Source organism: Paenibacillus contaminans, assembly GCF_003285015.1.
GTDB classification, from domain to species: Bacteria; Bacillota; Bacilli; order Paenibacillales; family NBRC-103111; genus Paenibacillus_V; species Paenibacillus_V contaminans.
This window is the reverse complement of record NZ_QMFB01000044.1, coordinates 1-56,351: the sequence shown is the minus strand read 5'-3', so window position 1 is coordinate 56,351 and position 56,351 is coordinate 1. Positions and strand designations below refer to the sequence as shown.

At 50.6% G+C, this 56,351-nt stretch carries 69 protein-coding genes, 1 pseudogene and 1 other annotated feature (1 of these 71 running past the window's edge); of the genes and pseudogenes, 1 reads left to right on the top strand and 69 read right to left on the bottom strand.

Annotated elements, in window-relative coordinates:
* From sat to DQG23_RS37890, 61 genes and pseudogenes are all read right to left on the bottom strand, one after another.
* Nucleotides 1-844: the 5' portion of a sulfate adenylyltransferase gene (sat, locus tag DQG23_RS38190; RefSeq protein WP_113036307.1), read on the bottom strand. 335 nt of this gene lie to the left of the window's left edge; the window shows 844 of its 1,179 coding nt (coding positions 1-844); it begins with the start codon at nt 842-844; its stop codon lies off the left edge, out of view.
* Between the two features lie 188 nt (nt 845-1,032).
* Nucleotides 1,033-1,725 carry a phosphoadenylyl-sulfate reductase gene (locus tag DQG23_RS38185; RefSeq protein ID WP_113036306.1) on the bottom strand — a complete coding sequence of 231 codons (693 nt, stop codon included), beginning with the start codon at nt 1,723-1,725 and terminating at the stop codon, nt 1,033-1,035.
* Nucleotides 1,726-2,082: 357 nt separating this feature from the next.
* Nucleotides 2,083-2,475: a 30S ribosomal protein S9 gene (gene rpsI / locus DQG23_RS38180; RefSeq protein WP_113036305.1), complete on the bottom strand. Its 393-nt coding sequence runs from the start codon at nt 2,473-2,475 to the stop codon at nt 2,083-2,085.
* Nucleotides 2,476-2,494: 19 nt separating this feature from the next.
* On the bottom strand, nt 2,495-2,932 hold the full coding sequence (gene rplM / locus DQG23_RS38175; RefSeq protein ID WP_113036304.1) for a 50S ribosomal protein L13: 438 nt from the start codon (nt 2,930-2,932) through the stop codon (nt 2,495-2,497).
* Between the two features lie 217 nt (nt 2,933-3,149).
* Entirely contained in the window at nt 3,150-3,911 is a 762-nt protein-coding gene (truA, locus tag DQG23_RS38170) for a tRNA pseudouridine(38-40) synthase TruA (RefSeq protein ID WP_113036303.1), read from the bottom strand.
* An 80-nt stretch (nt 3,912-3,991) separates the two neighbouring features.
* Nucleotides 3,992-4,357 (bottom strand): 50S ribosomal protein L17, encoded by a 366-nt coding sequence (gene rplQ / locus DQG23_RS38165; RefSeq protein WP_113036302.1) that lies wholly within the window; start codon nt 4,355-4,357, stop codon nt 3,992-3,994.
* Nucleotides 4,358-4,387: 30 nt separating this feature from the next.
* Nucleotides 4,388-5,332, bottom strand: coding sequence for a DNA-directed RNA polymerase subunit alpha (locus tag DQG23_RS38160; protein WP_113036301.1), 945 nt, complete (start codon nt 5,330-5,332; stop codon nt 4,388-4,390).
* A 125-nt stretch (nt 5,333-5,457) separates the two neighbouring features.
* A complete protein-coding gene (rpsK, locus tag DQG23_RS38155; protein WP_113036300.1) occupies nt 5,458-5,853 on the bottom strand; it encodes a 30S ribosomal protein S11 in 396 nt (131 codons plus the stop codon).
* 18 nt (nt 5,854-5,871) lie between these two features.
* On the bottom strand, nt 5,872-6,240 hold the full coding sequence (gene rpsM / locus DQG23_RS38150; protein WP_113036299.1) for a 30S ribosomal protein S13: 369 nt from the start codon (nt 6,238-6,240) through the stop codon (nt 5,872-5,874).
* 18 nt (nt 6,241-6,258) lie between these two features.
* The gene (rpmJ, locus tag DQG23_RS38145; RefSeq protein WP_106058826.1) at nt 6,259-6,372 is read right to left on the bottom strand and encodes a 50S ribosomal protein L36; all 114 of its coding nucleotides are present in this window, start codon (nt 6,370-6,372) and stop codon (nt 6,259-6,261) included.
* Between the two features lie 189 nt (nt 6,373-6,561).
* A complete protein-coding gene (infA, locus tag DQG23_RS38140; protein WP_113036298.1) occupies nt 6,562-6,780 on the bottom strand; it encodes a translation initiation factor IF-1 in 219 nt (72 codons plus the stop codon).
* A 2-nt stretch (nt 6,781-6,782) separates the two neighbouring features.
* Complete coding sequence (locus DQG23_RS38135) at nt 6,783-7,091, bottom strand: KOW domain-containing RNA-binding protein (protein ID WP_113036297.1); 309 nt, start codon at nt 7,089-7,091, stop codon at nt 6,783-6,785.
* Between the two features lie 17 nt (nt 7,092-7,108).
* Complete coding sequence (map, locus tag DQG23_RS38130) at nt 7,109-7,855, bottom strand: type I methionyl aminopeptidase (protein ID WP_113036296.1); 747 nt, start codon at nt 7,853-7,855, stop codon at nt 7,109-7,111.
* Complete coding sequence (locus DQG23_RS38125; protein WP_113036295.1) at nt 7,855-8,505, bottom strand: adenylate kinase; 651 nt, start codon at nt 8,503-8,505, stop codon at nt 7,855-7,857. The genes map and DQG23_RS38125 overlap by 1 nt, the downstream gene beginning before the upstream one ends.
* Nucleotides 8,506-8,687: 182 nt before the next feature.
* Nucleotides 8,688-9,992 carry a preprotein translocase subunit SecY gene (gene secY / locus DQG23_RS38120; protein ID WP_113036294.1) on the bottom strand — a complete coding sequence of 435 codons (1,305 nt, stop codon included), beginning with the start codon at nt 9,990-9,992 and terminating at the stop codon, nt 8,688-8,690.
* Nucleotides 9,992-10,432, bottom strand: a complete 441-nt coding sequence (gene rplO, locus DQG23_RS38115; RefSeq protein ID WP_113036293.1) for a 50S ribosomal protein L15 — start codon at nt 10,430-10,432, stop codon at nt 9,992-9,994. Before rplO ends, secY begins: the two co-directional genes overlap by 1 nt.
* A 50-nt stretch (nt 10,433-10,482) precedes the next feature.
* Nucleotides 10,483-10,665, bottom strand: a complete 183-nt coding sequence (gene rpmD / locus DQG23_RS38110) for a 50S ribosomal protein L30 (RefSeq protein WP_113036292.1) — start codon at nt 10,663-10,665, stop codon at nt 10,483-10,485.
* Nucleotides 10,666-10,677: 12 nt separating this feature from the next.
* The gene (gene rpsE / locus DQG23_RS38105; RefSeq protein ID WP_113036291.1) at nt 10,678-11,175 is read right to left on the bottom strand and encodes a 30S ribosomal protein S5; all 498 of its coding nucleotides are present in this window, start codon (nt 11,173-11,175) and stop codon (nt 10,678-10,680) included.
* A 32-nt stretch (nt 11,176-11,207) separates the two neighbouring features.
* Nucleotides 11,208-11,576: a 50S ribosomal protein L18 gene (gene rplR / locus DQG23_RS38100; protein ID WP_113036290.1), complete on the bottom strand. Its 369-nt coding sequence runs from the start codon at nt 11,574-11,576 to the stop codon at nt 11,208-11,210.
* 46 nt (nt 11,577-11,622) lie between these two features.
* Nucleotides 11,623-12,165 (bottom strand): 50S ribosomal protein L6, encoded by a 543-nt coding sequence (gene rplF / locus DQG23_RS38095; protein ID WP_113036289.1) that lies wholly within the window; start codon nt 12,163-12,165, stop codon nt 11,623-11,625.
* Between the two features lie 29 nt (nt 12,166-12,194).
* Nucleotides 12,195-12,593 (bottom strand): 30S ribosomal protein S8, encoded by a 399-nt coding sequence (gene rpsH / locus DQG23_RS38090; RefSeq protein ID WP_113036288.1) that lies wholly within the window; start codon nt 12,591-12,593, stop codon nt 12,195-12,197.
* A 31-nt stretch (nt 12,594-12,624) separates the two neighbouring features.
* Nucleotides 12,625-12,810 (bottom strand): type Z 30S ribosomal protein S14, encoded by a 186-nt coding sequence (locus DQG23_RS38085; RefSeq protein WP_113036287.1) that lies wholly within the window; start codon nt 12,808-12,810, stop codon nt 12,625-12,627.
* 33 nt (nt 12,811-12,843) lie between these two features.
* A complete protein-coding gene (rplE, locus tag DQG23_RS38080) occupies nt 12,844-13,386 on the bottom strand; it encodes a 50S ribosomal protein L5 (protein ID WP_113036286.1) in 543 nt (180 codons plus the stop codon).
* Nucleotides 13,387-13,415: 29 nt separating this feature from the next.
* Entirely contained in the window at nt 13,416-13,769 is a 354-nt protein-coding gene (gene rplX / locus DQG23_RS38075; protein WP_113036285.1) for a 50S ribosomal protein L24, read from the bottom strand.
* A 46-nt stretch (nt 13,770-13,815) separates the two neighbouring features.
* Entirely contained in the window at nt 13,816-14,184 is a 369-nt protein-coding gene (rplN, locus tag DQG23_RS38070; RefSeq protein WP_113036284.1) for a 50S ribosomal protein L14, read from the bottom strand.
* A gap of 45 nt (nt 14,185-14,229) precedes the next feature.
* Entirely contained in the window at nt 14,230-14,493 is a 264-nt protein-coding gene (gene rpsQ / locus DQG23_RS38065) for a 30S ribosomal protein S17 (RefSeq protein ID WP_113036283.1), read from the bottom strand.
* Between the two features lie 31 nt (nt 14,494-14,524).
* A complete protein-coding gene (gene rpmC / locus DQG23_RS38060) occupies nt 14,525-14,722 on the bottom strand; it encodes a 50S ribosomal protein L29 (RefSeq protein WP_113036282.1) in 198 nt (65 codons plus the stop codon).
* Entirely contained in the window at nt 14,712-15,146 is a 435-nt protein-coding gene (rplP, locus tag DQG23_RS38055; protein ID WP_113036281.1) for a 50S ribosomal protein L16, read from the bottom strand. Before rplP ends, rpmC begins: the two co-directional genes overlap by 11 nt.
* Nucleotides 15,147-15,149: 3 nt before the next feature.
* Nucleotides 15,150-15,812, bottom strand: coding sequence for a 30S ribosomal protein S3 (gene rpsC, locus DQG23_RS38050; RefSeq protein WP_113036280.1), 663 nt, complete (start codon nt 15,810-15,812; stop codon nt 15,150-15,152).
* Nucleotides 15,813-15,825: 13 nt separating this feature from the next.
* Nucleotides 15,826-16,158: a 50S ribosomal protein L22 gene (rplV, locus tag DQG23_RS38045; protein ID WP_113036279.1), complete on the bottom strand. Its 333-nt coding sequence runs from the start codon at nt 16,156-16,158 to the stop codon at nt 15,826-15,828.
* A 41-nt stretch (nt 16,159-16,199) separates the two neighbouring features.
* The gene (gene rpsS, locus DQG23_RS38040; protein WP_113036278.1) at nt 16,200-16,481 is read right to left on the bottom strand and encodes a 30S ribosomal protein S19; all 282 of its coding nucleotides are present in this window, start codon (nt 16,479-16,481) and stop codon (nt 16,200-16,202) included.
* 42 nt (nt 16,482-16,523) lie between these two features.
* Entirely contained in the window at nt 16,524-17,354 is an 831-nt protein-coding gene (rplB, locus tag DQG23_RS38035) for a 50S ribosomal protein L2 (protein WP_113036277.1), read from the bottom strand.
* Nucleotides 17,355-17,383: 29 nt separating this feature from the next.
* A complete protein-coding gene (gene rplW, locus DQG23_RS38030; protein ID WP_113036276.1) occupies nt 17,384-17,677 on the bottom strand; it encodes a 50S ribosomal protein L23 in 294 nt (97 codons plus the stop codon).
* On the bottom strand, nt 17,677-18,300 hold the full coding sequence (gene rplD / locus DQG23_RS38025) for a 50S ribosomal protein L4 (protein WP_113036275.1): 624 nt from the start codon (nt 18,298-18,300) through the stop codon (nt 17,677-17,679). The genes rplW and rplD overlap by 1 nt, the downstream gene beginning before the upstream one ends.
* A 24-nt stretch (nt 18,301-18,324) precedes the next feature.
* Complete coding sequence (gene rplC, locus DQG23_RS38020; RefSeq protein WP_113036274.1) at nt 18,325-18,951, bottom strand: 50S ribosomal protein L3; 627 nt, start codon at nt 18,949-18,951, stop codon at nt 18,325-18,327.
* A gap of 38 nt (nt 18,952-18,989) precedes the next feature.
* Nucleotides 18,990-19,298, bottom strand: coding sequence for a 30S ribosomal protein S10 (gene rpsJ, locus DQG23_RS38015; RefSeq protein ID WP_005544556.1), 309 nt, complete (start codon nt 19,296-19,298; stop codon nt 18,990-18,992).
* A gap of 370 nt (nt 19,299-19,668) precedes the next feature.
* Nucleotides 19,669-20,859 (bottom strand): elongation factor Tu, encoded by a 1,191-nt coding sequence (tuf, locus tag DQG23_RS38010; protein ID WP_113036273.1) that lies wholly within the window; start codon nt 20,857-20,859, stop codon nt 19,669-19,671.
* A gap of 36 nt (nt 20,860-20,895) precedes the next feature.
* Nucleotides 20,896-22,971, bottom strand: a complete 2,076-nt coding sequence (fusA, locus tag DQG23_RS38005; RefSeq protein WP_113036272.1) for an elongation factor G — start codon at nt 22,969-22,971, stop codon at nt 20,896-20,898.
* A gap of 40 nt (nt 22,972-23,011) precedes the next feature.
* On the bottom strand, nt 23,012-23,482 hold the full coding sequence (gene rpsG / locus DQG23_RS38000) for a 30S ribosomal protein S7 (RefSeq protein WP_113036271.1): 471 nt from the start codon (nt 23,480-23,482) through the stop codon (nt 23,012-23,014).
* A 45-nt stretch (nt 23,483-23,527) separates the two neighbouring features.
* Nucleotides 23,528-23,947 (bottom strand): 30S ribosomal protein S12, encoded by a 420-nt coding sequence (rpsL, locus tag DQG23_RS37995; RefSeq protein ID WP_113036270.1) that lies wholly within the window; start codon nt 23,945-23,947, stop codon nt 23,528-23,530.
* A 156-nt stretch (nt 23,948-24,103) separates the two neighbouring features.
* The gene (locus tag DQG23_RS37990; RefSeq protein ID WP_113036269.1) at nt 24,104-24,355 is read right to left on the bottom strand and encodes a ribosomal L7Ae/L30e/S12e/Gadd45 family protein; all 252 of its coding nucleotides are present in this window, start codon (nt 24,353-24,355) and stop codon (nt 24,104-24,106) included.
* Nucleotides 24,356-24,563: 208 nt separating this feature from the next.
* A complete protein-coding gene (gene rpoC / locus DQG23_RS37985) occupies nt 24,564-28,235 on the bottom strand; it encodes a DNA-directed RNA polymerase subunit beta' (protein WP_113036268.1) in 3,672 nt (1,223 codons plus the stop codon).
* An 89-nt stretch (nt 28,236-28,324) separates the two neighbouring features.
* Nucleotides 28,325-31,879: a DNA-directed RNA polymerase subunit beta gene (rpoB, locus tag DQG23_RS37980; protein ID WP_113036267.1), complete on the bottom strand. Its 3,555-nt coding sequence runs from the start codon at nt 31,877-31,879 to the stop codon at nt 28,325-28,327.
* 268 nt (nt 31,880-32,147) lie between these two features.
* Entirely contained in the window at nt 32,148-32,750 is a 603-nt protein-coding gene (locus tag DQG23_RS37975) for a class I SAM-dependent methyltransferase (RefSeq protein WP_113036266.1), read from the bottom strand.
* 85 nt (nt 32,751-32,835) lie between these two features.
* A complete protein-coding gene (gene rplL, locus DQG23_RS37970) occupies nt 32,836-33,201 on the bottom strand; it encodes a 50S ribosomal protein L7/L12 (protein WP_113036265.1) in 366 nt (121 codons plus the stop codon).
* Between the two features lie 51 nt (nt 33,202-33,252).
* Nucleotides 33,253-33,750: a 50S ribosomal protein L10 gene (gene rplJ / locus DQG23_RS37965; RefSeq protein WP_113036264.1), complete on the bottom strand. Its 498-nt coding sequence runs from the start codon at nt 33,748-33,750 to the stop codon at nt 33,253-33,255.
* A 138-nt stretch (nt 33,751-33,888) separates the two neighbouring features.
* Nucleotides 33,889-34,021: a sequence feature (ribosomal protein L10 leader region), on the bottom strand.
* A gap of 57 nt (nt 34,022-34,078) precedes the next feature.
* A pseudogene (gene rplA / locus DQG23_RS37960) lies at nt 34,079-34,809 on the bottom strand (50S ribosomal protein L1).
* 105 nt (nt 34,810-34,914) lie between these two features.
* Nucleotides 34,915-35,340: a 50S ribosomal protein L11 gene (rplK, locus tag DQG23_RS37955; RefSeq protein WP_113036263.1), complete on the bottom strand. Its 426-nt coding sequence runs from the start codon at nt 35,338-35,340 to the stop codon at nt 34,915-34,917.
* Nucleotides 35,341-35,403: 63 nt separating this feature from the next.
* Nucleotides 35,404-35,937: a transcription termination/antitermination protein NusG gene (nusG, locus tag DQG23_RS37950; protein WP_113036262.1), complete on the bottom strand. Its 534-nt coding sequence runs from the start codon at nt 35,935-35,937 to the stop codon at nt 35,404-35,406.
* 21 nt (nt 35,938-35,958) lie between these two features.
* Nucleotides 35,959-36,171 (bottom strand): preprotein translocase subunit SecE, encoded by a 213-nt coding sequence (gene secE, locus DQG23_RS37945; protein ID WP_113036261.1) that lies wholly within the window; start codon nt 36,169-36,171, stop codon nt 35,959-35,961.
* A 17-nt stretch (nt 36,172-36,188) separates the two neighbouring features.
* Entirely contained in the window at nt 36,189-36,338 is a 150-nt protein-coding gene (rpmG, locus tag DQG23_RS37940) for a 50S ribosomal protein L33 (protein WP_113036260.1), read from the bottom strand.
* A gap of 240 nt (nt 36,339-36,578) precedes the next feature.
* Nucleotides 36,579-37,226, bottom strand: coding sequence for an RNA polymerase sporulation sigma factor SigH (sigH, locus tag DQG23_RS37935; RefSeq protein WP_113036259.1), 648 nt, complete (start codon nt 37,224-37,226; stop codon nt 36,579-36,581).
* A gap of 423 nt (nt 37,227-37,649) precedes the next feature.
* A complete protein-coding gene (locus DQG23_RS37930) occupies nt 37,650-38,162 on the bottom strand; it encodes an NYN domain-containing protein (protein ID WP_113036258.1) in 513 nt (170 codons plus the stop codon).
* 12 nt (nt 38,163-38,174) lie between these two features.
* Nucleotides 38,175-38,918, bottom strand: a complete 744-nt coding sequence (gene rlmB / locus DQG23_RS37925) for a 23S rRNA (guanosine(2251)-2'-O)-methyltransferase RlmB (protein WP_113036257.1) — start codon at nt 38,916-38,918, stop codon at nt 38,175-38,177.
* Nucleotides 38,919-38,966: 48 nt separating this feature from the next.
* Nucleotides 38,967-39,389: a Mini-ribonuclease 3 gene (locus tag DQG23_RS37920; RefSeq protein ID WP_113036256.1), complete on the bottom strand. Its 423-nt coding sequence runs from the start codon at nt 39,387-39,389 to the stop codon at nt 38,967-38,969.
* 6 nt (nt 39,390-39,395) lie between these two features.
* On the bottom strand, nt 39,396-40,796 hold the full coding sequence (gene cysS, locus DQG23_RS37915) for a cysteine--tRNA ligase (RefSeq protein ID WP_113036255.1): 1,401 nt from the start codon (nt 40,794-40,796) through the stop codon (nt 39,396-39,398).
* Nucleotides 40,797-40,826: 30 nt separating this feature from the next.
* The gene (gene cysE, locus DQG23_RS37910) at nt 40,827-41,579 is read right to left on the bottom strand and encodes a serine O-acetyltransferase (protein ID WP_113036254.1); all 753 of its coding nucleotides are present in this window, start codon (nt 41,577-41,579) and stop codon (nt 40,827-40,829) included.
* Nucleotides 41,580-41,969: 390 nt separating this feature from the next.
* On the bottom strand, nt 41,970-43,427 hold the full coding sequence (gltX, locus tag DQG23_RS37905; protein WP_113036253.1) for a glutamate--tRNA ligase: 1,458 nt from the start codon (nt 43,425-43,427) through the stop codon (nt 41,970-41,972).
* A gap of 108 nt (nt 43,428-43,535) precedes the next feature.
* Entirely contained in the window at nt 43,536-44,018 is a 483-nt protein-coding gene (gene ispF, locus DQG23_RS37900; protein WP_113036252.1) for a 2-C-methyl-D-erythritol 2,4-cyclodiphosphate synthase, read from the bottom strand.
* Entirely contained in the window at nt 44,015-44,719 is a 705-nt protein-coding gene (gene ispD, locus DQG23_RS37895; RefSeq protein WP_113036251.1) for a 2-C-methyl-D-erythritol 4-phosphate cytidylyltransferase, read from the bottom strand. Before ispD ends, ispF begins: the two co-directional genes overlap by 4 nt.
* An 88-nt stretch (nt 44,720-44,807) precedes the next feature.
* Nucleotides 44,808-45,899 carry a PIN/TRAM domain-containing protein gene (locus tag DQG23_RS37890; protein ID WP_113036250.1) on the bottom strand — a complete coding sequence of 364 codons (1,092 nt, stop codon included), beginning with the start codon at nt 45,897-45,899 and terminating at the stop codon, nt 44,808-44,810.
* A gap of 224 nt (nt 45,900-46,123) precedes the next feature.
* Here DQG23_RS37890 and DQG23_RS37885 point away from each other — a divergent pair, with 224 nt between their 5' ends.
* A complete protein-coding gene (locus tag DQG23_RS37885; RefSeq protein ID WP_113036249.1) occupies nt 46,124-46,519 on the top strand; it encodes a nucleoside triphosphate pyrophosphohydrolase family protein in 396 nt (131 codons plus the stop codon).
* Between the two features lie 106 nt (nt 46,520-46,625).
* Here the strand turns inward: DQG23_RS37885 and pssA are convergent, their stop codons facing one another.
* The 8 genes from pssA to DQG23_RS37845 all read right to left on the bottom strand — a co-directional run bounded on the left by pssA (nt 46,626) and on the right by DQG23_RS37845 (nt 56,099).
* Nucleotides 46,626-47,324, bottom strand: a complete 699-nt coding sequence (gene pssA / locus DQG23_RS37880; RefSeq protein ID WP_113036248.1) for a CDP-diacylglycerol--serine O-phosphatidyltransferase — start codon at nt 47,322-47,324, stop codon at nt 46,626-46,628.
* Between the two features lie 52 nt (nt 47,325-47,376).
* Complete coding sequence (gene disA / locus DQG23_RS37875) at nt 47,377-48,447, bottom strand: DNA integrity scanning diadenylate cyclase DisA (protein WP_192894693.1); 1,071 nt, start codon at nt 48,445-48,447, stop codon at nt 47,377-47,379.
* Between the two features lie 24 nt (nt 48,448-48,471).
* Nucleotides 48,472-49,839 (bottom strand): DNA repair protein RadA, encoded by a 1,368-nt coding sequence (radA, locus tag DQG23_RS37870; RefSeq protein WP_113036246.1) that lies wholly within the window; start codon nt 49,837-49,839, stop codon nt 48,472-48,474.
* Nucleotides 49,840-50,153: 314 nt separating this feature from the next.
* Complete coding sequence (gene clpC / locus DQG23_RS37865; RefSeq protein ID WP_113036245.1) at nt 50,154-52,598, bottom strand: ATP-dependent protease ATP-binding subunit ClpC; 2,445 nt, start codon at nt 52,596-52,598, stop codon at nt 50,154-50,156.
* Between the two features lie 57 nt (nt 52,599-52,655).
* Nucleotides 52,656-53,723: a protein-arginine kinase McsB gene (locus DQG23_RS37860; protein WP_113036244.1), complete on the bottom strand. Its 1,068-nt coding sequence runs from the start codon at nt 53,721-53,723 to the stop codon at nt 52,656-52,658.
* A 15-nt stretch (nt 53,724-53,738) separates the two neighbouring features.
* Nucleotides 53,739-54,254, bottom strand: coding sequence for a protein-arginine kinase activator protein McsA (locus tag DQG23_RS37855; protein WP_113036243.1), 516 nt, complete (start codon nt 54,252-54,254; stop codon nt 53,739-53,741).
* Between the two features lie 120 nt (nt 54,255-54,374).
* Nucleotides 54,375-54,836: a CtsR family transcriptional regulator gene (locus DQG23_RS37850; protein ID WP_113036242.1), complete on the bottom strand. Its 462-nt coding sequence runs from the start codon at nt 54,834-54,836 to the stop codon at nt 54,375-54,377.
* 165 nt (nt 54,837-55,001) lie between these two features.
* Nucleotides 55,002-56,099, bottom strand: coding sequence for an MBL fold metallo-hydrolase (locus DQG23_RS37845; protein WP_113036241.1), 1,098 nt, complete (start codon nt 56,097-56,099; stop codon nt 55,002-55,004).
* Nucleotides 56,100-56,351 lie beyond the last annotated feature (252 nt).

The following is a 56,351-nucleotide window of genomic DNA, read 5'->3' as shown; positions in this document are numbered from 1 at the left end:
AATTCTTTCTGACGAGCGCGTGGAAAATCGCTTCTCTCGGGCCTGCATATCGCATCGCTGCCGGGAATACGCCAAGGAAGGTGCGATCCTTCGGATAATAATTTTCCAGCAAAACCAGATAACTTTTCATGCGTACGTCGGCCGAAATATCATCCGATTTCGTTTCGCCGACGAGCGGATTCAAGAACAGCGCATCTACGATTTCCATAGCGCTCTTCTGGATATATTCATGCGCCCGGTGAACCGGATTACGCGTTTGAAAGCCTACGACCGTTTTCCAGCCCTTCTCGGAAAAAACACGGCGCGTCTCGGAAGGATCAAAATAAAATTCGCCGAACTTCTCCGGCTGCGGACGATTCAATACTTGCACCGATCCGCCGACATATGTGGATGACTTCGTAAACAGCTTCTGTACGCCCGGATGCTCGTCGCTGTCCGTTTTGAATACGTTCACTGCTTCCAGCTTCTGATCGGCCTCATAAACGCTGCTGACGTCAAGAATCGCGTATACGACGTTATCGGACTCTCCGACCAATGCAACTTGCTCTCCGACTTGAATGCGCTCCGCAAGAGCCTTCTCGACACCTAGCGTGATGGGAATGCTCCATACTTGACCGTCGGCTAAACGCATACGCTGAACGACTGATGTATAATCCGCCTCGTCCATAAAACCCGTTAACGGCGAGAATGCCCCCACTCCGATAAGATCCAGATCGGAAATCGCCCAAGCGTTGATTGGAATTTGCACAAGCTGTTTCGCTTTCTCGAGCAATTGCTCTCTAGCTTCCCCTTGAACCAGTCTGTTGATCAGCGTGCCGCCATGTGCCTGAATCGTTTCTCCCATTGTCGTTCCTCCCGTATTTTCCATCCCGAAGTAAATTGGAAGTTACATCCTTATTCCACCATACTATCATGAACCCCGAATATTACAAGGATAAACGCATACGAGCATCCGAAAATGCCGGCGTTTATCCTAGGTTTTAGAACCTTCACATATTCGATAATTTACTGTCCCTGAAAATTGTTCGTATGTTATTTATGCAACCCGCATTCCGTCTTCTCGAAACCGGACCAGCGGCCGGCCCGCGGGTCTTCGCCCGCCTTCACTTGACGCGTGCAGTATTCGCAGCCGATGCTTGGGTAATCTTGATCGTGCAGCGGATTATAGTAAATATTGTTTGCGCGAATATATTCCCATACATCGTCGGAAGTCCAGTGTGCAATCGGGTTAAACTTAACGAGTCCGAACTTCGTATCGTATTCGATCTTCTTCGCGTTGGCTCTAGTCGGCGCCTGGTCGCGGCGGATACCCGTAATCCATGCTTCGTAATTGCCGAGAATCCGGGTAAGCGGCTCCACTTTACGGATGTTGCAGCATGCGGTAGGTTCGGATTTCCACAAAGCTTCGCCATGCTTCTCCGCTTGCTCTTCCGGTGTGATCGCCGGCTTGACTTGTACGAATTTAAGCCCGTAATGCTGCTCAAGCCGATCTCTCGTCTCGTAAGTCTCCTTGAAATGAAAGTCGGTATCCAAATAAAAAATATCCGTTTTGGGGCTGATTTTCTGTACCATATCGACAAGTACGACATCCTCGGCGCCAAAGCTGCACGCAAACGTTATATTAGGAAACCTTTCAATGGCCCATTGAATAACCGCTTCAGGTGTTTCATGCTCCAAATCAACGCTGGCTTGAGCGATTAAAGCTTCTTTCTCGAACAAATTCATGCCGCATCCTCCTTTATTTCCATACGCCACTAATTCCGACTATTACTATGCGATTTAACAACTTATAGCACAATTATAAATGTTCCCTATGAATTGTCAATGTTTTTCTTATAATGAACAAAAGATCGTTATGTTAGTGTATTGGGCATTATCCCAGGTGGTGCAAGGACTACAAGTCACTGCGATATGCGACATACTTTCTTCCGAAAACAAAGAAAACATCTCCCGCGTCATGATCCCGGTTATTTAATACGTGGAGAGCCGCTTCCTTGAATGCCTTCCGACATACAAAAAAAGCCTTTCCTGTCTGATGACAGAAAAGGCTTTGAATGGAAAACTGGAAAAGCCGGCTCCAAATTAACGTTTGGAGAATTGTGGAGCGCGACGAGCTGCTTTCAAGCCGTATTTTTTACGTTCCTTCATACGCGGATCGCGTGTCAGGAATCCGGCTTTCTTAAGCGAACCACGGAACTCAGGGTCTGCTTTAAGCAATGCACGGGAGATACCGTGACGGATTGCTCCAGCTTGTCCTGTAGTACCGCCGCCGTGAGCGATAACCAAAACGTCGTATTTATCAGTCGTTTCAGTCAGCGTAAGCGGTTGTTTTACGATCAGCTTCAACGTTTCGAGACCGAAGTATTCGTTCAGGTCACGCTTATTGATGACGATTCGTCCTTCACCCGGTACAAGACGCACGCGCGCTACCGAATGTTTACGACGACCCGTTCCATAGTATTGAACTTGAGCCATGAAACTGTCCTCCCTTTAATTACCCGCGAAGTTCCCAGACTTCAGGTTGTTGTGCTTGGTGCGGATGCTCGGCACCGGCATACACTTTCAATTTCAACTTCATGCTGTTACCAAGACGTGTTTTCGGCAGCATGCCGTGAATGGCAAGCTCGAGCATACGCTCTGGTTTATTCGCAAGCATGTCTTGAGCGACAGTTACTTTCAAACCGCCCGAATACATGGAGTGCGTGTAGTATTTTTTGTTTTGGAGCTTCTTGCCCGTAAGAACGATTTTGCTAGCGTTGATTACGACTACGAAGTCGCCTGTATCAACATGCGGTGTAAATTGCGGCTTATGCTTACCGCGGATAATGCTTGCCGCTTCGCTTGCCAAACGTCCGAGCGTTTTGCCCGTAGCGTCGATAACGTACCATTTACGCTCAACTTCAAGCGGTTTGGCCATATATGTGGTACTCATTAGCGTTAATCCTCCTAAACCAAGCGAACGCATAGTTCACTACGTTTGTGTTTTACCTTGTCGTGCTTTAACGGGTTATAAATACCCGGAATCATATGCTGCTTTTTGGCGGTTTCACACTCGGGGCTGTGGGATAGCCAGTGATGAAAACCAACTATTATCTTACTATAAAACGAAGAGCTTAGCAAGGCCTTGAGGCAAAATTTCGATGCAAAAATCAATAAACAACATCCCATAACATAAGGCCGTGCGGCTCTGCTGTCGGGCCTGCCGCCATACGATCTTGAGCATCCAAAATATGCTGCATTTCAGCCGGGCTACGCTTGCCTTCGCCTATTTCGATAAGCGTTCCCACAATAATGCGAACCATGTTGTACAAAAAGCCATTGCCGGTAATATACAAGTGGATCACACCTGCTTGACCATCTTCCATCCCATCATCGACCAGAGTCTCCAAACGTGTTTCGAAAATGGTCCGCACGTGTGATTCTACCGACGAATGGATCGAACAGAACGAAGTGAAATCATGTTCGCCTTCCAGTACCGCAAGAGCTTGCCGCATCGCTTCCTTGTTCAGAGGAGTCGGATGATGCAATGTCGTACGGCGCGTGAACAGATCGGGCAGCCTTCCGTAGCGGATGGCGTACCGGTATGTTTTGCGCTTGGCCGACCTTCTTGCGTGGAAGTCGAAAGGAACTTCCTCCGCTGCATAAACGACGATATCGTTAGGCAGCCTAGCGTTCATCGCCAGACACCACCGTTCGATCGGAATTTTCGAATCGGTTTCGAAATTCACGATCTGTGCTCTGGCGTGAACGCCTGCATCGGTACGTCCGGAGCCGGTCACTTTGACCGTTCGGCCGGTAAGCGCGGTTATCGCTTCCTCCAGCTTATCCTGAATCGTATTGCGATGCGGCTGTGTTTGAAATCCCGAATATGCCGTTCCCTCATAGCTGACGTTAAGCTTGACATTACGCATATATAACGCTTCTCCCAAACCTACAAAAAAAGGGCTTCACCAGAATCTAACGATTCTGTCCACCCTTTCCCATCCGTCATTTACGCACGATCGACAAGCTCTATATAAACCATAGGCGCTGCATCCCCGCGACGAGGTCCCAGCTTCAAAATGCGGGTATATCCGCCTTGACGCTCGGAATAACGGGTAGCAAGCTCCGAAAACAGCTTTTGGATCGCATCCTGTTCGCCGTTTGCAGGCTCGCGACGTACGAACGAAGCTACTTGACGACGAGCAGCCAGATCGCCGCGTTTAGCCAGCGTAATCAGCTTCTCAGCGATAGGGCGAAGCTCCTTCGCTTTCGCTTCGGTCGTTTGAATGCGTTCCTGTATGAACAAGTCGGTTACCAGATCACGGAATAATGCTTTACGTGCGCTGGAATCGCGACCAAGCTTTTGGTATGCCATGTTGTTCCCTCCTTCTTTAATCGTTGCGGCTTAATCCTCTACACGAAGACCTAAACCGAGTTCTTCAAGCTTCTCTTGAACTTCCTCGAGCGATTTCCGGCCCAGGTTACGAACCTTCATCATGTCCTCTTCGGTTTTCGTAATCAGCTCTTGAACCGTGTTAATGCCGGCACGCTTCAGACAGTTATAAGAACGTACGGAAAGATCCAGCTCTTCGATGGTCATTTCCAATACTTTCTCTTTCTTGTCTTCTTCCTTCTCGACCATGATTTCCGCATCGCGAGCTTCATCCGTCAATCCGACGAACAACATAAGATGTTCAGTCAAAATTTTGGCGCCTAAGCTAACCGCTTCTTCCGGACGAATACTCCCGTCGGTCCATACCTCGAGGGTTAATTTATCGTAGTTGGTCACTTGGCCAACGCGGGTATTTTCTACCGAGTAATTAACGCGCGTGATCGGGGTATAGATCGAATCGATCGGAATAACGCCGATCGGTTGATCGTCTTTCTTGTTTTTGTCGGCTTGTACATAACCGCGCCCGCGGCTTGCAAGAATGCGCATTTGCAAACGCGCGTCCGGTGCAAGCGTAGCAATATGAAGATCCGGATTAAGAATCTCCACGTCGCTGTCCGCGCGAATATCGCCGGCAAGAACTTTCCCTTCGCCTTCCGCATCAATTTCCAGCACTTTATCTTCGTCGGAATGAATTTTCAACGATAATCCTTTGAGGTTGAGGATGATTTCCGTTACATCCTCGACAACTCCAGGTACCGTCGAAAATTCATGCAATACTCCAACGATTTGCACGGAGTTTACTGCCGCTCCAGGCAAAGACGAAAGGAGGATCCGCCGCAGCGAGTTCCCGAGCGTTGTGCCGTAGCCGCGTTCCAGCGGTTCTACGACAAATTTGCCGTACGTGCCTTCCTCGCTTATCGATACGGTCTCTATTTTAGGCTTTTCAATCTCAATCATGAAATTAACCCTCCTTCGAACGTCGCTTCCTCTGGATTCCCTAGTTATCCAAAACTAGTAGTATGCCTATCCTCCCACACATTATTCACATGTTGAGAATATTTATACCACCGAGCGATCCTGAATTAGACACGACGACGTTTTGGTGGGCGGCAGCCATTATGCGGGACTGGAGTTACGTCTTTAATCAGGTTCACTTCAAGACCGGCTGCTTGCAGGGAGCGAATCGCCGCTTCACGGCCTGCGCCTGGACCTTTAACCATGACCTCAACAGTTTTCATACCATGCTCCATTGCAGCTTTAGCCGCTGTCTCCGCCGCCATTTGAGCTGCGAAAGGCGTGCTCTTTTTGGAACCTCTGAAACCAAGGTTACCGGAGCTTGCCCAGGAGATGGCGTTGCCGTGCGGATCCGTAATGGTAACGATCGTATTGTTGAATGTGGAGCGGATGTGCGCTACTCCGGATTCAATGTTTTTACGGTCACGACGCTTTGTACGGACTACTTTTTTCGGTTTTGCCATTTGCTTTATCCCCCCTTATTATTTCTTCTTGTTCGCTACAGTACGACGAGGACCTTTGCGCGTGCGCGCATTCGTTTTCGTACGTTGACCGCGAACAGGCAAGCCACGACGGTGACGAATTCCACGGTACGAACCGATTTCGATCAGACGTTTGATGTTAAGTGCGATTTCACGACGAAGATCGCCTTCCACCTTAACGTTTTTGTCGATTGCTTCACGAAGCTTGCTCACTTCGTCTTCAGTCAGATCACGAACGCGGGTGTTCGAGTTAACGCCAGTTTTCGCAAGAATGCCTTGCGCCGTTGTTTTGCCGATGCCGAAAATGTACGTCAATGCGATTTCTACACGTTTGTCACGCGGCAAGTCTACTCCAGCTATACGAGCCATCTTTTAAGATGCACCTCCTTACCCTTGTTTTTGTTTATGCTTCGGATTTTCGCAGATGACCATTACGTTGCCATTGCGCTTGATTACCTTGCACTTCTCACAAATCGGTTTAACCGATGGTCTCACCTTCATTGTTGTTACCTCCTAAAAGCTTTGCGTTGCAAAGCCAGCTTCGTAAGCATTCGCTAAGCTTTGAGCAGCAAAGCTCGCATCGTAAGCATCCGCAAGCTTTGCCTGACAAAGCTTGCATCGAATCCTTAAGCTGTAAGCTTTTTCGCAGAAAGCCCGAAATACGGTTAAAAAAACGATATCGGATCCGATCTATTTGAATCGATACGTGATCCGGCCTCTTGTCAGGTCGTACGGAGAAAGCTCCACGGTCACTTTATCGCCCGGCAAAATTCGAATGAAATGCATGCGGATTTTACCGGAAACATGCGCTAGGATTCTGTGGCCGTTCTCGAGCTCCACCTTAAACATCGCGTTCGGAAGCGGTTCGATAACCGTTCCTTCCACTTCAATCACATCTTCTTTGGCCATGGTTATTCTCTTCCCTCCAGTGCTTCTGCTTGTTCATTCTCGACAAATTTATTAACAGCATACCGCAACTTGCCGTTGGTCACACGACCGGTTTCCTTTAAACTATCCACAACTTCACGGCTGATCACGTTTTGCAATTGAAGATGAAGCAGGTTTTTTCTTTTCGGCTGGTCAAACTTTCGTTTGTCGCCGTCAGCCAGGAGAACGAAACGTTCATCCACAATGCCGACTATGACGGCAACCTTCTCCGTATCTCTGCCGCGTAGTACTTTGACGATTTGTCCGAGCTGAGCCTGGTTTCGTTCAATCACGGAATCATCTCCTACATTCACGGCTTCGTCAGAATTTCGCAGCCGTCATCGGTAATCGCAATCGTATGCTCGAAATGCGCGCACAGCGAGCCGTCTACCGTAACGACCGTCCAGTTGTCCTGCAGCGTCTTGACATAACGCTGGCCGGCATTGACCATCGGCTCTACCGCCAATACCATGCCCGTTTTGAGCCGCGGCCCGTGATTCGGAAGTCCGTAATTCGGGATCTGCGGTTCTTCGTGCAATTGTTTGCCGATTCCGTGCCCGGCATATTCGCGGACGACGGAAAACCCTTCTGCTTCAATGCATTTTTGGATCGCGTGCGAGATTGCATACAGACGGACACCCGACTTTGCCTCTTCAAGGCCCGTGTACAAAGAGCGTTCGGAAACCTCCAAAAGCTTCTTTGCCGTATCCGATACGTTGCCTACCGGATAGGTCCATGCCGAGTCGCCGTGGTAGCCCCGATATTGAGCGCCAATATCGATGCTGATGATGTCGCCTTCGTTTAATTTCCGGTCGCTTGGTATACCGTGAACCAATTGTTCGTTAATGGAAGCACATATACTGGCTGGAAAACCATAGAGACCTTTAAAAGACGGAATTGCATCCTGACTGCGAATAAACGCTTCGGCAATCGCATCAAGTTCCCTTGTTGTGATTCCCGGCACGATCGCTTTCTCAAGCGTCTTGTGCGTTTCCGCAACAATACGGCCGGCTTCCCGCATAAGCTTCAATTCGCTGTCGGTCTTACAAATGATCATTATGCTTGACCTCGCAGCAACGTTTGGATGTCCTTCGAAACCGTATCGATTTCCTGCTCTCCGTCCACTTGACGCAAAATGCCCTGCTTCTCGTAATAAGCAAGCAGCGGAGCGGTTTTTGTCAAATATTCATCAAGCCGCGTACCGACCTTCTCTTCGGTATCATCGGAACGTTGGTACAACTCGCCGGAACAGCGATCGCATACTCCTTCCGCCTTAGACGGATTGAAGATGACATGATACGTTGCGCCGCACGATTTGCAAATTCTGCGTCCTGTCAATCTGGCTAGAAGTTTGTCGCGATCAACCGCAAGGTTGATGACGTGATCGATGCTTCTCCCCATAACCCGCAGCATCTCGTCAAGCGCTTCGGCCTGCGCGATCGTGCGGGGAAAGCCGTCGAGCAGGAAGCCTTTGTCCGCATCCGGCTGTTGAAGCCTCTCGCGAACGATACCGTTCGTAATTTCGTCCGGTACGAGCAATCCTTGATCGACATATTTTTTCGCTTCCACTCCAAGCGCCGTTCCCTGGCTCATCGCGAGCCGGAAGGCGTCGCCTGTCGAGATATGCGGAATTCCGAATTCACTGACAATCCGTTCAGCCTGCGTGCCCTTACCTGCTCCCGGAGGGCCCATAAACAGGATATTCACCTTGCGTTACCTCCCCGTACATCACCCGTTCCGGCCTATCAAGCAGAAACGGCTTCCCGGTCTTCCACAGCGACGAGTCGTTTCGCATTGAAAGATAAGAACCGTATAATGAGAAACCATATACTTTCTTATCCTTAAATAAACGAACAGCTGTCGCTGTTATGAAAAGCAGAAGCTGCCGTTTATTTGTTGATAAAACCTTTGTAGTGACGTTTGATCAATTGGCTTTCGATCTGCTTCATCGTCTCCAAACCGACGCCGATGACGATCAGCAGCGACGTGCCTCCGATTTGTACGGAGTTTGGCAAATCGGCAATCTTGGTAAATATCATTGGCAGAATCGATATCGCAGCCAAGAATAGCGCGCCGGAAAGCGTAATGCGCGTCATCACGCGAGTCAGATACATCGCTGTCGTTTTACCTGGACGAATACCCGGAATGTAGCCGCCGTTTTTCTTCATCTGATCGGCCATCTGCATCGGATTGATCTGCACGAACGTGTAGAAATAAGTAAATCCGATAATCAGAAGCACGTAAAGGACTACGGCAAGCGGCGAGTTGCTAGTCAAGCTGAAGTGCTTGATAATCCAGTCCGCCACACTGTTACCGCTCCAGAACTGGGCGATCGTCGCCGGGAAAACGAGCAGGGACATCGCGAAGATGACCGGAATAACGCCTGCAGCGTTAACTTTCATCGGAATATGCGTCGATTGACCACCGTACATTTTACGTCCAACGACACGCTTTGCATACTGAACCGGTATTTTCCGTACGCCTTGCTGTACGTAAATCGTACCGGCAATAATCAAAATAATCGCTACGACGATCAACACGGCTAGAATAATGTTTAAAAACAGTGCATCGCCCGCATCGACAAACAGCTTTTGATAAATCTGCTTGATCGAAGTTGGAAATGCGGCAACGATCCCCGAAAAAATGATGATTGAGATCCCGTTGCCGATACCGTTCTCGGTAATCTGTTCACCCAACCACATGAGAAACGCAACGCCTGCGGTTAACACGATCGCAATTACCGTATAAGTCGTAAACGACGGGTCTTTGACGAGCGAACCGTAGTAGTTGTTAAAGCCGATCGAAACGCCGTAACCCTGAATGAGCCCCAGAACGATCGTGCCGTATCTCGTGATTTGTGCCAGCTTCTTTCTTCCGACTTCGCCTTCTTTGGCCCATTGCGCAAACCTAGGAATGACGTCCATCGACAGCAGCTGTACGATAATCGAGGCGGTGATGTACGGCATGATCCCCATCGCGAAGATCGAGAACTGGAACAATGCGCCGCCCGAGAATGTATTAAGCAAACCGAAAACATCATTGGATTGCTGGTCAATGGCCTTCAGAAATTGCGAGTCGATGTTAGGTACTGGAATAAAAGCACCGATCCGGTAGACGATCAGTACGAGCAGCGTAAACACGATGCGCTTGCGAAGATCGTCTACTTTCATGATGTTGGAGATCGTTCTAAACATCAAATCACCTCGGTTTGACCGCCGGCAGCCGTGATTTTATCTACCGCAGATTGAGAGAACTTATTCGCCTTCACTGTCAATTTAACAGTAATTTCTCCGTTTCCGAGAACTTTAATGCCGCTCTTCGGAGCTTTTACGATACCGGACTCCATCAGCAATTCCGGAGTTACTTCAGTACCTGCTGCGAATTTATTCAGTTCCTCGATGTTGACAATCGCATACTCCTTGCGGGAGATGTTGTTGAATCCGCGCTTAGGCAGACGACGGTACAATGGGTTTTGTCCACCCTCGAATCCCGGACGAACGCCGCCACCCGAGCGTGCATTTTGACCTTTATGACCTTTGCCCGCCGTTTTGCCAGTACCGCTACCGATACCGCGACCGATACGTTTACGGGTTTGACGGGAACCAGGAGCTGGAGCTAACTCATGCAATTTCATCGTTGTGCACCTCCTTAGCATTGGGTATGTTATTCAAAGCCGTGACAGGCTTAAACTTCTTTTACTTCAACCAGGTGACTTACTTTGTTGACCATGCCGCGAATTGCCGCGTTGTCCTGGTGGGTAACGGTTTGATGCAATTTGGACAGACCCAATGTTTTCACCGTTACGCGTTGTACTTCCGGACGACCGATCAAACTGCGTTTGAGGGTAATTTGCAATTGGTTAGCCATTCTTTTCCCCTCCTAACCCAAGAGCTCTTCAACGGTTTTGCCGCGAAGTTTAGCTACCTCATCCGCTCTTTTCAAGCGTTGCAAGCCTTCCAACGTAGCATTCACCATGTTGATGGAGTTCGATGAGCCCAACGATTTTGTCAAAATGTCGCCGATACCTGCAAGTTCGAGTACTGCACGAACAGGACCGCCGGCAATAACGCCCGTACCTTGGGAAGCCGGCTTCAGAAGAACGCGGCCTGCGCCAAACTTACCGGTAACCAAATGCGGGATGGAAGTTCCTACGATCGGAATGTGGATCAGGTTTTTCTTGGCGTCCTCGATACCTTTCTTGATGGCATCGCCGACTTCGCCAGCTTTACCGATTCCGGCACCGACCCAACCGTTTCCGTCACCGACAACAACGAGTGCGCTGAAGCTAAACCGGCGTCCGCCTTTTACGACTTTCGCTACGCGGTTAATGTGTACGGTTTTATCTTTAAGATCTAACGTATTCGGATCTACACGCAAGTCTTTTACCTCCTTATCATTGAAAGTTGCGGTTAGAATTCAAGCCCTGCTTCGCGCGCTGCGTCAGCAAGTGCTTGAATACGTCCATGGTACAGGTAACCTCCGCGGTCGAAAACAACATTATCAATGCCGCTTTCTTTAGCGCGTTTTGCGATCAATGCGCCAACTTGACGAGCTGCGTCAATGTTACCGCCGTTTTTCACCGCTTCTTGAAGCTCTTTATCCTGCGTCGATGCTGCAGCGATCGTTACGCCTTTCACATCGTCGATGATTTGAGCGTACATATGTTTCGAGGAACGGAATACGTTCAACCGGGGGCGAACAGCCGTACCGTTGATTTTCTTACGAACCCGGAGATGTCTTTTCAGACGCGATTTGTTTTTATCGCCTTTAGTAATCATCGGGAAATTCACTCCTTTCCGCTTACTTTAAGCCGCTAGGCCGTTCTTACTTCTTCTTGCCTGCCTTACCTTCTTTACGAAGAATACGTTCGCCTTCGTACTTGATCCCTTTGCCTTTATACGGCTCAGGTTCACGAACGGCACGTACTTGTGCAGCAGTTGCGCCAACGCGCTCTTTATCGATACCTCTAACGATGATACGAGTGTTCGACGGAACCTCGAATTCGATGCCTTCTTCCGGCTGGATTTCAACCGGATGCGAGTAACCTACGTTCAGAACGAGCTTCGTTCCGGTTTTGTTCGCACGGTAACCGACACCAACGAGTTCCAACGTTTTCGAGAAGCCTTCCGTTACGCCGTTTACCATGTTGGCAACTACGCTGCGAGTCGTTCCGTGAAGGGCACGATGCAATTTGTTGTCGGATGGGCGTTCTACCGAAATCACGTTTTCTTCAACAGTAACTTTCATATCTTTATGCAGCTCACGGGATAGCGTCCCTTTTGGTCCGATCACGGTAATAACCGTGTTGTCCAAAGTAACGTTAACGCCGCCAGGTACAGTAATGGGTTTGCGTCCAATACGAGACATGCTTACACCTCCAATCGCTATCTAGTTCATTACCAAACGTAGCAGACTACTTCGCCGCCGGATTTCGACTGACGAGCTTCTTTGTCTGTCATAACGCCTTTCGACGTTGAGATGATCGCTAAACCGAGTCCGCCCAGAACGCGCGGAACTTCCATCGACTTCGTGTACACGCGAAGTCCCGGCTTGCTGATCCGTTTCAATCCCGTGATTACACGTTCATTGTTAGGACCGTATTTCAAGAACAAACGGATGATCCCGTGCTTGTTGTCTTGAACATATTCGGCGTCACGGATGAAACCTTCCTTTTTCAGGATTTCCGCGATCTCCCTCTTGATCTTGGAAGCCGGAATTTCTACGGTTTCGTGACGAACGATATTTGCGTTGCGAATACGAGTTAACATATCTGCAATCGGATCTGACATAACCATATTGCGAACCTCCTTCCCGAACTATAAGTCATTACCAGCTTGCTTTACGAACGCCAGGGATCTGGCCTTTGTATGCTAATTCACGGAAACATATTCTGCAAATTTTGAATTTGCGCAACACGGAATGCGGACGTCCACAACGTTCGCAGCGCGTATAGGCTTGCACCTTAAACTTCGGTTTGCGCTGTTGCTTGACGATCATCGAAGTTTTTGCCACTTATTTTTCCACCTCCGTAAAGTTCATTGCGATTTACTTCACGAACGGCATGCCCAGTTGAGCCAGCAATTCGCGCGATTCTTCGTCCGATTTAGCCGTAGTGACAATAACAATGTCCATACCGCGGACTTTGTCCACTTTGTCATACTCGATTTCCGGGAAGATCAATTGCTCTTTCAAGCCAAGCGTATAGTTACCGCGGCCATCGAACGCTTTTGCCGAAACGCCGCGGAAGTCGCGAACGCGCGGAAGCGTTACGTTGAACAGCTTGTCGAGGAAGTGGTACATGCGCTCGCCGCGCAGTGTCACTTTCACGCCGATTGGCATTCCTTCACGAAGCTTAAAGCCCGCGATGGATTTTTTAGCCCGAGTGATAACCGGTTTTTGACCGGAGATCAAACGGAGATCTTCAACGGCATTGTCCAAAATTTTCGAGTTGCCAGTAGCTTCGCCGACACCCATGTTGATGACGACTTTCTCGATTTTCGGAACTTGCATGACGCTTGTATAAGTAAACTTCTGCATCAACGCAGGGGTAATATCGTTCAAATAACGATCTTTCATTCTTGCTGCCATGATTCACGTACCTCCTTTCCAGCTAACGATTAGTCGATTACTTCGCCAGATTTTTTGGCAACCCGCACTTTTTTGCCGTCCTCGAGTACTTTGTACCCGACGCGAGTCGGTTGGCCGCTCTTCGGATCGATCAGCATTACGTTCGACACATGAATCGGTGCCTCTTGCGTAAGGATTCCGCCTTGCGGGTTTTGCTGCGTTGGCTTCGCATGCTTCTTCACCATGTTCACGCCCTCGATGAGAACGCGGTTTTCACGTGGATACGCTGCGATAACGCGGCCTTTTTTACCTTTATCTTTACCGGTAATAACGAATACCGTGTCGTCTTTTTTGACATGAAGCTTGTTGTTGTGAGACTCCAGCTTCTTACCTGTTTTCGGCATGTTCGATTACACCTCCTAAACCTGAGTTGCTCAAGACTCTGTCCGATTAGATAACTTCCGGAGCCAGAGAAACGATTTTCATGAAATCTTTATCGCGAAGTTCGCGTGCGACTGGCCCGAAAATCCGCGTGCCGCGCGGGCTTCTGTCGTCCTTAACGATAACTGCCGCATTTTCGTCAAACGTGATGTAAGATCCGTCTTTACGGCGAGCACCGCTCTTCGTACGAACGATAACAGCTTTTACTACGTCACCCTTTTTGACAACGCCGCCTGGTGTTGCTTCTTTAACGGAGCAGATGATCAAATCGCCGATATGACCTACCCGACGTCCAGTACCACCCAGGACACGAATGCACATCAGTTGCTTCGCGCCGGAATTGTCAGCTACTTGTAACCGCGTAAGAGGTTGAATCATTCGATAACCCTCCCTTCAAACTTGTTGTTCCGAGTCATTTTGTTTTTATACAATTACCGCAACTTCTACGACTTCAACCAATCTCCAACGCTTGTCTTTCGACAGCGGACGAGTTTCCATAATTTTTACGGTGTCCCCGATTTTAGCTTGGTTGTTCTCGTCATGCGCTTTGAATTTCTTCGTGTATTTGATCCGTTTGTGGTACAAGTCATGCTTTTTGTACGTTTCAACGGCAACTACGATCGTTTTATCCATTTTGTCGCTAACGACTTTGCCGATTTGTACTTTGCGTTCATTGCGTTCGCTCATGGTACATCCTCCTCTCTAGGTTTCTGGTCGATTAACCGATCCCCAGTTCTCTTTCACGCAAAATCGTTTTGGCACGAGCAATTTCTTTACGCACGTCACGAATGCGAGTAGGGTTATCCAGTTGGCCGGTAGCCAGTTGAAAACGGAGGTTAAAGAGTTCTTCTTTAAATCCGGAAATTTTCAGTTCGATCTCAGCAGTGGTTAAGTTGCGAATATCACTAGCCTTCATTTGCTTCACCACCCAATTCTTCGCGTTTCACGAATTTCGTCTTGATCGGCAGCTTGTGAGCGGCAAGACGCATTGCTTCACGCGCGATTTCTTCGCTTACGCCGGCCAATTCAAACAGAATTTTACCCGGTTTAACGACGGAAACCCACTTCTCAACGTTACCTTTACCGCTACCCATCCGAACTTCAAGCGGCTTTTGCGTAATCGGCTTGGAAGGGAAAATTTTGATCCATACTTTACCGCCCCGTTTGATGTAACGGGTCATGGCAATACGAGCCGCTTCGATTTGGCGGTTCGTAACCCAAGCCGGTTCCATCGCTTGAAGGCCGTATTCGCCGAACGCTACTTCCGTACCGCCTTTTGCGCGACCTTTCATGTTGCCGCGATGTTCTTTCCGGTGTTTGACACGCTTAGGTACCAACATGATTTATTTTCCTCCTTCCGGAGCAGCTTTCTTCTTCGCAGTAGGAAGAACTTCTCCACGATAAATCCATACTTTAACGCCGATACGGCCGTATGTCGTGTGTGCTTCAGCAGTTCCGTAGTCGATGTCCGCACGCAGTGTATGCAGCGGAACCGTACCTTCGCTGTAACCTTCCGTACGAGCGATCTCAGCGCCGCCCAGACGGCCGCTAGTCGAAACTTTGATACCTTTAGCACCCATACGCATCGTGCGTTGGATCGCTTGCTTCATAGCGCGGCGGAACGAAACGCGACGCTCCAATTGTTGCGCAATGCTTTCAGCTACGAGAATCGCATCCAAATCTGGCGTTTTGATCTCGGAGATGTTGATGTGAACCTTTTTGCCCGTGAGCTTCGTCAGGTAGCCGCGAATAACTTCAACTTCAGCGCCGCCTTTGCCGATAACCATACCCGGCTTAGCAGTGTGAATCGTTACGTTAACGCGGTTAGCCGCACGTTCGATCTCAAAACGGGAAACTGCGGAATCCTTGAGTTTACCCTTCAAGTACTCGCGAATCTTGACGTCTTCAAGCAAAAGCGTGCCGTATTCCTTCTCCGCGTACCATTTCGATTCCCAGTCGCGAATAATACCAACCCGTAGTCCAATCGGACTTACTTTTTGACCCACACGTTATCCCTCCTTATTTTTCAGATACCACTAACGTAATGTGGCTAGTCCGTTTGCGAATGGCGCTTGCGCGGCCCATCGCACGTTGTTGGAACCGTTTCATGACCGGTCCGTGGTTCACGAAAGCTTGCGAAATCACAAGCTTGCTCGGATCGAGCGAATGGTTGTGCTCGGCATTTGCAATCGCCGCGTTCAACACTTTCTCCAGTACCGGAGATGCTGCTTTCGGCGTGTGACGCAAAATTGCGATCGCTTCGCCGACTTGCTTGCCGCGAATCAGATCAATAACCAATTGAACCTTCCGAGGAGCAATCCGGATATATCTTGCATTAGCAGTTGCTTGCATAGTAGTACCTCCTCTCGAACATTTCAGAGGCAGCGCCAGTATTAGCGCTTGCCGGTTTTCTTATCGTCGTCCGTGTGACCTTTGTAGGAACGGGTTGGCGCGAACTCACCGAGCTTGTGACCAACCATATCTTCCGTCACATACACCGGAACGTGCTTCTTGCCGTCGTATACACCGAACGTATGCCCAACGAATTGTGGGAATATCGTAGAACGACGGGACCACGTTTTGATGACGACCTTCTTGCTCGACTCGTTCATCACTTCGACTTTTTTCATCAGGTAACCGTCAATAAACGGTCCTTTTTTCAAGCTGCGACCCATGGATAAATCCTCCCTTCATCCAACCTTACGCAATATCGTAAATTATTTCGTACGACGACGAACAATGTACTTATTCGATGCTTTTTTCTTCTTGCGCGTTTTGAAGCCCAAGGTCGGTTTGCCCCATGGAGACATCGGAGACTTACGTCCGATAGGAGCGCGGCCTTCACCACCACCGTGCGGGTGATCGACAGGGTTCATAACTACCCCGCGCACTTCAGGACGCTTGCCGAGCCAGCGGGAACGGCCTGCTTTACCGATTTTGACGAGCTCGTGATCTCCGTTACCTACGGAGCCGACAGTCGCACGGCAGGTTTTCAAAATTTTGCGCATTTCGCCAGAGGACAAGCGAATCGTTACATATTCCTCTTCTTTACCGAGCAATTGTGCTTCCGTACCTGCAGCACGCACCAATTGTCCGCCTTTACCAGGCTTCAACTCAATGTTGTGGATAACGGTACCTACAGGGATGTTCTCAAGCGGAAGCGCGTTACCGATTTTAATGTCGGAATTCGGACCGGACGTAATCACGTCGTCCACCTTCAGACCTTTAGGAGCGATGATGTAGCGTTTCTCTCCATCGGCATAATTGATCAGCGCGATGTTTGCAGAACGGTTCGGATCGTATTCGATCGTAGCAACGCGTCCTGGTATTCCATCTTTAGTACGTTTGAAATCGATAATCCGGTATTTACGCTTATGACCGCCGCCTTGGTGACGGATCGTAATTTTACCTTGGTTGTTACGGCCTGCTTTCTTGCTAAGCGGCGCAAGCAACGATTTCTCCGGCGTGGATGTCGTAATTTCTTCGAATGTCGAAACGGACATCGCACGTCTTGCCGGCGAGGTTGGTTTATACTTTTTTACTGGCACGTCGTTTCCCTCCTTACTTCACAGAAGTCTTATTGCACCGATTCAAAGAACTCGAGCTCTTTGCTTTCCGCACTCAAGCTAACAACCGCTTTTTTCCATTCGGACGTATAACCGGAATGACGGCCGTAGCGTTTAGGTTTCGCAGGCATTCTCAATGTGTTGACATTCGTCACTTTCACTTTGAAAATTTGCTCGATCGCCTGCTTGATTTCCGTTTTGTTGGCACGAATGTCAACTTCAAAAACGTATTTCTTATTAGCCATCAAGTCGCTGGAGCGCTCCGTAATCAGCGGACGCTTGATAATATCACGAGGATTTTTCATTACGCAAGCACCTCCTCTACCTTCTGAACGGCATCTTTCGTAATGATCAATTTATCATGTACAAGAACATCAAGAACGTTGATGCCTTCTGCGCTGACAAATTTCACGCCTGGAATGTTGCGCGCGGACAATGCCACGTTGTCGTCGAATTGTGATGCGACTACAAGCGCTTTGCGCTCCACCTTCAGGTTATTAAGGATATTCGCGAATTCTTTCGTTTTCGGCTGCGCCAATGCCAGCTGATCAAGAACGATGATTTCATTCGCAATGACTTTCGAAGAAAGCGCCGATTTGATTGCCAAACGGCGAACTTTTCTCGGCAGTTTATAAGCATAGCTGCGAGGTGTCGGTCCGAAAACGATACCGCCGCCTTTCCATTGAGGCGCACGAATGCTTCCTTGACGAGCACGTCCAGTTCCTTTTTGTTTCCACGGTTTGCGACCGCCGCCACGAACTTCAGAACGACCCTTGGTGTCATGTGTTCCTTGACGAAGGGAAGCCTGTTGCATGACAACCGCATCATGCAGCACATGTTTGTTCGGTTCGATGCCGAATACTGCTTCGGACAATTCGATTTCCCCAACTTGCGCTCCGCTCACGTTGTATACTGCTACTTTTGGCATGTGAAATCCTCCTTTCCTGCTTTCTTACTTTTTAACAGTCGACTTTACAGTAACGAAGCTGTTTTTAGGGCCTGGAATAGAACCTTTAACCAGAAGAACGTTACGCTCTGCATCGACTTTAACGACTTGCAGGTTTTGCAATGTTACCGTTTCGTTCCCCATATGTCCTGGCAAGTGCTTGCCTTTAGGTACGCGGTTAGCTTGGATCGAACCCATCGAACCTGGTCCACGGTGGTAACGCGAACCGTGACTCATAGGACCGCGGGATTGTCCCCATCTTTTGATCGTACCGGTGAAGCCTTTACCTTTGGAAATACCCGTTACATCAACGAATTCGCCTTCTGCAAACAGATCAGCTTTAATTTCTTGGCCAACCTCGTATGCTGTCAACTCAACACCACGAATTTCTTTAATGTAGCGCTTAGGAGCGGCGCCCGCTTTCTTAGCGTGACCGATTTCCGGTTTCGTCGCATTCTTTTCTTTCTTGTCGCTGTAGCCGATTTGAATGGCTTCGTAGCCGTCATTCTCGGAATCCTTCTTCTGCAGAACCACGCAAGGACCTGCTTGGATTACGGTTACTGGAACCACGTTACCTTCTGGCGTAAACACCTGAGTCATGCCCAGCTTTTTGCCTAAGATACCCTTTGTCATGTTGACACCTCTTTTCCTTTACGTTTGCTACTCCGATATTATAGTTTGATCTCAATGTCCACGCCGGACGGCAAATCCAAACGCATAAGCGCGTCAACGGTTTGTGGTGTCGGGTTGACAATGTCGATCAAACGCTTATGTGTGCGCATTTCGAATTGCTCCCGCGAATCCTTGTACTTATGCACCGCACGCAGAATCGTAATGATTTGCTTCTCAGTCGGAAGCGGAATCGGACCGGACACACCTGCACCGGAACGTTTCGCCGTCTCCACGATTTTCTCTGCGGACTGGTCAAGAATTCTGTGATCGTACGCCTTTAAACGGATACGAATCTTTTGTTTTGCCATTTGAGTCCCCTCCTTCTATCGCCCAATTTTGTATCGGACATACTCCGCGAAAATTCTCTGATAACCTCCCATGGCAAAGGGGCCGGGTGTATCAGCAACCTCTCACTTCATCGCAACGTCACAGACCAACGCTCATTATTATATAAAAAATGAAAACAAATTGCAAGCATAAATAAACACCCAATAAAAGTAACGTCAATCTACTATATAATACAATCTCAAAAAGGCGGATTTACTGTAAGTTTGCATCATCTAAAATAGCGGCATCCCGACACTTATGTATCGCTTTTCCGGCTGCTTCAAACAAAAAACACGCCCTCACCGGACAAGTCCGGCAAGGGCATGCAAGAAGCTTTCGCTTCTAATTCTATTACTTAGTGATTGTTGCTACAGCGCCAGCGCCTACTGTACGGCCGCCTTCGCGAATCGCGAAGCGAGTACCTTCTTCAATCGCGATTGGAGCGATCAGTTCAACGGTAACCGTGATGTTGTCGCCTGGCATAACCATTTCCGTACCTTCTGGCAAAGTGATAACGCCAGTTACGTCAGTTGTACGGAAGTAGAATTGAGGACGGTAGCCTGTGAAGAAAGGCTTGTGACGTCCACCCTCTTCTTTAGTCAGAACGTAGATTTGAGCCGAAAAGTTCGTGTGCGGTTTAACGGAGTTTGGCTTAGCCAAAACTTGTCCACGCTCGATATCTTTGCGGTCTACGCCACGAAGCAATGCACCGATGTTGTCCCCTGCTTGAGCGGAGTCAAGCAATTTACGGAACATTTCAACGCCCGTAACGATCGATTTTTTGGTTTCTTCGTGAAGACCAACGATTTCGATCTCGTCGCCGACTTTAACTACACCACGCTCTACGCGACCTGTAGCAACCGTACCACGGCCAGTGATCGAGAATACGTCCTCGACAGGCATAAGGAAAGGTTTGTCAGTTGCACGCTCAGGCGTAGGGATGTAAGTGTCGATTTGCTCGAACAGCTCAACGATTTTTTGAGCCCACTCGCCATCTGGGTTTTGCAGAGCTTCACGAGCGGAACCGCGTACGATTGGAGTGTCGTCGCCTGGGAACTCATACTCGGAAAGAAGATCGCGAATTTCCATTTCAACCAGTTCAAGCAACTCTTCGTCTTCTACCATGTCGCATTTGTTCATGAATACGACGATGTAAGGTACGCCTACTTGACGGGAGAGCAGGATGTGCTCGCGAGTTTGCGGCATTGGGCCGTCAGCTGCGGATACAACCAGAATCGCGCCGTCCATTTGAGCTGCGCCTGTGATCATGTTTTTAACATAGTCGGCGTGGCCTGGGCAGTCAACGTGAGCATAGTGACGGTTAGGTGTTTCGTACTCAACGTGGGACGTCGAGATTGTGATACCGCGCTCGCGCTCTTCTGGAGCTTTGTCGATTTGGTCGAACGCGATAGCCGCGCCGCCGTATTTTTTGGACAATACAGTTGTGATAGCCGCTGTCAGCGTTGTTTTACCATGGTCAACGTGACCGATAGTACCGATGTTAACGTGCGGCTTGTTGCGTTCAAATTTCGCTTTTGCCATTGTTAAACTACCTCCTCAATAGGGACAAGTATTATTTTATGCGCCTTTGTTCTTCGCGACGATTTCTTCCGCGATAGATTTAGGCACTTCTTCATAGTGGGAGAGTTCCATAGAGAACACACCGCGGCCTTGCGTACCGGAACGAAGAACGGTCGAGTAACCGAACATTTCGGACAAAGGTACTTTTGCACGGATAATTTGAGCGCCAGCGCGGGAATCCATACCTTCGATACGGCCGCGGCGGGAGTTCAGCATACCCATAACATCGCCCATGTACTCTTCTGGCACTGTTACTTCAACTTTCATGATTGGCTCAAGCAGAACAGGGTTACATTTGTCCTTCGCTGCTTTAAGCGCCATCGAACCTGCGATCTTAAACGCCATCTCACTGGAGTCGACATCATGGTACGATCCGTCGAAGATCGTAGCTTTGATATCAACGAGCGGGAAGCCGGCAAGTACGCCGTTCTTCATGGACTCTTCAATACCGGCTTGAGCAGGTGCGATGTACTCACGAGGTACGGAACCACCGACAACTTTGCTTTCGAACACAAAGCCAGATCCTGCCTCGAGAGGCTCGAACTCGACCCATACGTGTCCATATTGACCGCGACCACCGGATTGGCGAACAAACTTTCCTTCCACTTTAGCGGAAGTGCGGAATGTTTCACGGTAAGCAACTTGCGGTTTACCAACGTTCGTTTCCACTTTGAATTCGCGACGCATACGGTCAACGATGATTTCCAAGTGGAGCTCACCCATACCGGCAAGAATGGTTTGACCCGTTTCTTCGTCGGTATGCGCTCTAAGCGTAGGGTCTTCCTCAGTCAATTTGGAGATCGCAATCCCCATTTTGTCTTGGTCGACTTTAGTTTTTGGTTCGATTGCAATCTCGATTACCGGATCAGGGAAGTTCATCGATTCCAAAATAATCGGATGTTTCTCGTCGCAAAGCGTGTCGCCTGTACCTGTATCTTTCAAGCCTACGGCAGACGCGATATCGCCCGAATATACTTCGGAGATTTCTTGACGGCTGTTCGCATGCATTTGAAGAATACGGCCGATCCGCTCGCGTTTGCCTTTCGTTGCATTCAATACGTAGGAACCCGATTGAAGAACGCCCGAGTATACGCGGAAGAATGTCAATTTACCGACAAACGGATCTGTCATGATTTTGAATGCCAAAGCGGCAAACGGTTGATCATCGGCAGATTTGCGAATCGCTTCCGCTCCATCTTCCAAAGTACCTTTGATGTCAGGAACGTCAACCGGCGACGGCAGATAATCAACGACAGCGTCGATCATCAGCGGAACGCCTTTGTTACGGTAAGAAGAACCGCAAACGACAGGGAAAATTTTAACTTCGCAAACGCCTTTACGAAGAGCGCGTTTCAATTCCTCGATTGTGATTTCTTCACCCTCAAGGTATTTCATTGTAAGCTCTTCGTCAAGCTCTGCGACTTTCTCGACAAGCTCCAAGCGAAGCTCAGCCACTTTGTCCTTGTAATCCGCAGGTACGTCGACGACGTCGACTTCCTTACCAAGATCATCTTTGAACATGTGCGCTTTCTCTTCGACAATGTCGATAATTCCGACAAAATCGCTCTCAGCTCCGATTGGAAGCTGAATGGCTACGGCATTCGCTTGCAGTCTGTCACGCATCGAGGCGATTACGTTAAGGAAATCGGCTCCGATGATATCCATCTTGTTGACATACGCAATACGTGGTACGCCGTAACGATCCGCTTGTCTCCAAACGGTTTCGGATTGAGGCTCAACGCCTTCTTTAGCGCTGAATACACCTACAGCTCCATCAAGTACGCGGAGGGAACGTTCAACTTCAACCGTGAAGTCAACGTGCCCCGGGGTGTCGATAATATTGATGCGGTGGCCCTTCCATTGAGCCGTAGTAGCAGCGGATGTGATCGTGATTCCGCGCTCCTGCTCTTGCTCCATCCAGTCCATCGTAGCAGCGCCTTCGTGCACTTCTCCGATTTTGTGAGTACGTCCGGTATAGAACAAGATACGCTCGGTCGTGGTCGTCTTGCCGGCATCGATATGCGCCATGATCCCGATATTCCGTGTATCTTTCAAGGAGAACTCCCTTGCCATGTGCATGTCTCCTTTCTTCCTATTGTAGTCGGCTTAAATCCTACCAGCGGTAGTGAGCAAACGCTTTGTTCGCTTCAGCCATTTTGTGCGTGTCTTCACGTTTCTTAACCGATGCGCCTGTGTTGTTGCTTGCATCGATGATTTCGGAAGCCAGTCTGTCTTCCATTGTTTTCTCACCGCGGTGGCGGGAGTAGTTGACCAACCAACGCAATCCAAGCGATGTCCGGCGTTCCGGCTTCACTTCGATCGGCACTTGATAGTTCGCTCCACCTACACGACGCGCTTTCACCTCAAGGACAGGCATGATGTTCTTGATAGCCTGTTCGAACACTTCCATTGGGTCTTTTCCAGTGCGTTCGCGGATTACGTTAAATGCATCATAAAGAATTGTTTGTGCAACCCCGCGTTTACCGTCGATCATAATGCGGTTGATTAAACGAGTAACCAACTTGCTGTTATAAATCGGATCGGGCAACACGTCTCTACGAGTTACGGGACCTTTACGTGGCATAGTTATCCCCCTTTCTACAATAATTCATCCATGTTGTGTATTTCATTACTTCTTCACTTTCGGACGTTTCGTACCGTATTTGGAACGAGCTTGTTTACGGTTGTTAACTCCAGCCGTATCCAGCGCGCCACGAACGATGTGATAACGTACCCCTGGCAAATCTTTAACCCTGCCGCCGCGTACGAGAACGACGCTGTGCTCTTGCAGGTTATGTCCGATACCCGGAATGTAAGCAGTAACCTCTACACGGTTCGTCAAACGAACACGCGCATATTTACGAAGAGCCGAGTTAGGCTTCTTCGGAGTCATTGTGCCGACACGAGTACAAACACCGCGTTTTTGCGGAGCGCTCAAATCGGTTTCCTCACGCTTCAGGGCGTTAAACCCTTTTTGCAGAGCAGGAGACTTCGACTTCGTTACTTTCGCCTCACGGCCTTTGCGTACCAGTTGATTGATTGTTGGCATTTCGCCACCTCCTTCCCAAATGAACAACTCAATTGCAAGCCCACAGATCCAGGCGATTCGTAAACGAACAAAGGAAATGTTTCTGCCTTCCGAATTCCCTAGCAACTGCATGATCGCATCAGCTTGTTCACTCGCAGACAAAAACATCGTTATGCATTATTCATTCACTACTGCAACTACGGCCGCCCCTACTTCTATGCCGCACGATTTGCCTAGCAGCTTCATCGTATCGACGTAGGTCACTTTCACGCCCATCTTCTTGCAGAGATTCACCATCTTATTGGTCATTCTCGGATCTGCATCCTTAGCAACAAAAACTTCGCTAGCCTTGCCTAGCTCCACCATTTTGGTGGACTGCTTCGTGCCTATGCATAGTTTGCCGGCCTGTTTCACTCTCTCATAAGACATAAAACATCCTCCAAAGGACAGAACGTCAAATATCCTTTTCGGCACACTTCGTTATATTATCATTTCAAAAATGCCGTGTCAAGAACGTACCAAAAATCGGTTCATTCCGGGCACGGCATCTTTGGTCAAGGCTTCCGGACCGGCGAGCGCAACCTCTCTCGAGATATACCCAGTATTCTCTTAAGAGAGGCAACGTCAGCCTGGTTCATTACTTCACGCTTTCCTCAACAGCAAATTCCCCATCGTTCTGGGCTTCGTCGGCAATCGCATCGCCGTCCGCAGAAACGCCTTCGAATTCCAGCTCTTCCGGTTCGTTCGGATCCAGGACGCGAATATTGCGGTAACGCGCCATCCCCGTTCCGGCCGGAATAAGCTTCCCGATAATGACGTTCTCCTTCAAACCGAGCAATTGGTCGACTTTTCCTTTGATCGCCGCGTCCGTAAGAACGCGAGTCGTCTCTTGGAAAGATGCGGCCGACAAGAACGAGTCGGTTTCCAAAGAAGCTTTCGTAATACCGAGCAAAATCGGTTTAGCCACAGCAGGCTCTTTACCGGCGAATAACGCTTCACGGTTAGCCGCTTCATATTCGTGCAAATCGACGAATGCTCCAGGCAGAAGCGTCGTATCCCCGGCATCGATAATCCGGATTTTACGAAGCATTTGACGGATCATAACTTCGATATGCTTATCGTTAATTTCAACGCCCTGGTTACGGTAAACGCGCTGAACTTCTTGCAAAATGTAGTTCTGCACGCCGCGAATCCCTTTGATACGGAGCATTTCCTTCGGATCGATCGAACCGTCAGTCAGCTCGTCGCCGGCCTCGATAACCTGCCCCTTCGTTACGCGAATACGCGAACCGAAAGTGACGGTGTAGGTCTTGGACTCGGCTTCGCCCTGTACTTCTATCTCACGGCGGTCCTTGGCTTCGCGAATTTCGACGATCGTGCCGTCAAGCTCCGATATTGTCGCTTGCCCTTTAGGATTACGCGCTTCGAAAAGCTCTTGAATACGCGGCAAACCTTGCGTGATGTCATCTCCGGCAACACCGCCGGTATGGAATGTACGCATGGTGAGCTGCGTTCCCGGCTCCCCGATCGATTGCGCTGCAATAATACCGACCGCTTCGCCGATCTCAACGTGCTGGCCTGTCGCGAGGTTACGTCCGTAGCACCGGTTACAAACGCCATGGCGCGTACGGCAGCTGAGCACGGAACGAATTTGTACGCGATCGATGCCGGCTCCGATAATCCTGTCGGCAATGTTGGCGTCGATCAGCTCATTGCGGTTCACGATTACTTCGCCCGTTTGCGGATGTTTCACGGTTTCGAAGGAGTAACGTCCTTCAATCCGGTCGTACAAGTCTTCAATGACCTCTTTACCGTCACGAATTTGGCTGACGATAATGCCTTTATCCGTTCCGCAGTCTTCTTCGCGAACGATTACGTCCTGAGCAACGTCAACGAGACGACGGGTCAAGTAACCCGAGTCCGCTGTCCGCAGAGCCGTATCGGCCAAACCTTTACGGGCGCCGTGCGTCGAGATGAAGTATTCCAAGACGGTAAGACCTTCGCGGAAGTTCGATTTAATCGGCAATTCGTAAATCCGCCCTGTCGGCGTCGCCATCAGTCCGCGCATACCGCCAAGCTGCGTAATTTGCGATTTGTTACCCCGCGCTTTCGATTCCACCATCATGTTGATGGAATTGAATTTATTCAAGGATTTCATCAAGATGTCCGTAATGACATCCTTGGCAGCGCCCCAAATTTCGATGACACGGTCATAGCGCTCATCGTCCGTGATTAAGCCGCGACGATAATGGTTCGTTACGACGCGTACTTTTTCTTCGGATTCGCGAAGAACGACGTTTTTCTCGTCAGGAACCGTAACGTCCGATACCGCGATCGTGATACCTGCACGGGTGGAGTACGTAAATCCGGTTTCCTTGATGCGGTCCAAAATCATCGAGGTTTGCGTCGTTTTATAGCGCCGGAAACACTCTGCAATGATGGTTCCGAGGTACTCTTTACCGACTGCTACCTTATCAGGGAAATTCGCGATACGCTCGCGAATGTTCTCACCCTTCTCGAATGCGAAGTAGTCGTCCGAAATACCGGTGAGTAAGTTAGCTTTCGTCGATTCGTTAATATACGGGAAATCGGCAGGGAATACTTGATTGAAAATAATTTTCCCGATTGTCGTAATGAGAATCGCGTTTTGCTGTTTTTCGGTAAAGCTCGTTTTATTCAAAGCCTTGGCCGGAATGGCCACGATCGAATGCAGCGATCCCATGCCACGGTGATACATCGAGAACGCATCGTGTACGGAGCCCAGAATCGAGCCGGTACCGATGGCATCCGGGTTGGACATCGTCAAGTAGAAGCAGCCGAGAACCATATCCTGCGATGGCGTTACAACCGGCTTGCCGTCCTTCGGATTCAAAATGTTGCCCGACGCGAGCATCAGCAGGCGTGCTTCCGCTTGCGCTTCCGCTGAGAGCGGTACGTGAACGGCCATTTGGTCGCCGTCGAAGTCGGCATTGTAAGCCGTACAAACGAGCGGATGAAGCTTAATCGCGCGGCCTTCAACGAGAATCGGCTCGAACGCTTGAATCCCGAGTCTATGCAGCGTGGGGGCACGGTTCAGAAGAACCGGATGCTCTTTAATAACTTCCTCGAGCACGTCCCAAACTTCCGGGCTGATGCGCTCGACTTTGCGTTTGGCGCTCTTAATATTATGGGCAAGTCCTTTATTGACGAGTTCTTTCATAACGAACGGCTTGAACAGCTCAAGCGCCATCTCCTTAGGGAGGCCGCACTGATACATTTTCAAGCTTGGTCCGACAACGATAACGGAACGGCCGGAGTAGTCGACACGTTTACCGAGCAGGTTCTGACGGAAACGCCCTTGCTTACCTTTCAGCATGTGGCTGAGCGATTTGAGCGGGCGGTTGCCCGGACCTGTAACCGGACGGCCGCGGCGGCCGTTGTCGATCAGGGCGTCAACCGCTTCCTGAAGCATACGCTTCTCGTTCTGTACGATAATGTCAGGCGCGCCCAGATCAAGAAGACGCTTCAGACGATTGTTCCGGTTGATTACCCGGCGATACAGATCGTTCAAGTCGGACGTAGCGAAACGTCCGCCGTCCAATTGAACCATCGGACGAAGCTCCGGAGGAATAACAGGCAATACGTCTAGAACCATCCACTCCGGCATATTTTTGGAATTACGGAACGCTTCAAGAACTTCCAGACGCTTGATTGCACGGTTCCTGCGCTGTCCTTGAGCGGTTTTCAGCTCTTCCTTAAGGGAATCCACCTCTTTGTCGGTATCGATATCCTGAAGCAGCTTTTTGACTGCTTCCGCACCCATTCCCGCTTGGAAGGCATAACCGTATTTCTCGCGATAACTGCGGTATTCCTTCTCAGAAAGGAGCTGCTTCTTCTCAAGCGGCGTATCCCCTGGATCCGTTACGACGTAGGAAGCGAAATAAATGACTTCCTCCAAGGAGCGCGGCGACATGTCCAGAGCAAGACCCATGCGGCTTGGAATGCCTTTGAAATACCAAATATGCGATACCGGCGCGGCGAGTTCGATATGACCCATCCGCTCGCGGCGAACCTTTTGACGGGTTACCTCGACGCCGCAGCGATCACAAACGACGCCTTTATAACGAACGCGCTTGTACTTGCCGCAATGACATTCCCAGTCCTTCGTAGGACCGAAAATTTTCTCACAGAAAAGCCCTTCTTTCTCAGGCTTAAGCGTACGGTAGTTGATCGTTTCCGGCTTTTTCACTTCCCCGCGCGACCACGAGCGAATCTTCTCGGGCGAAGCCAAACCGATCTTCATATACTCAAAGTTATTGACGTCGATCAAGGAGCAACCCTCCTTAAGATTGTAATACTATGCTGGTAATCCGCATTGCCCGCATACGCGGACGGGCAGCTTTTCAGCTGCCGCCTTTATTATTCCGCACCCATCTCCGAGCCTTCAAGGTTCAGGTTCAGCTTATCGCTGGCGGTATCTTCGTCATCGTCCATTTCCTTCATTTCGATCTCTTCCTCGTTCTCGGAAAGGATCTTCACGTCCATGCCCAAGCTTTGAAGCTCCTTAATCAATACCTTGAACGATTCCGGTACGCCCGGTTCAGGAACATTCTCGCCTTTGACGATCGACTCGTACGTTTTTACCCGTCCGACGACGTCGTCGGACTTGACGGTCAGGATTTCTTGGAGCGTGTAAGCCGCGCCGTATGCTTCAAGCGCCCAAACCTCCATCTCCCCGAAACGTTGTCCGCCGAACTGCGCTTTACCGCCGAGCGGCTGTTGCGTAACGAGAGAGTAAGGTCCTGTAGAACGGGCGTGAATTTTATCGTCGACCATGTGCGCCAGTTTGATCATGTACATGACGCCTACGGTAACTTCACGTTCGAACTGTTCGCCGGTACGGCCGTCGTACAGCTTCGTTTTACCGCTGCGCTGCATGCCGGCTTCTTCCATCGTATCGAAAACGTCATCCTCACGCGCGCCGTCGAATACCGGCGTAGCCGTATGGATACCGAGAGCTTTGGCCGCCATGCCGAGATGCACTTCGAACGCCTGACCGATGTTCATCCGCGAAGGAACCCCGAGCGGGTTAAGAACGACTTCAACCGGCGTACCGTCCGGCAGGAACGGCATATCCTCTTCCGGCAAAATCCGTGCGATAACCCCTTTGTTACCGTGACGGCCGGCCATTTTATCGCCTTCGGAAATTTTCCGTTTCTGCGCGATGTAGACGCGAACCAATTGGTTTACGCCAGGCGGCAATTCGTCTCCGTTCTCGCGGGTAAACACCTTCACATCGACGACGATTCCGTCGGTACCATGCGGTACGCGAAGCGACGTATCGCGAACCTCGCGCGCTTTCTCTCCGAAGATCGCATGAAGCAATCTTTCTTCCGCCGTCAGCTCCGTTACCCCTTTCGGCGTAACTTTACCTACGAGAATATCTCCGGCGGCGATTTCCGCACCTACGCGGATAATTCCGCGCTCGTCGAGGTTCTTCAACGCGTCTTCCCCTACGTTCGGGATATCGCGCGTGATTTCTTCCGGTCCGAGCTTCGTATCACGAGCTTCCGACTCGTATTCTTCAATATGAATCGACGTATAGACGTCTTCTTTTACAAGTTTCTCGCTTAGCAAAATAGCATCCTCGTAGTTGTAGCCTTCCCACGTCATAAACGCGACGACTACGTTACGGCCAAGCGCCAACTCGCCAAGCTCCGTCGAAGGTCCGTCAGCAAGAATGTCACCTGCTTTGACTTTCTCGCCGCGGCGGCAAATCGGACGTTGGTTAATGCAAGTCCCTTGGTTGGAACGCATAAATTTGTGCAGCTTATGTTTGACCAGGTCACCGTTAACGATCTTGCCATTAATCATTTCCTGGCGGCGAACCCAAATCTCATTGGCAGAAACGCGCTCTACGAAGCCATCCACCTTCGATACGATACATACGCCTGAGTCTTTGGCCGACTTGTGCTCCATCCCCGTTCCTACCAAAGGAGACTTCGGAATCAGCAAAGGAACCGCTTGGCGCTGCATGTTCGAGCCCATGAGGGCACGGTTGGAGTCGTCATTCTCGAGGAACGGGATAAGCGCAGTCGCAACCGATACTACCTGTTTAGGAGAAACGTCCATATAGTCGACGCGCTCCCTCGGCAGGGTCAAAATATCGTCTTTGTAACGTACGATTACCGAATCGTTCGCGAATAGATTGTCGACCGTCAGATCCGCATTCGCCTGAGCGATAACATAGTTATCCTCTTCGTCCGCGGTAAGGTAAGCGATTTGCTCGGTTACTTTACCTGTCTTAGGATCGACCCAACGATACGGTGCTTCAATGAAGCCGTACTCATTGATACGCGCGAAGGTCGACAAGGAGTTGATCAACCCGATGTTCGGACCCTCCGGCGTCTCGATCGGACACATCCGGCCATAGTGGGAGTGATGGACGTCACGAACTTCGAAACCGGCGCGTTCCCGCGTCAAACCGCCGGGTCCGAGAGCGGACAAACGGCGTTTATGCGTAAGCTCGGCCAACGGGTTCGTCTGGTCCATAAATTGCGACAGCTGCGAGCTTCCGAAAAACTCTTTAATCGACGCGATAACAGGGCGTATGTTAATTAACGCCTGCGGCGTAATGACATTCGCATCCTGGATCGACATACGCTCGCGCACCACACGCTCCATACGGGACAACCCGATACGGAACTGGTTTTGAAGCAGCTCGCCTACCGAACGAAGACGACGGTTGCCGAGATGGTCGATATCATCCGTGCTGCCGATGCCGTGCAGCAGGTTAATGAAATAGTTGATGGACGAAATAATATCGCCCGGTGTAATATTTTTGACCGACTTGTCGATCACGCCATTCGAAATGACTTTGATCACTTTGCCCTCTTCAATAGGTGAGTACACTTGAACGCACTGCATCTCAAAACGGTCGGATTCCGTCAAACCGCTTTGCACGCCATATTCTCCCAGCCCTACACCTTTTTCAAGATAAGGAAGAACTTCATCGAGCAATCGGCGATCGAGCATTTGTCCGGCTTCCGCCACGATTTCGCCCGTTTCCGGATCGACAAGCGTTTCTGCCAGGCGCTGGTTGAACAAACGGTTTTTGATATGCAGCTTTTTGTTGATTTTGTAACGACCGACATTGGCCAGGTCGTATCTTTTCGGATCGAAGAACCGCGCCACCAAGAGACTCTTGGCGTTCTCCAGCGTAGGAGGTTCGCCCGGACGAAGACGCTCATAGATTTCGATCAGCGCTTTCTCCGTGGAATCGGTGTTGTCCTTGTCCAATGTGTTGCGAATATACTCGTCGTCACCGAGCAAATCCAAAATCTCGGCATCCGTACCGAAGCCGAGCGCGCGAAGCAGAACGGTTACAGGAATTTTCCGCGTCCGGTCGATCCGCACATATATGATATCCTTCGCATCCGTTTCCAGCTCGAGCCATGCTCCGCGATTTGGAATAACGGTAGCGGTAAATGTTTTTTTACCGTTCTTATCAACCTTCGTGCTGAAGTAGACGCTGGGAGAGCGAACGAGCTGACTGACGATTACACGTTCCGCACCGTTAATAATAAAAGTGCCCGTCTCGGTCATGAGCGGAAAATCGCCCATAAACACTTCCTGTTCCTTGACTTCTCCCGTTTCCTTATTCAGCAAGCGAACTTTAACCCGGAGCGGCGCCGCATACGTAACGTCGCGTTCTTTCGCGTCGTCCACCGTATATTTCGGCTCTCCGAGGCTGTAGTCGATAAACTCCAGCACTAAATTGCCCGTAAAATCCTGAATCGGGGAAATATCTTGAAACATCTCGCGAAGTCCGTCATCCAAAAACCACTGATACGAGCTTTGCTGGATCTCGATCAGGTTTGGAACGTCCAACACCTCATTAATACGTGCATAAGTTCTACGTTTACGTCGACCAAATTGAACAAGATGTCCCGCCAATTTAGATTCACCCCTCAAGTCTACTAAAAAACAAGAAAAGCCCCTTTCGAAGCCTTCCAATTCTACGCACCGAGTCCGGTCGAATCGGACAGATTCGCGTCTTTCTGGCAGCAAAAATGCCAATATCTTCTACCCAGTAGATTTACCTAAAATTTTAACATTATACGTCATATGTCAAAATTTTATGCACCCCTCCGAAAAAAGACTTGACATTTTAATCAACTAAAGACAATTGACCCATCCTAATACTGACATTTTATTATAATACCATATTCAAAATGTCAAGTCAACTTTTTATCGCCCGAAAAATTCGGTAGCCTTTATCTTTGCACACTTCGGCTACATTCCCATCAAACAGCTGCTCCAGCTTGGCAAAAGCGGATGGCGCCCCTTGCTTCTTCTGAATGACGACCCAAAGCTGTCCCCCGGACTTCAACACCTCGGCCGATTGCTCAAAGATCCGGTGCACGACTTCTTTACCGGCCCGTATGGGCGGATTGGTCAAAATGCGATCGAACTTGCGCCCGGCCACTCCGGCCAAAGCATCGCTTTGCAGAACGGCGGCATTCCCGATCCCGTTGCGCTGCGCATTCTCGGCAGCAAGCCCGAGCGCCCGTTCATTGATGTCGATCAGCGTCGCCGTCCCCGACCCCGCCAGCACCGCCGCACAAAGACCGATCGGTCCATACCCGCAGCCTACGTCCAGAACATGATGACCGCCGGCTATTTCCATCGATTCAATAAGCAGCCGGCTTCCGAAATCGATGCCTTTCTTCGAAAAAACGCCCGCATCGGTTTTAAACGTATACAGCCGCCCTCTCAACCTTTCTTCAATCGTATGAATCTCGTGGCCGACCGTAGGTTTGGCGGAATAGTAGTGCTCGCTCAAACAAATCCCTCCGGAACATATCTATATCCCAAAAAATGCAATCGACCCCTTGAAAGCAAAGCTTCAAGGGGTCGAAGTTGCGTCATTACTTCACTTCTACTGTAGCGCCAGCTTCAGTAAGTTTAGCTTTGACAGCTTCCGCATCTTCTTTGGAAACTTTCTCTTTAACTGGTTTCGGTGCGCCGTCAACCAAGTCTTTCGCTTCTTTCAGGCCAAGACCTGTGATTTCGCGAACAACTTTGATAACGTTGATTTTCGAAGCGCCTGCGTTCATCAGGATTACGTCGAATTCAGTTTGCTCTTCTTCAACCGCTGCTGCTGCGCCGCCGCCAACAACTGCAACCGGAGCTGCTGCTGTTACGCCGAATTCTTCTTCGATTGCTTTAACCAGGTCGTTCAGTTCAAGTACGGTCATACCTTTGATCGCTTCAATGATTTGCTCTCTGCTCATGGTTAAACCTCCATTATCAATAATAAGTTTTCGTTATTTATAAGTCTTAGCTTACGCTTCTTGCTTCTCCGATACGGCTTTAACCGCAAGGGCGAAGTTGCGCATAGGCGCTTGAAGCACGCTGAGCAACATGGACAAGAGACCTTCGCGGGAAGGAAGCTCGGCCAGCGCTTTGATTTGGGTTTGGTCTACGACTTTACCTTCGACAACGCCCGCTTTAACGGACAGTTTGTCGTTCTTCTTCGCGAAATCGGACAAAATTTTTGCCGGAGCCACAGCATCGTCTTTGCTGAACGCAATCGCAGTCGGGCCCGTCAAATATTGATCGAGATCGGTAAGCTCGGCTTCAGCCGTCGCACGGCGAACCAGCGTGTTCTTCACAACTTGGAACTCAACACCTGCTTGACGAAGCTGCTTACGCAGTTCAGTCACTTGAGAAACCGTTAGTCCACGATAGTCAGCTACGACCGTACAAGAGCTTTCACGCAATTTCGTCGTCACTTCGGAGACGAGTTGCGATTTTTCTCCAAGAATCTTCGCATTTGCCATCGTTACACCTCCTAAACCGGCGTGAACATAAATTCACGCGAATTTTCTGACTCACTCGCCGATTCCGGATCAGACCGATGCCTATTCCGGAATCCCTCACATGCTTATCTTTGCAAAAGGCCGTTTCCCGCCGCATTCGCGACAAATAGAAAAGCCTTCGCAGACAAAGCGAAGGCATGACGATTCCGTTCCCGAATCTATATCACACACCTCGGTAGGACATTAAGCTCTTGCGAGCACCTACTGTCTACGGCAAGCATATTCATTTTTAACATCGCTTAGCGTAACACGTCTTAACCCGTAAAGTCAAATGGGAAAGAACGGCGGCTTATCTAAACGATTGCAGGTTCAGCTTCACGCCCGGACCCATCGTCGACGACAAAGCGGCGCTTTTCAGGTATACACCTTTAGCGGCAGCCGGCTTAGCACGTACCAGCGCTTCGATAAGAGCACGCAGGTTTTCTGCAAGCTTTTGCTCGTCAAACGAAACTTTTCCGATTGGAGCCAAAATTTGTCCGGCTTTGTCGAGACGGTACTCGATTTTACCGGCTTTGATTTCTTGAACCGCTTTAGCTACGTCAAACGTAACTGTTCCTGCTTTCGGGTTCGGCATCAAGCCTTTACCGCCGAGGATACGGCCCAATTTACCAACTTCGCTCATCATGTCCGGCGTTGCTACGCAAACGTCGAACTCGAACCAGCCTTGTTGGATTTTGGCGATCAGTTCTTGATCTCNCAGCCTTGTTGGATTTTGGCGATCAGTTCTTGATCTCCAACATAATCCGCGCCGGCAGCTTCCGCTTCCTTCAGTTTTTCGCCTTTGGCGAAAACAAGCACGCGTTTGGTTTTACCAGTTCCGTGAGGCAGTACAACTACGCCACGTACCGCTTGGTCTTGTTTCTTCGAGTCAACGCCCAAACGAACAGCGACTTCAACGGTTTCATCAAATTTAGCAGTTGCCACTTTTTTAACGAGTGCAACCGCATCGGCAGGCTCGAAAAGCGCAGTTTGGTCAACTTGCTTTGCAGCCTCGGCATATTTCTTACCATGTTTCGGCATTTGCAGTTCCTCCTTTGTGGTGATAGCGGATAATCCTCCCACATATGGCCCTAAGGCCTTACATCCAAAAGAAATGACGAATCATTTCGGGAAGCATCTTCTGGATTAGTCGACGATTGTAACGCCCATGCTGCGAGCTGTACCTTCCACCATGCGCATTGCCGCTTCCACGGATGCCGCATTCAGGTCAGGCATTTTTTGCTCGGCGATTTCGCGAACTTTATCGCGTTTAACAGTTGCAACTTTCTTCTTGTTCGGTTCGCCTGATCCTTTATCGATACCGGCAGCAACACGAAGCAAGACAGCAGCCGGAGGCGTTTTGGTGACGAACGTAAACGAACGATCCTCAAACACCGTAATTTCTACCGGAATAATCAAGCCTGCTTGATCAGCCGTGCGAGCATTGAATTCTTTACAGAATGCCATAATGTTCACGCCTGCTTGACCGAGCGCCGGACCTACCGGTGGAGCCGGATTTGCTTTCCCTGCGGGAATTTGCAATTTGACCATTTTAATGACCTTTTTTGCCATGCGTAACACCTCCTTGCGTGTAGTCTCTGTTGACGGGACCTTTCCCTTCCCGCTTGACCAGCCTTACAGCTTTTCCACTTGCGTGTATTCAAGCTCGAGCGGGGTTTCCCTACCAAACATGTTAACATGCACCTTAAGCTTGCTTTTGTCCGCAATAATCTCTTCGACAGAGCCGACAAAATTGGCAAATGGACCTACTTTGACACGAACCGTTTCCTTCAGCTCAAAGTCGATCTTCGGCTTAGGCTCTTCCATGCCCATATGCTTCAGAATCGCTTCGACTTCTTCAGGCAGTAGCGGAGTCGGCTTCGAACCGGACCCAGTGGATCCGACAAAACCGGTAACGCCTGGTGTATTGCGCACCACATACCACGAATCGTCGGTTTGCACCATTTCCACGAGAACATAGCCGGGATACACTTTGCGCATCACGGTTTTCTTCTTCCCGTCCTTGTTCACGATTTCTTCTTCCATCGGAACGAGTACGCGAAAAATTTTGTCCTGCATGTTCATGGATTCAACACGCTTCTCCAAGTTCGCTTTTACCTTGTTCTCATACCCGGAATAGGTATGCACGACATACCATCTTTTTTCCATAATCTCACCTTTCGTTCCCGCTTATTCGGTGAATAGCCGAACGAGATAGGAGATAATCAGGTCAAGGACAGAGAAATAAATCGTGACAAAGATAACCGTGACCAGGACCACGATCGTGTAACTGACCAGTTCTTTGCGGCTAGGCCACTTCACCTTCTTAAGCTCCGACCAGCAGTCGGCAAAGAAGGAGAACGTAGAGCCGAATCCTTGCTTCAATTTACCCAGAAACGTCACAGCTACACCTCCGGCTATTACCGTGTTTCGCGATGAAGGGTTTGTCCATTGCAAAACTTGCAATACTTCTTCTTCTCCATGCGGTCAGGGTTGTTCCGCTTGTTCTTATTGGACGCATAGTTGCGTTGCTTGCAATCCGTGCATGCCAGCGTAATGATTACCCGCATGTTTACACCTCCCAAGACAACCTCGATTAAAGAACCCTAATTGTCCCGGGAAAGGCGCGACAATTTAGGGCTACCTGCAATACTTTATCACAATCAACTAAGCGTGTCAAGGAAGGCAACATAACCCGGTGTCCCGCGAAACCTCCCATCAGTATTGACCGAACGAACGCTCTTCAAACCTAGCTGTTATTCCATTTAAACACAAACAGCACCCCGCTTCGATTTCGAATAGGGTGCCGCTTACTGCAAATCTCTAACTTCCAGATAACGTTCGAGCTTCCGTTTCACGCGCTGCAGCGCGTTGTCGATCGATTTTACATGACGGTCCAAATCTACGGCAATTTCTTGATACGATCTGCCATCCAAATACAGCATCAGAACACGCCGCTCCAAATCGCTAAGCAGCTCTCCCATCTTATCCTCAAGACCGCTGAACTCCTCTTGATTGATAATCAGCTCTTCCGGGTCGGATACCCGCGAACCGCAAATAACGTCTAGCAGCGTACGGTCGGAATCCTCATCGTAAATAGGCTTGTCCAAGGAGACGTAGGAGTTGAGGGGAATGTGCTTCTGGCGGGTGGCCGTCTTGATCGCCGTAATGATTTGACGAGTGATGCAGAGCTCGGCAAACGCCTTAAAGGATGCCAGCTTGTCCCCGCGAAAATCGCGAATGGACTTGTACAGCCCAATCATGCCTTCCTGCACGATATCTTCACGGTCGGCACCGATTAAAAAATAAGAGCGCGCCTTCGCCCTTACGAAATTTTTGTATTTGTTAATGAGAAACTCCAGTGCTTCCGCACTGCCGTGACGGACCGCCTCGACATTGTCTTCATCGGATTTGTGCTCGAATTGATGCATGCTCAAATCTTTGAGGTTAACACTCACAAAAAAATCCCTCCGGCCCGGCCTGTAAGGCTTACAACTGTCGACCTTCGCTTATTTGTGTTACCGAAGGCACCGCCGATTACGAAGTTCCGATCGCTAGACGGCATCATGGTCTTTTGTGGCATTGGCGTTAAGGCGACTGCTCCGGGGGGAGCCTATCGCCGCCGAGCTTACGGCATACAAGGATAAAGGTCTACCGGCGCCTTTAATGGCGTTTACTGTAGGTAGATCCGTTTCCGCGATATGCTTTCCGACAGACTATGGATTAACGGCAACCGGCGTCTTCGACGCTGGCGTTTACCGCAGGTAGAAAGCCGCCGCTTATCCGGCATGCTTTCAGATAAACCAAGGAAAAACGCAACAAACTTACAACTTAGTATACATGAGCGTTTCGATTATCGTCAACTAGCTGGAAATTGCCAATCACTTGCCCCTGCGCCATTTTTCAAGAATCGACTTCGCTTCATCGCTTAAATGGTAGTCTACTGCGTTTTTGCGGGTCTGGCGCCCGTCATCGATCGAACGCCTGACTTCCTTCCGGCTCTCGTTCACTTTCACAAGCAGCTCGCGGGCCGTTATCCGCAGCGCGCCTTTGCCGAAAATAACGTTCTGTTCGGTCATGTCGGAAGTAGCCACATAAATGCGCCTTCGCCGGGCGATCCACTCGTTGACGAGCCGCTCGATCAGTTCGTCCGCCGTCTCTTTCTCTTTCGTATACATGATCTTCAGCTTATGCTGCGTATACTTCCCGCCAAGTCCCGACACCTGATGCGCATCGAACACGATAAACACTTTCATCCCGGAGTACGCTTGATAATCGGACAGCAGCCCGATCAGCTTGTCCCGCGCTTCTTCCAGGTCGATATCCTTCAATCTCTGCAGGTCCGGCCACGCCCCGATGATGTTGTATCCGTCGACAATAAGCACTTCTTCCATTCGGGTTAAGGGTTACCCCTTCGCATGGCGCTGGCGCACAACTTCGTACATAAAGACGGAGGCGGCAACCGAGGCGTTAAGCGAATTCAGTTGGCCGAACATCGGCAGCTTGACGAGGAAATCGCATTTTTGTTTAATCAACCGTCCGATTCCCCGCCCTTCGTTGCCGATCACGATGGCGATCGGGATCGTGAAGTCATTGCGGTACAGCTCTTGCTTTGCATCGACATCGGCTCCGGCGATCCAAACGCCCCGCTCTTTTAAATCTTCGATCGTTTGCGCCAAATTCGTAACCCGGGCTACCGGAACGTATTCTACGGCTCCGGCCGACGTTTTGGACACGGTGGCCGTGAGCCCTACCGCCCTGCGCTTGGGGATGATGATGCCATGCACGCCGGTGCATTCGGCTGTACGAAGTATCGATCCCAAGTTATGCGGGTCCTCGATTTCGTCCAGCAGAAGCAAGAACGGCTGCTCTCCCTTCTCCTTGGCGCGGGCGATCAAATCGTCGACCTCCGCATACGCGTACGCGGCGACCTGGGCAACGACGCCTTGATGCTGCACGCCTTCGGCCATCTGGTCAAGCTTGCGCTTATCCGCCGTCTGCACGATGACGCCTGAAGCTTTGGCCTCTGCGAGAATCGGCAGCGTAAGATGCTTCTGCGCATTGTCCGCAATCCATATTTTGTTGATCGTGCGGCCGGAACGAAGCGCCTCCAGTACGGAGTGCTTCCCGGCAATCATTTCTTCTTCCATGTTAATCCTCCTGATAGACGAGCCGATAGCGGGCACGGAACCGTTAATCTATTTGGCGGCATCGGCCGCATGAACGCCGACAGCTGCGCTCAGCAATTCATGCAGCCTCTCGAACCGCTGCGAGTAATAAAGATAACCTACCAAGCACTCGAATGCGGTGCTATGCCGGTAGACAAGCACATCGGCGTTCTTCGGGACCGAGCCCGATTTGGCATTGCGCCCCCGCATGACGATATCAAGCTCTTCCTGCGTGAGCCGATCCATCAGCGCTTCCAGCGATTTCGCTTGCCCTCCCGCCGAAACGAAGCGCGTCGCCAGCCGGTGCATATGATTCGGCCTGTGATTGGCCAGCGAGACGACAAATTCGCGGACGAACGCTTCATAGACGGCATCGCCGACATAAGCGAGAACGAGCGGGTGAAGCAGGTTAGGCGATTTGGACGGCGGGAATGAAAATGCGCTTATTTCCATCTTCCGCTACTTTCTGCGCCAGCGCAACCCTTGCGGCGTATCTTCAAGCAAAATCCCTTGCGCCGTCAGCAGGTTGCGAATCTCATCGGCCCGCGCCCAGTTTTTCTGTTTGCGCGCTTCGTTGCGCTCGGCGATCAGCCGTTCGACTTCCTCGTCCAGCAGCACCTCTTCCTGCTTCGGCAAAATACCGATCACATCGTCGATCGTTTCGAATTGCCGCAAAACAAGCTCAAGCGACGCTTTCGTCACGCTCGGATGCTGCAAATACCGGTTCGCCTCGCCGGCTAGCTCGAACATGGCCGTAATCGCATCGGGCGTATTGAAATCATCGTCCATCTTTTGCCGGAAATACGCGTCGATCGCTTCGACCGCTTTCGCAAGCTCGGCGTCGACTTCCGCACTGTCCGCCGCCGCGTTCTGCAGCCTATGCTTCACATTGGCTATGCTGTTCGCCAGCCGCTCGATGCCGCTTTCCGCTTGCTTGATCGAATCGTCGCTGAAGTTGAGCGGGTTGCGGTAATGCGTCGACAGCATCAGGAACCGGACCGCCTGCGGCGACGTTTTCGTCAAAATATCCTTGACCGTCAACCCGTTGGCAAGCGATTTGGACATTTTTTCATTGTTGATGTTGAGGTATGCGTTATGCATCCAGTAGTTCGCCATCGGCTTACCCGTGAGCGATTCGGTTTGCGCCACTTCGCATTCGTGATGCGGAAACTGAAGATCCTGGCCGCCGCCGTGAATGTCGATCGTTTCGCCCAAATATTTATGGACCATCGCCGAGCATTCGATATGCCAGCCCGGACGTCCGTTCCCCCATGGGCTAGCCCAAAATATTTCACCTGGCTTCGCGCTTTTCCAGAGCACGAAATCCTGCGGATTTTCTTTCAGGTCGCCGACCTCTACGCGAATGCCAAACTGCAGCTCATCCAGGTTCTGATGCGACACCTTGCCGTATTCGGGAAACTTCGATGTGCGGAAGTATACGTCCCCGCCGCTCTCGTAAGCAACCCCTTTATCCACGAGCGATTGCACGAAAGCTACGATCTCGCCGATGTTTTCCGTAACCCGCGGGTGGATCGCATCCTTGATGCCGAGCGAATGCGTATTGTCGAAGAATGCTTCGATGAAGCGTTCCGCCACCTCGGGGACGGTGCTTCCTATTTGCTCCGCCTTCCGGATCAGCTTGTCGTCGACGTCCGTGAAATTCACGACGTATTTGACATCGTAGCCCGAAGCCTGCAAATAACGGCGTACGACGTCGAAAAAGATAAGCGGCCGGGCATTTCCGATATGAATGTAATCATAAACCGTCGGTCCGCACACATACATGTTTACTTTCCCCGGCGTAAGAGGGACGAATACCTCTTTGGTCCGCGAAATCGTGTTATACACCTTCAATGACACGTTTATTCCTCCAATTGGCATATTCGAAAATCATTTGGCTTCATCAAGCGCGGCCTGAAAGCCGGCCACCCGCTCCTCCTTGAGCTTCGTCAGCAGAACGGCATAACGGTCGCGCTCCTGCTCCAATGTCGCCTTCAAACCGTTCACTTGCGTTTTCTCCTGCGCCCAGGCTTCCTTCAGCTCGTCGATTTGCTGCTGCATCTGACGCATGATGTCGACGACGGGATCCGGAACGTTCTTGGCGTGGTCGAGCTTATCGACGCGAACGCCGTCCATTTTGACGATGCGCGCCTTCGGTCCGACGACCGTGCTGTTCGGCGGCACCTCGCTGAGCACGACGGCGTTTGCCCCTATACGGGAATTATCGCCAACCGTGAACGAGCCTAAAACTTTCGCGCCGGCGGAAATGACTACGTTGCTGCCGACGGTCGGGTGCCTCTTCCCTCTCTCTTTCCCCGTTCCACCAAGCGTAACGCCGTGGTACATGACGACATCATCGCCGATTTCGCACGTTTCCCCGATGACAACCCCCATTCCGTGGTCGATAAAAAACCGTCTGCCGATTCTCGCGCCGGGATGAATTTCGATTCCGGTAATAAAGCGGCTCGTTTGCGAGATGATTCGGGCGATCGTGTACCATTTCCTCCTGTAAAACCAATGGGCGATCCGGTGAAACCAAATCGCATGGAGACCGGAATACGTAAACACGACCTCAAAAACACTTCGCGCCGCCGGGTCGTTATCGAATACCGCCCGAACGTCGGACTTCATGCTGCTTAACATGACGCTTCACCATCCTCCCATCAATGCCTTCCGAGAAATATAAAAAGCCCCCGCAGCATGAAAACATGCTGCAGAGGCGCTTTGTCACGCGGTCCCACTCTGCTTAAGCAGCCGTTCGGCCGCCCGCTTCATTAGCCTTTATCGGAGCTGCCCGGCAAAGTCTACTTGCACGCCCTTGCCGGCTTACCGGCAAAATGCGACGCTTCCGCTCGTACGGATCGCGTTCGACCTTACTGCTCACAGGTGCACTTCCTCGCAGACGGAATGGATATTTCTCAGCCGGGCGCCGCTAGGGCGTCCGAATATCCTCTCTGGAATCCCGGTCTTGCTCGTACTCTCCTGATCAACGCAAAAACGATTATTAATTCACAGTATATAACTTCCCTGCCGTTATGACAATAAGTTCCGCAGACGGCCGGTTACTTTTTCTTTCCCCAGCAAAGCGATCGTTTTGTTCAAGTCGGGGCCGTGCATTTGCCCGGTCAGCGCCACACGGGTCGGCATGAACAGCTGCTTGCCCTTATATCCCGTATCCTTCTGCACCTGCTTCAGCATCGCGCCGATCGTTTCGGGCGCGAAGTCCGCCGATTGCTCGACCTGCTGCAGGAAAGCGGCGGCTACGGCCGGCACATGCGGCTCCGCCAGCAGCGCTTTCGACTCTTCGTCGAACGTGACGTCGTCACGGAAGAACAACTCGGCCATGCCGGCGATTTCCGAGCCGTATGTCAGCTTCTCCTGGTACAGCGCGACGAGCGCCGCGGCCCATTCCTGCTGCTCCGCGCTCAGCATCTGCGGGAGGAAGCCCGCTTTTTGCAAGTACGGCACGCACAGATCGATCAGACGCGGCAGGTCGACCGTTTTCATGTATTGGTTGTTGATATGGTTAAGTTTATTCGTATCGAAAACCGCCGGACTTTTGGAAAGGCGATTAGCCGTAAAGACCTTGATCAATTCCTCACGCGAGAACATTTCGTCCTCACCTTCCGGAGACCAGCCAAGCAGGGCGATAAAATTGAACATCGCTTCCGGTAAGAAGCCGAGATCATCGTATTGCTCGATAAACTGAATGATCGACTCGTCGCGCTTGCTCAGTTTTTTCCGGCTCTCATTTACGATCAGCGTCATATGTCCGAATTGAGGCGGCTCCCAGCCTAGTGCTTCATAAATCATCAGCTGGCGCGGCGTGTTCGATATATGATCTTCCCCGCGTAATACGTGGGTAATTTTCATCAGGTAATCGTCGAGCACAACGGCAAAATTGTAAGTTGGGATGCCATCCTTCTTGACGATGACAAAATCTCCGCTCACATCGGACTCGAACGAAATCGTTCCTTTTACCATGTCATCGAACGTGTACGTACGGCCCTCCGGCACGCGAAAACGAATACTCGGCACGCGCCCCTCCGCCTCGAACGCTTGACGCTGCTCTTCGGTCAGATCCCTATGTTTTCCGGAATAGCGCGGCATCTCGCCGCGTGCGGTTTGTTCTTCCCGCTCCTGCTCCAGCTCTTCTTCTGTGCAGTAGCATCTATAGGCCTTGCCGCTATCAAGAAGCTGCTGCCAGTACTGACGGTAAATATCGAGCCGTTCGGTTTGCCGGTAGGGTCCGTATTCTCCGCCGACATCGACGCTTTCGTCCCAATCGATTCCAAGCCAATGGAGATAAGTCAATTGGTTTTCTTCGCCGCCAGCAACATTCCTTTTAACATCGGTATCTTCGATACGAATAATAAATTTACCGTTATGATGACGTGCAAACAAATAGTTAAAAAGTGCCGTCCTCGCATTTCCGATATGAAGATGCCCCGTCGGACTCGGAGCGTATCTTACGCGTACTTCTTGCGTCATCCGTCGTCCCCCCTAATCTGTATGTCTTGCTACTTCCGATTTCGGTTATCCTGTCATCATAGCATAGATGCCATGCTCAAATAAACGGCCTGCATAAAATCGCACCGGCTATTTCGTCTCTTGAACGAGGCATACGACCGCCTGCGCCGCTATGCCTTCCCCGCGCCCGGTGAAGCCGAGCCACTCCGTCGTCGTCGCCTTGACGTTGACCTGCGAGACATCCGCTTCCAGCGCCTTTGCGATAATCTCGACCATTGCAGGAATATACGGCGCCATCTTCGGCTTCTGCGCAATGATCGTCGCATCGACGTTGCCGAGCCGGTAGCCGCGTTCCTTCACCAAGCCCCATACATGGATGAGCAGCTTAAGGCTGTCCGCATCTTTAAAGGCCGGATCCGTGTCGGGAAAATGCTTGCCGATATCGCCAAGCGCCAGCGCGCCGAGCACCGCGTCGCTGATCGTATGCAGCAGCACGTCGGCGTCGGAATGGCCCAAAAGCCCTTTTTCGAACGGGATTTCGACACCGCCGATAATACATTTGCGGCCCTCGGCCAGCTGATGAACGTCAAACCCTTGTCCTACCCGAATCATGTGGAACGAACTCCTCTCCGTTTATGCAAAAGCCACTCCGCAAGCGGCAAGTCTTCCGGCGTCGTAATTTTGATATTGTCGTAGCTTCCTTCGACTACGGACACCTGCATGCCGATCCTTTCGACAAGCATCGCATCGTCGGTTCCGACAAACTCCGCCGCCTCCGCCTCGCGATGCGCCCGAATAAGCGCAGACAGACGAAAAGCCTGCGGGGTTTGTATCGCCCACAAGCTGCGCCGGTTCGGCGTAGATTGAATCGTACCGTCTTCGCCTACGACCTTAATCGTGTCCTTCACCGGCACGGCAAGCACGGCGGCACCGGCTTCGCAAGCTTTGCGCCAACAAGCCAAAATGTGCTCCGGCTCCGCGAACGGCCGAACCGCATCGTGGACGAGCACATCTTCGACGCCTTCCGAAAGCGCAAGCAATCCGTTATATACGGAGTGCTGACGCTCCTTGCCGCCGCTTACTACGCGGCTCACTTTCGTTATATCATGCCGCCGGACGTCGTCCCAGCACCTTTCTTCATCCCCTTGACCCGAAACGACGACGATTTCGTCCACTTCGGGAAGATGCTGAAACGTCTCCAGCGTATGTGCAAGAATGGTTTTGCCTTCGATCATTAAGTATTGTTTGCTTTCCGCCGTGCGCATGCGCGTGCCTCTGCCCGCCGCTACGACGACAACGCCAAGTTTCCCCATCGCTACTCTCCCGTAAAACATTTAGGCGAAGCATCGCAGCTCTGCAAAAGCAAAGCGGCGGCATACGCTTCTTCCTATCATAAACGTTTTACTGCGCTTTTTCCAACAGTTTCGGCTTGGCGAATATCATGCGGCCCGCGGACGTCTGAAGGACGCTTGTCACCATGACCTCCATCGTCGTTCCGATGTATTCGCGGCCGCCTTCGACCACGATCATCGTACCGTCGTCCAAATAGGCGACGCCTTGCCCGTACTCTTTGCCGTCCTTGATAACCTGCACGAATATTTCCTCTCCGGGCAGCACGACCGGCTTGACGGCGTTGGCCAAATCGTTGATATTCAGCACCGGAACGCCCTGCAGCTCGCATACCTTGTTAAGATTAAAATCGTTCGTGATGACCTTCCCGCCAAGCACCTTCGCCAAACGCACCAGCTTGCTGTCCACCTCGGAAATCTCTTCGAAATCGCCTTCGTAGATCAGCACCTTCACTTCGAGCTCTTTCTGGATTTTGTTGAGAATGTCGAGCCCCCGGCGTCCCCGGTTACGCTTCAGCAGATCGGATGAATCCGCGATATGCTGGAGCTCCTCCAGGACGAATTCCGGTATCACCAGCGTTCCTTCGATAAATCCGGTTTTGCATATATCCGCGATCCGGCCGTCGATGATGACGCTCGTATCCAAAATTTTATGCTCCTCCGGCCGCTTCTTACCGGCTTCCGGCTCCTTGCCGATGCGAATCAAGGATATAAATGCGGTAATATCGTCCTTTTTCGTATACCCGAAACGAAAACCGTACCCCCCTAGCGCAAACGTAACGATTATCGGCACAAAAGAACCGCCTGCACTGATTTTCTCAAGCGACGGAAACAGCAGCACCGAGATGAGCAGCCCGATAATTAAGCCGAGCAATCCCGACACCAGATTGGCAAACGGCACGCGCGATACCGACTCTTCGCCTTTACGCACCAGCCTCATGCCATATTCGCTGACCCAAACCGCAGCCGCAAAAAATACCAGCATGCCAATCCCCATCATCCAAAACGGTTTGCCTTGTATGTCGCTTATGCCAAAGATTGTCGTTACCCACTGAAAAAACGGTCCTCCGATTGATTCCAGCCAATGATAACCCATAATGCCGCCTGCCGCCGCCGCAAGTAATTGCAGCCATCTTTTGGTCATGTGCGTCACCCCCTGAATGTGATTGATAGAATACGAATCGTTATCAGTATGAACCAAATCGTTCCAAGCTAAACGGACCGAAATTGAATTGACAAGCCGTCTCCTATATAATGGAACCAGAGGGGATGCTTCCGTAGCCGTTTTCTTCGAAAACGTAGTGCGCGCTTCCGAAGACGATTTTCTTTTGCGGGAACGTGCCGAATCGATGATACGAGGTGAGTGGATTGAGCACGATGACGTTACATCAATTCCAAGAGCAAGTTTCAGACCTGTTGCTCCGTCACCGCAGTTTATTGGATGTACTGTCTAAATTCCAGCAGTCGAACGCGGCTGCCAACCGTGCTGTGACGAAATCGATCACGGAATGCGGCTGTATTGCGGTTAACGCCGGCAAGCAAGAATACGCGCCCGATATGTCGCTCGACGAAGCGAAGCTTCAGCTTGAAACCCATGTGGAGGGACGCCTCTGCGAGCATTGCCGTGAAATCGTTGGTAACGAGCTCGGCAAAAATTTGTTTTATATGGCATCGCTTTGCAATCTGCTTGAAGTCGACCTGGAGCAGATCGTCGAGAACGAATCCAAAAAATGCTCGACGCTCGGCTTATTCAACCTGTCCTAACTCAAATCCGTCTATTTCAAACGCACAAAAAAAGCATTTACTTTCCCGATTCGGAGAAAATAAATGCTTTTTATTTTCGAGCTTTTTCGATTGTTTATGCGCGGCATCAGCGTTTGCGCTTCAAGCCTTGGAACGTTCCCCACAGCGCGTAAATGACAAGCGGCACAAATACCATCCTCGTCAAGTAATGCGGGTACATGATTACGACTACAACCGCCACCACGACGATGAGCATCAGAATCCATACGGCTACTTTGGGAAGAGCCACTTTCTTGAAGCTCGGATATTTGACCTTGCTGACCATCAGATACGACAGAAACAATGTGCAGGCGGCCAAAAAGTAGGAATTCAGCTCTTGGTGGAACAAGGCAAGCGTACAAAGAATGCCGCCCGCCGCAGGAATCGGCAAGCCTATGAAGTAACCCGGCGTGCTCTGCACGACATTGAATCGCGCCAATCGCAAAGCTCCGCAAATCGGGAAAATCGCAGTCGTGATCCATGCTGTCGCAGGATTCAGATCGCTAAAAGCGACTACGTACATAATAAAAGCCGGCGCTACCCCGAAGGAAATGACATCAGATAACGAATCGAGTTCTTTGCCGAATTCGCTCGTCACGTTAAGCGCGCGGGCCACCCGCCCGTCGATGCCGTCCATCAGCATGGCTATAATGACCATGATGGCCGCCAGGTTTGCATTATCTATGCTATCAAACACCGGTGTATCATTGAACACAAGTATGATTGCAATAATCCCCATAAACAGATTGGCTACTGTAAATATGTTGGGAACAGACTTCTTCAGCATTCGTCGTTCACCTCAATGTTAACTTTACCCTAACCCTCTGATTGTATGCAATTTAGATATGTCTGTCAATCAGGACCTGGTCCTGAATCCGCTTCAGCCCTTCTTTGATCGTCCGCGCGCGAACCTCGCCGATCCCGTCTACCTCATCCAGCTCTTCGATGGTCGCCATCATCACATGCGGCAAACATTCGAAACGTTCGACCAAATTGTATATAATGATCGACGGCAGCCGCGGAATTTTGCTCAAAATGCGGAAGCCCCGCGGAGACACCGGCTCTTCGAGAACGGAGTTGGAGTGCATGAACCCGAGCAAGCGGGCAATATGGTGATGATCGAGCACTTCCTCGGGTCCCAGCTTACGGAGACCCGCGCGAATATCCCGCACCTTGTCTTCAGCCAAGTCTTTGCAATAGTCCTTGACGAGGAATAGCTCCTCCTGCTCCGTCCCGGCAACGAGTTCGTCCAGCTGCATGCTGATCAAACGGCCTTCCGTCCCAAGCTCGTTAATGTACTTGCGGATTTCCGAACGTATTTTCAGCACCATGCCGATGCGCTGCAGCGCATTTGTGACGTCGTGCAGCGTGACCAGCTCCTCGAATTCGGACGCCCCAAGGTTCGTCAACGTTTGATCGAGTACCGATTTATATTTTTCGAGCGTTTGGATTGCCTGATTCGCTTTTGTTAGAATGACGCCGATATCCTTGAGCGCATAGCGCAAGTTGCCTTGATACAGCGTGATGACGTTACGTCTTTGGGAAATCGATACGACAAGCTTTCCCGTCTGCTTGGCCACGCGTTCCGCCGTCCGGTGACGAATGCCGGTTTCGATCGACGATATCGACGAATCGGGGATCAACTGCGTATTGGCATACAAGATCCGTTTTAAATCTTCGCTTATAATAATAGCTCCGTCCATTTTGGCAAGCTCGTACAAATAGTTCGGCGAAAAATCGCAATTGATCGAAAATCCTCCGTCCACAATCTCCATGACTTCAGGACTGTAGCCGACTACGATGAGACCGCCCGTTTTGGCGCGCAGCACGTTTTCCAGGCCGTCCCTGAACATCGTGCCTGGCGCTACCATTTGCAGCAGCAAGCTCATGACATCATCTTTTTTCTCCATCAGTGACCCCCCTTTGTCTTCAGCCTATCGCAGCGCTTGCGCAAGCGCCTCCGTCACCGTGTTAACCCCTACGATTTCGATGCCTTTCGGCTGCGTCCAGCCCTTCAAGCTCTTCTCCGGTAAAATAACGCGTTTAAAGCCGAGCTTCTGCGCTTCCTTCACGCGCTGGTCCACGCGCGACACGCCGCGCACTTCTCCTGTCAAGCCGATCTCGCCGAACACCACGTCGTAAGGCTCCGTCGGTTTATCACGAAAGCTCGATGCGATGCTGACCGCAATCGCCAAATCGACTGCCGGCTCATCCAGCTTCACACCGCCCGCCACATTCAGAAACGCGTCTTGATTTTGCAAAAACATGCCCATTCTTTTCTCGAGCACCGCTATAATGAGCGACAGCCGATTGTGATCGACACCGGTCGACATTCTTCTCGGCGTCGGGAAATTCGTCGGCGAAACGAGCGCTTGCAGCTCCACCAGTACCGGCCGCGTTCCTTCCATGCTGGCGACCACCGTAGAGCCTGAAACCCCTATAGGCCGTTCCGATAGAAAAAGCTCCGACGGGTTGTTTACTTCCACCAGCCCGGACTCGAGCATTTCAAAAATCCCGATTTCATTCGTCGATCCGAAACGGTTTTTCACAGCCCGCAGAAGACGGTACGAATGATGCCGCTCTCCTTCGAAATAAAGCACGCAGTCGACCATATGCTCGAGCAGCCTCGGACCCGCGATCGCACCCTCTTTTGTAACATGTCCGACGAGGACGGTTGCAATCCCTTTCGTCTTAGCTATGCGCATAAAATGGGATGTGCATTCCCGAACCTGCGAAACGCTGCCCGGAGCCGAAGCGATGGCCGGATGATAGACCGTTTGAATCGAATCGATGACGATAAAGTCCGGCTGCTCCTGTTCGACCGCTTCGAGGATAAGCTCTACATTCGTTTCACACAATACGAACAATTGTTCCGATGTAACTTCCAAGCGATCCGCCCGCAGCTTGATCTGCCGGGATGATTCCTCCCCGGATATATAAAGCACCTTCAGATTTTTCTCGGTCAGCGCAAATGACGTTTGCAGCAAAAGCGTCGATTTGCCGATTCCCGGATCTCCTCCCACAAGGATAAGTGATCCCGGAACGATTCCGCCGCCCAGTACCCGGTTTAGCTCCTGATTGTCCGTCAACACGCGCGGTTCGCGCGCACTTTCTATATGTATGATCGAAGTCGGCTTTTCTTGCGTCCGAAGATGCGGCGACTGAAATCCTTGCGTCTTGACCACCGTCTCCACTTCTTCGACCATACTGTTCCATGCCTGGCAGCCCGGGCATTTGCCCAGCCATTTCGGCGTTTCGAAGCCGCACTCCTGGCAGCAAAATTTCGTTTTCGGTTTAGCCATTGCCATCTCCTGTTCTTCGCAAATCGATCCGTTCCGATATGTCACTCAAAATTGTACCATTTTGCACAAGGGGAGAAAACCCCTTTCATTTCCTATTTTTATATAGGCATTCGACAAAATCCCGCGTTCCGGCCAAACGGCTCCATCGCTTTTTCTAGACGATACATACAGCGGTGAAGTTGCAACGGTTGCGCTAGACGGCCCATCGTATTGAGATTCAACGCCCGTCCAGTACTATTCTTTACCGATAAAACAAAAAAAAGCATCTTGCGGAATCCGGCGACTCCGCAAGATGCTTCTTACTTATTTAAGGCTTACGGCTGAATGACAGCCGGTTCATTTCTCAAAACGACCAATTCGCCTTCGCGTTCGTCAATCGTCAGATGATCGCCCTTCTCGATATTGCCCTTAAGCAGCTCTTCGGACAACCGGTCCTCGATATGCTTCTGGATCGCTCTGCGCAGAGGACGCGCGCCGTAGGTCGGGTCGAACCCTTCCTTGGCGAGGAAAGCTTTGGCCGCATCCGTCAACAGGAAGTCGACCTCGTGCTCTTTAAGCCGCTTGCGCAGCTCTTCCGCCATAAGCGTAACGATTTCGGCGATATGCTTCTCGTCGAGCGAGTGGAACACGATGATCTCGTCGATCCGGTTAAGGAACTCCGGACGGAAGCTCTTTTTGAGCTCGCCCATGACGCGGTCCTTCATGTTGTTGTAATCCTTCGACGAGTCGTTTCCGGCCGTAAAGCCAAGCGTCGTGTTTTTCTTGATCATATCGGCGCCGACATTCGACGTCATAATGATCAGCGTATTGCGGAAGTCGACCGTCCGTCCCTTGGAATCGGTAAGCCTTCCGTCTTCAAGCACTTGAAGCAGGATATTGAACACTTCCGGATGCGCCTTCTCGATTTCGTCGAGAAGAACGACGGAGTACGGCTTGCGGCGAACCTTCTCGGTCAATTGTCCGCCTTCCTCATAGCCGACGTATCCCGGAGGGGCCCCGACCAGACGGGAGGTCGAATGCTTCTCCATGTACTCCGACATATCGATGCGGATGACGGCATTCTCGTCGCCGAACATCGATTCGGCAAGCGCCCGCGCAAGCTCCGTTTTACCGACGCCCGTAGGACCGAGGAAAATGAACGAGCCGATCGGACGCTTCGGATCCTTGAGGCCTGCTCTTGCCCGGCGAATAGCCCGGCTGACCGCTTTAACCGCTTCTTCTTGGCCGATAACACGATCGTGAAGGATCGATTCCATTTTAAGAAGACGGTCGGTTTCTTCCTCAGCAAGCTTGCTTACCGGAATACCGGTCCAGCTGGCCACAACCTGCGCAATATCTTCCGGCGTCACCTGGGAATCGGTACGGCCTTGCTTTTCCTTCCACTCGTTCTTCGTCAAGTCCAGCTCTTCGCGCAGCTTCTGCTCGGTATCGCGCAAGGAAGCGGCTTTCTCGAACTCCTGGCTTTGCACTGCAGCGTCCTTCTCTTTGCGCACGTCTTCGAGCTTGCTCTCAAGCTGCTTCAAATTCGGCGGTACCGTGAAGGAATGCAGCCTCACTTTCGAGCCGGCCTCGTCGATCAGGTCGATCGCTTTGTCAGGCAGGAACCGGTCCGTAATATACCGGTCCGAAAGCTTAACGGCTTGCACGATCGCTTCGTCCGTTATTTTCACACGATGATGCGCTTCATAGCGGTCACGCAGCCCGTGCAAAATTTGAATCGCTTCCTCCGGCGTCGGCTGATCCACCGAAATCGGTTGGAACCGGCGCTCCAGAGCGGCGTCTTTCTCGATATATTTGCGATATTCGTCGAGCGTCGTAGCTCCGATGCACTGAAGCTCGCCGCGCGCAAGGGAAGGTTTAAGAATATTCGAGGCATCGATCGCGCCTTCCGCTCCGCCTGCACCGATCAACGTATGAAGCTCGTCGATGAACAGAATGATATTCCCTGCTTGACGAATTTCGTCCATAATTTTTTTCAAACGGTCTTCGAACTCGCCGCGATATTTCGTGCCTGCTACGACCGATCCCATATCCAGCGTCATAACCCGTTTATCGCGCAGTGTTTCGGGAATTTCATTATTGACGATGCGCTGCGCCAAGCCTTCGGCAATCGCCGTTTTACCGACGCCCGGTTCGCCGATCAGCACCGGGTTGTTTTTGGTACGGCGGCTTAACACCTGTATGACGCGCTCGATTTCTTTCCCGCGGCCGATGACAGGATCGAGATTGCCTTCTTTCGCATAGGAAGTCAAATCTCTGGCCAAGCCGTCCAGCGTCGGCGTGCTTGCATTCGTAGGCGTACCGTGATTGGTCGATACGGCCTCGCTGCTGCCGAGCAGCTGCAGCACTTGCTGACGAGCTTTATTAAGCGAGACGCCGAGGTTGTTGAGCACACGCGCAGCGACGCCTTCACCTTCCCGAATGAGACCGAGCAAGATATGCTCCGTTCCCACATACGTATGTCCCAGCTTGCGCGCTTCATCCATCGAAAGCTCAATGACCTTCTTGGCTCTCGGCGTATAAGCGATATTGGTCGGCTGCTCTTGACCGCGGCCAATGAGCGCCTCCACTTCGTCCTGAATTTTTTCGAGGTCCAGTCCCAGCGCGATAAGCGCTTTTGCCGCAATGCCTTCGCCTTCCCGGATCAAGCCAAGCAAAATGTGCTCGGTTCCGATATTATTATGGCCTAACCTTACCGCCTCTTCTTGTGCAAGGGCCAACACTTTCTGCGCACGTTCCGTAAATCTGCCAAACATCATGCTTCGCACCTCCGTTATACGTGGGTTGTCAAGCCTGTTTCCTTAACGAGAAGATATTCAAGAGCTTTGCTGGGCAAGCTGCCGGCGAATTAATTCCGCTCTTCGAATATCTCTTTCTTCAGGCGTCAGCTTTTTTCCTGCATATTGCTGTAAAAAACCCGGCTGCGTCATCACAAGAAGCTCGTTCAGCGCTTGTGCCGAGCCGTTCTTCAAGATGCCGAGATCGAGTCCGAGCCGAACATCCGACAAACGCTGCGCCGCCTCCTTCGAATCCATGATGATGGCATGGGATAAAATACCGTAGGAACGATACACCCGATCCGCCAACCGATGGCCCGATTCGGAGAGCAGCTTGGCGCGCGCCGCACGTTCATGCTCGATAATCTGTCTTACTACACTATGCAGATTTTCGATAATTTCATCTTCCGATTGACCTAAAGTAATTTGGTTCGATATTTGAAATAAATTGCCGATCGCTTCGCTGCCTTCTCCATATAAGCCGCGCACGGCAAGCCCGACCTGGGTAATAGCGGATAAAATACGATTGATTTGCTGGGTTACCACAAGCGCCGGCAAGTGAATCATGACGGAAGCCCGAATGCCTGTTCCGACATTTGTCGGACAGCTTGTCAAATAACCGCGGTTTTCATCGAATGCATAACCCAAGTGGGTTTCAAAAATATCGTCGATTTGATTCGCGGTCTCCCACGCTTCCTGAACCTGAAATCCCGCCCGAAGGCACTGAATCCGTAAATGATCTTCCTCGTTGATCATAATGCTGATCGACTCGTTCCCGCTAAGCATAACCGCTCCGTTACGCGATTCGTTTGCAAGCGCGGGGCTGATCAAATGCTTTTCCACGAACACCTTTTTCTCGACTTCGTTCAAGTCCGAGAGCGGAATCAACGTAAAGTCGCCGATCTCCTGCAGGTCGCCGCTATTGACTACGTTTGCCGCTTGATCAAGCACTTCCTGGGATTGTTGATTCGTCGCCAGCATCGGAAACGGATAGCTTTGCAAATTGCGCGCGATCCGAATCCGGCTGCTGATAACGATATCGCCATCAGGCCCTCCGCATTTCATCCACTCGCTCGATGCCTCGTTGACAAAGCGCTCCAGCGCCATTCTCGATCGCCTCCTTTACAAACCCGCTATTTTTTTCTCAAGCTCGCGAATTTGATCGCGGACTTCGGCCGCATTCTCGAATTCCTCGCGCTCGATGTGGAAGGACAACTCGCGCTTCAACTGCTCGAGCTCCCTTTTATATTTTATGAGCCCGCCGGTACGTTTAGGCACTTTCCCGACGTGAACCGTATTGCCGTGTACGCGTTTAAATAACGGATCCAGCCGTTCTTCGAAATGCCGATAACACGAGCTGCAGCCAAATCGCCCGAGCTTGCTGAATTGCGAATACGTTAGTCCGCATTGCTCGCACCTGAGCGTTTGCATTTTGGATGCTACGGATCCTGTCGAAGGTCCGAACTCGAGCAGTCCCGAGAGCAGGTTATGGATCGAAAAGCCGTTGGCCGTACCAGGAATCAATTCGCCCTTCTCTCGCGCGCATGATTCGCAAATATGGAATTCGGTTTTCTCGCCGCCCACAATCTTCGTAAAATGAAGCGTGGCCGGCTTCTTTCCGCATTCCTGACAATTCATACGATCAGCCTCCTATCATATAAAGGGAATGATTGACGTCAGCCAAACCGGGTGCAGTACTCAAGGTTACTGAGAGCTATACGCTTAACTGTATAGGCTACAAAACATGAGCTTATGCAGCTATCGGCTAAGCAGCGCAATCAACATCGCCTTCAAAATCGTGGCGCGAATTTCGTCCCGGAGCGGCAGTTTAAAGGCAAGCACCTCTCTCGAGATCGCCGCTTTAAATAAATTCGCTTCACGGGTTGTAATAAATTCGCCTTCCAGCAGCTGATAAATCAGCCCTTCCGCAGTAGTTTGGTCAATGTGATCGCCAACCGTACGCGAAATATGATCGAGAATCGTTCCTTGCGAGCTAAGCTCGACCTTCTGGATCCTGACGTAGCCGCCGCCGCCCCGTTTGCTTTCCACGAGATAGCCTTTCTCAATCGTAAAACGCGTGCTGATCACATAGTTAATTTGCGAAGGGACGCATTGAAAGCGTTCGGCCAAATCATTTCTTTGGATTTCAATGACGCCATTCGGACTTTGCAGTAATGTTTGTTTCAAGTAATGCTCGATGATCTCCGAAACATTGCGCATTCACTATCCTCCTCAGAAGTAAATTGACTTTGACTTTCTTTGACTTTAAATTTATTATAGCACTTTTTTTTCATTTGCCAAGAGGGAATCGGTATTTATTGTTGACGGTTCCTGTTTTTCTTATACGGCAGGTTTATCCGCTTGTCGCGTAATTAGCCTACTCCCTTATGTATTCCACCATAATGAAATAGGAACGGATAAATGACCGTTTAAGGGAACCGTTTCGCCGATTTTAGGAGCGATAAGATTCACATTTGCTTTCTTCGCCTCCATTAAGGCTCGTTCGATAGGCTCGGCCCAACCATGATAAGCAAGGGTAAAAGCTCCCCAATGCACGAGCATCATATTGTTCCCATTTACATCCTTATATGCCTGCACGGCTTCTTCAGGCGTCATATGAACCCAAGACCAGCGTCTGTCGTATTGACCGCCTTCCATTAGAGCGATATCAAATGGTCCGTATTTTTTTCCGATTTCCTTAAAATGCGTATCATAACCGCCATCCCCGCTGGTATAGAAACGCGTTTGTTTGCCAAGAATGACCCAACCGCCCCACAAGGTCGTATCTTTATTAAAAATACCTCGCCCGGAGAAGTGTTTGGAAGGCGTCAATGCAACGGTCAAGCCTTGGAATTCGGTTTCATCCCACCAATTGAATTCCGTAATGTTCTCCTTGGCAACTCCCCATCGAATCAAATGAGCACGCACGCCATAAGGAACGAAGAAATGACCGACCTTGCTCTTTAGCTTCCGTATAGATGGATAATCTAAGTGATCGTAATGATCATGTGTAATAAAAACAGCGTCAATAGGCGGCATTTGATCAATAATGGGCAGCATATCTTCACTGTAGCGCTTGCTTCCTGCAAAAGAAACGGGCGAAGCGACCGGACCCAGCATCGGGTCTACGAGTATCTTTTTGTTATCGATGCTTAGCAGAAAAGCGGAATGCCCGAACCAAGTTAAACTGTCTTCTTCACTTTTGATTTTGTCCCAATCGATGGCGGAAACGAGGATTCGACCTGCAGGATTGCGGTCTTTATTGCCTGAAAAATATTCTTTGCCCATAGAAATCATATCGGATGCACTCATCTTCATCTTTGTCGGCACTTGATTGGCGAACTTACCGTTTACGTAATTATTAAATCGGTTGTATGTCTCTTTTTGTTCCTTGGTCGGATTTCCGCCGAATACCGGATGTATGGTTATATACAAAATAACTGCCGTACAAAGTAAAACTAAGAAAATGAAAAAATAACTCATTGTTGTTCAACCTTCCTTCCCGATTGAGCTGGATGTTTTTTACATTCCAAAACACTTATTTTGTCGTTTTTCGTATTATTCTATCCATATTTGACATTACCATCGTTAACGCCGCCTACGCAACCTATAAAAAGCAACACAAAAAACAGCACCTCTACCGATTATTCGGTAAAGGTGCTGTCAGCTGCTTGGCAACGTCCTACTCTCCCAGACCCCTGCGGGTCAAGTACCATTGGCGCTGGAGGGCTTAAC

Coding starts and splice junctions, on each gene's coding strand:
- DQG23_RS38185 (WP_113036306.1), bottom strand. CDS start 1,725: ATGAATTTGTTCGAGAAAGAAGCTTTAATCGCTCAAGCCAGCGTTGAT.
- rpsI (WP_113036305.1), bottom strand. CDS start 2,475: ATGGCTCAAGTTCAATACTATGGAACGGGTCGTCGTAAACATTCGGTA.
- rplM (WP_113036304.1), bottom strand. CDS start 2,932: ATGAGTACCACATATATGGCCAAACCGCTTGAAGTTGAGCGTAAATGG.
- truA (WP_113036303.1), bottom strand. CDS start 3,911: ATGCGTAATGTCAAGCTTAACGTCAGCTATGAGGGAACGGCATATTCG.
- rplQ (WP_113036302.1), bottom strand. CDS start 4,357: ATGGCATACCAAAAGCTTGGTCGCGATTCCAGCGCACGTAAAGCATTA.
- DQG23_RS38160 (WP_113036301.1), bottom strand. CDS start 5,332: ATGATTGAGATTGAAAAGCCTAAAATAGAGACCGTATCGATAAGCGAG.
- rpsK (WP_113036300.1), bottom strand. CDS start 5,853: ATGGCAAAACCGAAAAAAGTAGTCCGTACAAAGCGTCGTGACCGTAAA.
- rpsM (WP_113036299.1), bottom strand. CDS start 6,240: ATGGCTCGTATAGCTGGAGTAGACTTGCCGCGTGACAAACGTGTAGAA.
- rpmJ (WP_106058826.1), bottom strand. CDS start 6,372: ATGAAGGTGAGACCATCGGTTAAACCGATTTGTGAGAAGTGCAAGGTA.
- infA (WP_113036298.1), bottom strand. CDS start 6,780: ATGGCCAAAGAAGATGTGATTGAAGTGGAAGGAACGGTTATCGAACCG.
- map (WP_113036296.1), bottom strand. CDS start 7,855: ATGATCATTTGTAAGACCGACAGCGAATTGAAGCTTATGCGGGAAGCC.
- secY (WP_113036294.1), bottom strand. CDS start 9,992: ATGTTTAGAACGATCTCCAACATCATGAAAGTAGACGATCTTCGCAAG.
- rplO (WP_113036293.1), bottom strand. CDS start 10,432: ATGAAATTGCATGAGTTAGCTCCAGCTCCTGGTTCCCGTCAAACCCGT.
- rpmD (WP_113036292.1), bottom strand. CDS start 10,665: ATGGCTAACCAATTGCAAATTACCCTCAAACGCAGTTTGATCGGTCGT.
- rplR (WP_113036290.1), bottom strand. CDS start 11,576: ATGATTACTAAAGGCGATAAAAACAAATCGCGTCTGAAAAGACATCTC.
- rplF (WP_113036289.1), bottom strand. CDS start 12,165: ATGTCTCGTATTGGACGCAAACCCATTACTGTACCTGGCGGCGTTAAC.
- rpsH (WP_113036288.1), bottom strand. CDS start 12,593: ATGGTTATGTCAGATCCGATTGCAGATATGTTAACTCGTATTCGCAAC.
- rplE (WP_113036286.1), bottom strand. CDS start 13,386: ATGGCAGCAAGAATGAAAGATCGTTATTTGAACGATATTACCCCTGCG.
- rplX (WP_113036285.1), bottom strand. CDS start 13,769: ATGCCGAAAACAGGTAAGAAGCTGGAGTCTCACAACAACAAGCTTCAT.
- rplN (WP_113036284.1), bottom strand. CDS start 14,184: ATGATTCAACCTCTTACGCGGTTACAAGTAGCTGACAATTCCGGCGCG.
- rpsQ (WP_113036283.1), bottom strand. CDS start 14,493: ATGAGCGAACGCAATGAACGCAAAGTACAAATCGGCAAAGTCGTTAGC.
- rpmC (WP_113036282.1), bottom strand. CDS start 14,722: ATGAAGGCTAGTGATATTCGCAACTTAACCACTGCTGAGATCGAACTG.
- rplP (WP_113036281.1), bottom strand. CDS start 15,146: ATGTTGGTACCTAAGCGTGTCAAACACCGGAAAGAACATCGCGGCAAC.
- rplV (WP_113036279.1), bottom strand. CDS start 16,158: ATGCAAGCAACTGCTAATGCAAGATATATCCGGATTGCTCCTCGGAAG.
- rpsS (WP_113036278.1), bottom strand. CDS start 16,481: ATGGGTCGCAGCTTGAAAAAAGGACCGTTTATTGACGGTTACCTGATG.
- rplW (WP_113036276.1), bottom strand. CDS start 17,677: ATGAAAAATCCTCGTGATATTATCAAGCGTCCGCTGATTACGGAGCGC.
- rplD (WP_113036275.1), bottom strand. CDS start 18,300: ATGCCAAAAGTAGCAGTATACAACGTGAGCGGAGCGCAAGTTGGGGAA.
- rplC (WP_113036274.1), bottom strand. CDS start 18,951: ATGACAAAGGGTATCTTAGGCAAAAAGCTGGGCATGACTCAGGTGTTT.
- rpsJ (WP_005544556.1), bottom strand. CDS start 19,298: ATGGCAAAACAAAAGATTCGTATCCGTTTAAAGGCGTACGATCACAGA.
- tuf (WP_113036273.1), bottom strand. CDS start 20,859: ATGGCAAAAGCGAAATTTGAACGCAACAAGCCGCACGTTAACATCGGT.
- fusA (WP_113036272.1), bottom strand. CDS start 22,971: ATGGCAAGGGAGTTCTCCTTGAAAGATACACGGAATATCGGGATCATG.
- rpsG (WP_113036271.1), bottom strand. CDS start 23,482: ATGCCACGTAAAGGTCCCGTAACTCGTAGAGACGTGTTGCCCGATCCG.
- rpsL (WP_113036270.1), bottom strand. CDS start 23,947: ATGCCAACAATCAATCAACTGGTACGCAAAGGCCGTGAGGCGAAAGTA.
- DQG23_RS37990 (WP_113036269.1), bottom strand. CDS start 24,355: ATGTCTTATGAGAGAGTGAAACAGGCCGGCAAACTATGCATAGGCACG.
- rplL (WP_113036265.1), bottom strand. CDS start 33,201: ATGAGCAGAGAGCAAATCATTGAAGCGATCAAAGGTATGACCGTACTT.
- rplJ (WP_113036264.1), bottom strand. CDS start 33,750: ATGGCAAATGCGAAGATTCTTGGAGAAAAATCGCAACTCGTCTCCGAA.
- rplK (WP_113036263.1), bottom strand. CDS start 35,340: ATGGCAAAAAAGGTCATTAAAATGGTCAAATTGCAAATTCCCGCAGGG.
- nusG (WP_113036262.1), bottom strand. CDS start 35,937: ATGGAAAAAAGATGGTATGTCGTGCATACCTATTCCGGGTATGAGAAC.
- rpmG (WP_113036260.1), bottom strand. CDS start 36,338: ATGCGGGTAATCATTACGCTGGCATGCACGGATTGCAAGCAACGCAAC.
- DQG23_RS37930 (WP_113036258.1), bottom strand. CDS start 38,162: ATGGAAGAAGTGCTTATTGTCGACGGATACAACATCATCGGGGCGTGG.
- rlmB (WP_113036257.1), bottom strand. CDS start 38,918: ATGGAAGAAGAAATGATTGCCGGGAAGCACTCCGTACTGGAGGCGCTT.
- DQG23_RS37920 (WP_113036256.1), bottom strand. CDS start 39,389: ATGGAAATAAGCGCATTTTCATTCCCGCCGTCCAAATCGCCTAACCTG.
- cysE (WP_113036254.1), bottom strand. CDS start 41,579: ATGTTAAGCAGCATGAAGTCCGACGTTCGGGCGGTATTCGATAACGAC.
- gltX (WP_113036253.1), bottom strand. CDS start 43,427: ATGACGCAAGAAGTACGCGTAAGATACGCTCCGAGTCCGACGGGGCAT.
- ispF (WP_113036252.1), bottom strand. CDS start 44,018: ATGATTCGGGTAGGACAAGGGTTTGACGTTCATCAGCTGGCCGAGGGC.
- ispD (WP_113036251.1), bottom strand. CDS start 44,719: ATGGGGAAACTTGGCGTTGTCGTCGTAGCGGCGGGCAGAGGCACGCGC.
- DQG23_RS37890 (WP_113036250.1), bottom strand. CDS start 45,899: ATGACCAAAAGATGGCTGCAATTACTTGCGGCGGCGGCAGGCGGCATT.
- pssA (WP_113036248.1), bottom strand. CDS start 47,324: ATGCTGAAGAAGTCTGTTCCCAACATATTTACAGTAGCCAATCTGTTT.
- disA (WP_192894693.1), bottom strand. CDS start 48,447: ATGGAGAAAAAAGATGATGTCATGAGCTTGCTGCTGCAAATGGTAGCG.
- radA (WP_113036246.1), bottom strand. CDS start 49,839: ATGGCTAAACCGAAAACGAAATTTTGCTGCCAGGAGTGCGGCTTCGAA.
- clpC (WP_113036245.1), bottom strand. CDS start 52,598: ATGATGTTTGGCAGATTTACGGAACGTGCGCAGAAAGTGTTGGCCCTT.
- DQG23_RS37860 (WP_113036244.1), bottom strand. CDS start 53,723: ATGGCGCTGGAGCGCTTTGTCAACGAGGCATCGAGCGAGTGGATGAAA.
- DQG23_RS37855 (WP_113036243.1), bottom strand. CDS start 54,254: ATGAATTGTCAGGAATGCGGAAAGAAGCCGGCCACGCTTCATTTTACG.
- DQG23_RS37850 (WP_113036242.1), bottom strand. CDS start 54,836: ATGCGCAATGTTTCGGAGATCATCGAGCATTACTTGAAACAAACATTA.
- DQG23_RS37845 (WP_113036241.1), bottom strand. CDS start 56,099: ATGAGTTATTTTTTCATTTTCTTAGTTTTACTTTGTACGGCAGTTATT.